Source organism: Streptomyces hamibioticus, assembly GCF_047946815.1.
GTDB lineage: Bacteria > Actinomycetota > Actinomycetes > Streptomycetales > Streptomycetaceae > Streptomyces.
The window spans coordinates 4083522-4139186 of the sequence record NZ_JBKKQY010000001.1; the positions used below are offsets into that span (position 1 = coordinate 4083522).

The following is a 55665-nucleotide window of genomic DNA, read 5'->3' on the forward strand; positions in this document are numbered from 1 at the left end:
CGGCACCTCCTTCGCGACGAGGTTCATCCCGTCCCGGATCGGGTTCACCAGCGCCACGTCGGCCAGCCGGTAGGCCGCCAGCGACCGCGCGAAGTCGTCCTTCACGTGCAGCACCACCGGCGTCCACCCGGCCGTCCCGAACTCCGCGTTGACCGACTCCGCGACCCGCCGCACCTCGGCCGTGTAGTCGCGGTACACCGCGAGGTCCTGCCGCGACGGGTACGCGAACGCGACGTGCACCACCCGCTCGCGCCACTCCGGCCGGTCCGCAAGCAGCTGCCGGTACGCCAGCAGCCCCCGCACGATGTTCTTGGACAGCTCCGTCCGGTCCACCCGGACGATCGTCTTCCGGGCGTTCCCGTCCGGGTCGGTGCCGATCTCCTCCCGCAGCGCCGCCATCCGCTCGTCCACATCGGCCTCGTGCGACCGCCGCCGCAGGAAGTCCCCGTCGGCGCCCAGCCCGTGCACGCCGATCCGGGTGTCGCCGAGCCCGCCGACGAGCGCCTCGCAGCACCCGGTGAAAGCCTGCGCCCACCGCTGCGTCAGGAACCCGAGCCGGTCCGCGCCCAGCATCCCGCGCAGCACCTGCTCGGCGATGTCGTCGGGCAGCATCCGGAAGTACTCCACCGGAGCCCAGGGCGTGTGCGAGAAGTGGCCGATGCGCAGGTCCGGCCGCAGCGCCCGCAGCATGCCCGGCACCAGCGTCAGGTGGTAGTCCTGCACGATCGCGACCGCGCCCTCGGCCGCCTCCTCGGCCAGCGCCTCGGCGAAGGCCCGGTTGTACGCCTCGTACGACGCCCACTGCCGCCGGAACTCCGCGTCGAACACCGGCTCCAGCGGCGTCTGGTAGAGCATGTGGTGCACGAACCACAGCACGGAGTTGGCGATGCCGTTGTACGCGTCGGCGTGCACGTCGGCCGGAATGTCCAGCATCCGCACGCCGTCCTCGCCGACCCCGCGCCGCACCGCCTCCCGGTCCCCGTCCCCGAGCGCCGAGCACACCCACAGCGCCCCGGCGTCCGGCCCGATCGCCGAGAGCCCGGAGACCAGCCCGCCGCCGCCGCGCCTGGCGTGCAGGGAACCGTCCTCCCGTACCTCGTACGAGACCGGCCCACGGTTGGAAGCCACCAGCACCTGAGCAGTACCGAACGTCGAAGCCATAAGCCACAACGTAGCCCGGCCCCGAAACGCTCAAACGTTCCCGGGGGTGAACCCGGCGGCAATTCGGTCAGGTGACCCACGCCCGCCGACGGCCTTGGCCGCCGGCGCCGGCCGGGGTCACGCCACCTTCCGCGCCGCGTACTCCGGAACCTCCGCCATCGGCGGACGCTCCTCCGTGTCCACGGAGTACGTGCGCGGCTCGAAGCCGTCCTCGGCGCGTTCGAACTGGGTGAGGGACGGGCGGACCAGGTGGCCGCGGGCCAGCCGGAGCTGGGCGGTGCGGTAGATGGCGGCGGCCATCCGGCCCAGGGCCTGGCCGTCCTGGTGGCGGTGCCTGCGCACCCCGACGTCCACCTGGGCGAGCGCGTCCAGGCCCACCAGGTGCAGGGCGTCGACCAGCATGCCCAGCTCCACGCCGTAGCCGACGGGGAAGGGCAGCTGCTCCAGCAGGGAGCGGCGGGCGGCGTACTCGCCGCCGAGCGGCTGGACGAAGCCGGCCAGCTGCGGCCAGTGCATGTTCAGCAGCGGGCGGGCCATCAGCTCGGTGACCCGGCCGCCCTGACCGGGCGCGGCGCCGAGCGGACGGTCGTACATGGCCTTCACCAGGGCCACGTCCGGGTCGGTGAGCAGCGGGCCGACGATCCCGGAGACGAAGCCGGAGGAGAAGTCGCGCAGGTCGGCGTCGACGAAGCAGACGATGTCCCCGCTGGTCACCAGCAGCGAGCGCCACAGCACCTCCCCCTTGCCGGGCACGGCCGGGATGCGGGGCAGGATCGCGTCGCGGTGCACGACCCGGGCGCCCGCCGCGGCGGCCACCTGAGGCGTACGGTCGGTGGAGCCGGAGTCGACGACCACGATCTCGTCGACCAGCGGCAGCTGCTCCATCAGGTCGTGCCGGATCACCGCGACGATGTCGCCGACGGTCTCCTCCTCGTTCAGAGCCGGGAGCACGACGCTGACCGACTGGCCGCCGGCCCGCTTCGCCGCCATGATCTGGTGCAGCGGCCGGTCGGCCGCGGACCAGGAGCGGGCGGTCAGCCAGCGCTCGACTTCCTCCAGCACGGTCGGCGGCTCCTCCCTGTGGGTCCGTCTCGCGGTTCGGACGACTATCTCAACGGTCATGGCCTTCGGTTACAGTCTTGAACAACGCGGATGACCGTCGCATGTCGGGGTCTCCGCGTCCGAAAACTTCATACAGCTCATCCAGAGGGGCAGAGGGACACGGCCCGATGAAGCCCCGGCAACCCTCCAGTCGGTCTCGTGAAGGTGCGAGGCTCCCGGCTAGGGAAGGTGCCAAATCCGTCTCACGGCGAAGTGCGTCGTGAGGAAGATGAGGAGAAAGGGCCTCGCCTCACATGGCTGTGCAGACTGTCGCAAGCACCACCGACTCCACCGCTCCCGCCACCTCCGTCGACCTCGGCCCCGCCGTGGCACTCTCCTGCCGGGAGTGCGGCCACCGCGTGCCACTCGGCCCGGTCTTCGCCTGCCAGGAGTGTTTCGGCCCGCTGGAGATCGCCTACGACTTCGGTGTCGGCTCGAAGGCCGACACCGAGGAACTCCGTAAGCGCATCGAGGCGGGCCCCGCGAACATCTGGCGCTACGCGCCGCTCCTGCCGGTCCCGGCCGACGTCGCCGGCAAGCCCAACCTGAACCCGGGCTGGACCGCGCTGGTCAAGGCCGACAACCTCGCCCGCGAGCTGGGCGTCACCGGCGGGCTCTACATCAAGGACGACTCCGGCAACCCGACCCACTCCTTCAAGGACCGGGTCGTCGCCCAGGCCCTGGAGGCCGCGCGCGCCTTCGGCTTCACCACCCTGTCCTGCTCCTCCACCGGCAACCTGGCCGGCGCCGTCGGCGCCGCCGCCGCCCGCGCCGGCTTCCGCTCCTGCGTGTTCATCCCGCACGACCTGGAGCAGGGCAAGGTCGTCATGGCCGCCGTCTACGGCGGCGAGCTGGTCGGCATCGAGGGCAACTACGACGACGTGAACCGCTTCTGCTCCGAGCTGATCGGCGACCCGGCCGGCGAGGGCTGGGGCTTCGTCAACGTCAACCTGCGGCCGTACTACGCGGAGGGCTCCAAGACCCTGGCGTACGAGATCTGCGAGCAGCTCGGCTGGCAGCTGCCCGACCAGATCGTGGTGCCGATCGCCTCCGGCTCCCAGCTCACGAAGATCGACAAGGGGCTGCAGGAACTGATCGCGCTCGGGCTGGTCGAGGACAAGCCGTACAAGATCTTCGGCGCGCAGGCCGAGGGCTGCTCGCCGGTGTCCGCGGCCTTCAAGGCCGGGCACGACGTCGTCCGTCCCCAGAAGCCGAACACCATCGCCAAGTCGCTGGCCATCGGCAACCCGGCGGACGGCCCGTACGTCCTGGACATCGCCCGCCGCACCGGCGGCGCGGTGGAGGACGTGACGGACGAGCAGGTGGTCGACGCGATCAGGCTGCTCGCCCGGACCGAGGGCATCTTCGCGGAGACGGCGGGCGGTGTGACGGTCGGCGTGACGAGGAAGCTCATCGACAGCGGCGCGCTCGACCCGGCGCTGACGACCGTCGTCCTCAACACCGGTGACGGCCTCAAGACCCTCGACGCGGTGGCCGGCACCGGCCTCACCGCCACCATCCGCCCGAACCTGGACTCCTTCCGAGAGGCTGGCCTCGCATGAGCGTGACCGTTCGTATCCCGACCATCCTGCGCACCTACACCGGCGGCCAGGCCGAAGTGAGCGCCGAGGGCGCCACCCTCTCCGAGGTCATCTCGGACCTGGAGAAGAACCACGCCGGCATCGCCGCCCGGGTGCTGGACGACCAGGGCAAGCTGCGCCGGTTCGTCAACGTGTACGTCAACGACGACGACGTCCGCTTCGAGCAGGGCCTGGAGACCGCGACCCCCGACGGGGCCGGCGTGTCCATCATCCCGGCGGTCGCCGGCGGCTGAACCGGCGTTTCCGTTACCGACGGTAATGTCGGTGACATAGGGTTTCCCCTATTGCCCCCTCCGTGAGAGATGCGGAGGGGGCAATTCCGTGTGATTGAGCGCGGTAGAGTTGGGGAACGCGCTCCCGACCGCAAGGTCGGAAACCCTGAATTCCTGCCGTACGCCCGACAAGATGTAGCCAAACTGTGGGTGTCTTTCGCGGCTTTTGCGCCGTTCGTCCGGCCCGACTTGCCCTGGAATCGCACGAATTCTCGCCATATTCCGGACCGGGTCCGTCCAGAATTCTCGTCCGATTGACCTGTTGCAGACGGCAGTTGGACAGATACATTCAGCCGCGGTCGACGCGTTCCGGCGCACGCCCCCATCCGTTGGGGGGTGAGGTCTGACCCGGATCCGCGAAGTGTGGATCTGTGCAAGGGCCAGTAATAGGGGAGTTAGGCATGGCTCAGGGCACCGTCAAGTGGTTCAACGCGGAGAAGGGGTACGGCTTCATCGCGGTCGACGGTGGTGCGGATGTTTTCGTCCACTACAGCGCGATCCAGATGGACGGCTACCGCACCCTTGAAGAGGGCCAGCGGGTCGAGTTCGAGATCTCGCAGGGTCAGAAGGGCCCGCAGGCCGACATGGTGCGCGTCACCGCCTGATACGCGCGTCCGACCGCAGCGAACGGTCTTCTCCGGAGGGTCCGCACCCGGCAGGGTGTGGGCCCTCCGGCATGTCCGGGGACGTGCCCGCTTCGCGGGCGCACCTTGCACTCGGACGGGTCGAGTGCTAATCATTGGCGTTAGCACTCTGAAGGTGAGAGTGACAGCGAAGGACCGGGTCGGTGAGGCCCGCGGGCCGGGTGGGGCAAGGAACCACAAGGCCTGCGAGCCGTCCGTCGCGGGCGCGGGCGCGGTCCGAAGGAATCACCCCCAGTCCTGGAGGGACCACTTCACATGGCCAAGATCATCGCGTTCGACGAGGAGGCGCGGCGCGGCCTCGAGCGCGGCATGAACCAGCTCGCGGACGCCGTGAAGGTGACGCTCGGCCCCAAGGGCCGCAACGTCGTCCTCGAGAAGAAGTGGGGCGCGCCCACGATCACCAACGACGGCGTGTCCATCGCCAAGGAGATCGAGCTCGAGGACCCGTACGAGAAGATCGGCGCCGAGCTGGTCAAGGAAGTCGCCAAGAAGACGGACGACGTCGCCGGTGACGGTACGACCACGGCGACCGTTCTCGCCCAGGCCCTGGTCAAGGAGGGCCTGCGCAACGTCGCCGCCGGCGCCAACCCGATGGCCCTGAAGCGCGGTATCGAGAAGGCCGTCGAGGCCGTCTCCGCCGCCCTGCTGGAGCAGGCGAAGGACGTCGAGACCAAGGAGCAGATCGCCTCCACGGCCTCCATCTCCGCCGCCGACACCCAGATCGGCGAGCTGATCGCCGAGGCCATGGACAAGGTCGGCAAGGAAGGCGTCATCACCGTCGAGGAGTCCCAGACCTTCGGTCTGGAGCTGGAGCTCACCGAGGGTATGCGCTTCGACAAGGGCTACATCTCGGCGTACTTCGCCACCGACATGGAGCGTATGGAGGCCGTCCTCGACGACCCGTACATCCTGATCGCGAACTCCAAGATCTCCAACGTCAAGGACCTGCTCCCGCTCCTGGAGAAGGTCATGCAGTCGGGCAAGCCGCTGCTGATCATCGCCGAGGACGTCGAGGGCGAGGCCCTGTCGACCCTGGTCGTCAACAAGATCCGCGGCACCTTCAAGTCCGTCGCCGTCAAGGCCCCGGGCTTCGGCGACCGCCGCAAGGCCATGCTCGGCGACATCGCCATCCTCACGGGCGGCGAGGTCATCTCCGAGGAGGTCGGCCTCAAGCTGGAGAACGCGACCCTGGACCTCCTGGGCCGCGCCCGCAAGGTCGTCATCACCAAGGACGAGACCACCATCGTCGACGGCGCCGGCTCCACCGACCAGGTCAACGGCCGCGTCAACCAGATCCGCGCCGAGATCGAGAACAGCGACTCGGACTACGACCGCGAGAAGCTCCAGGAGCGCCTGGCGAAGCTGGCCGGCGGCGTGGCCGTCATCAAGGCCGGTGCCGCCACCGAGGTCGAGCTCAAGGAGCGCAAGCACCGCATCGAGGACGCCGTCCGCAACGCCAAGGCGGCCGTCGAGGAGGGCATCGTCGCCGGTGGTGGCGTGGCCCTGCTCCAGGCCTCCCAGGTCTTCGAGAAGCTGGAGCTGGAGGGTGACGAGGCGACCGGCGCCAACGCCGTGAAGCTCGCCCTGGAGGCCCCGCTGAAGCAGATCGCCGTCAACGGTGGTCTCGAGGGCGGCGTCGTCGTGGAGAAGGTCCGCAACCTGACCGTCGGCCACGGCCTGAACGCCGCGACCGGCGAGTACGTCGACATGATCGCCGAGGGCATCATCGACCCGGCGAAGGTGACCCGTTCCGCGCTGCAGAACGCCGCCTCCATCGCCGCGCTGTTCCTCACCACCGAGGCCGTCATCGCCGACAAGCCGGAGAAGGCCGCGGCCCCGGCCGGCGGCGGCATGCCGGGCGGTGACATGGACTTCTGATCCTTCCGGGGATCGGTTCCGTCCTTCCGTACCGAGGGCGGCACTCCTGGCCACGGCCGGGGGTGCCGCCCTCGGGCGCGTCCGGGACCGGGGAGTGTGGGCCGGGTCACGAGCAGGGCCGGTGAGGAATGCCGGTGGCGGGGTGGCCGGTTGTGCCTGGACACAGCTAAATGCGTGTGCACATACTGACCGGTACCCCCATCGCGAGGAGCCCCCGAGTGACCGCCACCGCCGCCGAGGCCGCCACCCGTGCCGCCCGGATACTCTCCCGGCCCACCGTCATCAACGGCCTCACCGTCCCGAACCGCATCGCCATGGCACCGATGACCAGGATGTTCTCCCCGGGCGGCATCCCCGGCGAGGACGTGGTGTCGTACTACTCCCGCCGTGCCGCCGCCGGTGTCGGCCTGATCGTCACCGAGGGGACCTACGTCGGGCACGAGTCCGCCGGGCAGAGCGACCGGGTGCCGCGGTTCCACGGGGAGGAGCAGCTCGCCGGCTGGGCGAAGGTCGCCGAGGCGGTGCACGCGGCGGGCGGCACCATCGTGCCGCAGCTGTGGCACATCGGGATGGTGCGCAAGCAGGGCGACCCGCCGTTCCCCGGCGCGCCCGCCGTCGGGCCCTCCGGGCTGCGCATCGGCGAGGACGAGGCCACCGGCAGGGCGATGACCCGGCAGGACATCGACGACGTCGTCGGCGCCTTCGCGCAGGCCGCCGCCGACGCCGAGCGCATCGGCTTCGACGGCGTCGAGATCCACGGCGCGCACGGCTACCTCGTCGACCAGTTCCTGTGGGCGGGCACCAACCGCCGTACCGACGCCTACGGGGGCGACCCCGTGGCCCGTACCAGGTTCGCGGCCGACATCGTCGCCGCCGTGCGGGAGCGGGTCTCCGCGGACTTCCCCGTCATCCTCCGGTACTCCCAGTGGAAGCAGGACGCCTACGGCGCCCGCCTCGCCGACACCCCGGAGGAGCTGGACGCCGTCCTCGCCCCGCTCGCCGCGGCCGGTGTCGACGCCTTCCACGCCTCCACCCGCCGCTACTGGCTCCCGGAGTTCGACGGCTCCGACCTCAACCTCGCGGGCTGGACGAAGAAGCTCACCGGCAAGCCCGCCATCACGGTCGGCTCCGTCGGCCTGAACGGCGACTTCATCAAGGCCTTCCAGGGCCAGGGCGCCGAGCTGGGCAGCCTCGACAACCTGCTGGACCGGCTGGAGCGCGAGGAGTTCGATCTCGTCGCCGTCGGCCGTGCGCTGCTCCAGGACCCGCGGTGGGCCGAGAAGGTGCTCGCCGGGCGCACCGAGGAGCTGGCGCCGTACGACCCCGCGGCGCTGAAGACCCTGAGCTGAGCGAGCGCTCAGTGACGGGCTAGGGTCCGGTGCATGACGAACCCTGAACCCGTGGTAAGAACCGAACCCGTGGTGCGCACCGCCGCCGGTGCGGTGCGCGGACGGCGGGAGGACGGACTGACGGTCTTCCGCGGCATACCGTTCGCGCAGGCGCCGGTCGGCGGGGCCCGGTTCGCGGCCCCGCTCCCGCCCCGCCCGTGGGACGGCACGCGCGACGCGTACGCCTTCGGCCCGCCGGCCCCGCAGGAGGCGGGCATGCTGGGCCGCGCGGCCACGCAGGCCCTCCCGGCGGGCGACGAGTGGCTGACGGTCAACGTCTGGACGCCCGACCCCGACCCGGCCGCGCGCCGCCCGGTGATGGTGTGGATCCACGGCGGCTCCTACAAGTTCGGCCACTCCGGCAGCCCCGGCTACGACTCCCGCCTGATCGCCGCAGCCGGCGACGTCGTGGTCGTCACCCTCAACTACCGCCTCGGCATCGAGGGTTTCGCCCGCATCGAGGGCGCCCCCGCCAACCGCGGCCTGCTCGACCAGGTCGCCGCCCTGGAGTGGGTACGGGAGAACATCACGGCGTTCGGCGGCGACCCCGGCCGGGTGACCGTCTTCGGCGAGTCGGCGGGCGCCGGTTCGATCGCCGCGCTCCTCGCCATGCCGAGGGCGGCCGGGCTGTTCCGCCGGGCCATCGCCCAGAGCGTTCCCGGCACGTTCTTCTCCGACGACCTCGCCCGCGACATGGCGACGGCCCTGGCCGCCGAGGCCGGCCTGCGTCCGACGGCCGCCGACCTGTCGGCCACCGACCCGCGGGAACTGCCCGCGGCGGGCGAGGCGCTGGCCGCCCGGATGTCCCAGTACGCCGACCGCTGGGGCCAGGCCGCCCCCACCCGCACCCCCTTCGCGCCGGTCGTCGACGGCGACGTACTGCCCACCACCCCGTGGCGGGCGCTGGCCGCCGGAGCGGCGCGGGACGTCGAGCTGGTCGTCGGGCACAACCGCGACGAGTTCCGCCTGTTCACCGCCCTGGCCGGACGCCTCGGGCAGGCCACGGAGGAACAGGCGGCCAGGACGCTGCGCATGTACGCGCCGGGGGCGGACGGCGAGGCGGGGTACCGGGCGGCGTTCCCGGACGCCACCCCGGGCGAGCTGCACGAACGCGTGCAGACGGACTGGCTGTTCGCCGTCCCGTCCCTCCGTCTGGCCGAGGCCCGGGCGGCCGGCGGCGGCCGGGCCCACCTCTACGAGCTGACCCTCCCGGCCCCGGCCGACCCGGCCCTGGGCGCCTGCCACGCCCTGGACCTGCCCCTCCTCTTCGGCACCTTCGGCGCCGACCTCGGCCTGCTCTTCTTCGCGGGCGCCGAGCCCGCGCCCGAGGTCAGGTCGCTGTCCGACTTCATCCGCCGCTCCTGGACGGCGTTCGCCACGACGGGCGATCCCGGCTGGCCCGCCTACGACCTTCAGCGCCGGCCGGTCCAGATCCTGGACGTGGAGCCGAGGGTCGCCCCTTACCCGGAGGAGGCCTCCCGCCGGCTGTGGGAGGGCACGGACTTCGAGGCGCTGCCCCTGCTGGGCTGAGCGGGGAGGCCGGGTGCGGCGCCCCGGTGCCGCCTACGGCATCGGTTCGATGTCCGTGCGGACCGGGGTGCCCCATACGCGCAGCACCTCGTAGTCCGTGAACTCGTGCACCAGGCGGTAGGCCGACGCGGCGTGCGGGCCGCGGCACTGGGCGGCGATGTACAGCTCGGCCTCGCGGCGGTCCCGGCGGGGGGTGCCGCACAGCTGCCACGCCTGGCCGTTCCACAGCTCCGGCAGCCAGCGCTGCTGGGGCTGCGGGCGGTCGCCGCGCACCCCGTAGCGGGACTGGACCGGCTCGGTGGCCCGGGGGCGGGCCGCCGGACCGGTGAACTCGGCGCGGCGGGCGGCCCGGCGGCGGGTCTCGCACAGCAGGCACAGGTCGGGCGCGCTCTCGTCGACCGGGCCGGTCGGGTGCTCCGGGCAGCGGGTGCTGGGGGCGGTGGTGGTGACGCTGTCCTCCAGCAGGTCCAGCGCGCGGCGCAGGTCCGCCCCGACCTCGTGCAGCCGGGCGTCGCGGGTGTCGGCGGTCAGGGCCTCGCCGTGCTCACCGAGGAGACGCAGGGCGCGGCCCAGGGCGGTCAGCTGGGCGTGGTTCATGCTCCTCAGAATCGCACACGCCACTGACACCCCCGAGACCGAAGAAGTACGTCGCCGCGAAGCCGACCGCGTACCCCGTCAGCAGCCCGCCCCCGTACACCGCCGCCGTGAGCGCCCAGCCGCCGCTGCCCGCGAGCAGCGGGAACAGGGCCCAGCCCGACGGGCCGATCGCCGTCGCGCCCGTCGGGGTGCCGAGCATCGCGAACAGACCGACGAAGGCGCCGCCCGCCGCCCCGCCCACGCAGGCCGTGAGGAAGGGGCGGCCGAGGGGGAGCGAGACGCCGTAGATGAGCGGCTCGCCCACGCCCAGCAGACCCGCCGGGAGGGCCGATCTGATCGTCGTACGGATGGACGTGTCGTGGCGCAGGCGGACGTACACGGCCGCCGCCGCGCCGACCTGGCCCGCGCCCGCCATGGCGAGGAGGGGCAGCAGCACGGTGTGGCCCTGCTGGTCGATGAGGGTGGTGTGGATCGGGATCAGGGCCTGGTGCAGGCCGAGCATCACCAGGGGGAGGAAGAGGCCGCCGAGCAGCAGGCCGGCCAGTGCGCCCGTCGTCGCGAGCAGCCAGTTCGCCGCCGTGCCGACGGCCGAGGACACCGTGCCGGCCGTGGCCATGAGGACGTAGAGCGTGAGCAGGCCGGAGACCAGGACCGTGAGGGTGGGGGTGAGGAGGACGTCCAGGGTGCCGGGGAGGCGGGCGCGGCACCACTTCTCCACGCAGGTGCCGAGGAGGGCCGCCGCGAGCGCGCCGAGGACGCCGCCCTGGCCCGGGGCGAGCGGCGTCCCGAACGCCGTCACCTGCGCCACCCCCGGGTACACCACGACGGCCGCCACCGCGCCGCCCAGCACCGGGGTGCCGCCGAACTGCTTGGCCGTGTTGTGCCCGACGAAGACCGCGATCAGGGCCATGAAGGCGGAGGACAGGGCGGTCAGCGCGGGCGTGAGCCCCGTCAGCCAGCCCGCGTTGCGCAGCAGGCCGCCGACGCCGGCCAGGATGCCGCAGCCGATCAGGGCCGGGATGAGGGGGACGAAGATGTCCGCCACCCGGCGCAGCGCCGTCTTCAGCGGGGTGGCGTTGCGCTCCTTGCGGGCCGCCCGCAACTCGCCTCCCCGGTCGGCCAGTTGCCGCGCGGCCGTCGGCGCCCCCAGCAGCCGTTCGAACTCCTCCGCCACCCGGCCCACCACCCCGGGCCCCAGCACGATCTGGTACGACCGGCCGTCCTCGACGACGCCCAGCACCCCGGGCAGCGCCCGCAGTTCGGCGTCCCGCACCCGGGACCGGTCGGCGAGGCCCAGCCGGAGGCGGGTGACGCAGTGGGCGACGGAGCGGACGTTCGCGGGCCCGCCCACCAGGGGGAGGAGCGCGGTGGCCGTGGAGCGGGGGTCGTGGGGCACACCCCGAGGGTGCGGTCAGCCGCCCGCCGCTGCCAGCGCGGCGCGCAGATGGCCGCCGGAGTCCTCCAGAAGGCGGGCGGCCGTCGGGCCGTCCACGTCGGCCAGCAGGGTCAGGATGGCGTGCTTCACCTCGCCGTCGGTGGCGGCCAGGGCCCGTTCCACCTCCGCGTCGTCCGCGCCGGTGGCGAGCGCGACGATCCGCCGCGACCGGGCGCGCAGTTTCTCGTTGGAGGCGCGGACGTCGACCATCAGGTTCCCGTACGTCTTGCCGAGGCGGACCATCGTGATCGTCGACAGCATGTTGAGGACCAGCTTCTGCGCCGTGCCGGCCTTCAGCCGGGTCGAGCCGGTGATCAGCTCGGGCCCGACGACGACCTCGATGCCGTGCTCGGCGGCGGCGGCGAGGGCGCTGCCGCTGTTGCACGCCAGGCCGACGGTCAGGGCGCCGCGGGCGCGGGCGTGCTCGACGGCGGCGATCGCGTAGGGCGTGCGGCCGGAGGCGGAGACGCCGACCACCGTGTCGTCGGCGGTCAGCGCGAGCGTGTCGAGGTCGGCGCGGGCCAGCTCGGCGGAGTCCTCGGCGCCCTCCACGGAGCTGACCATGGCCTCGGGGCCGCCCGCGATCAGGCCGACGACCTGGCCGGGGGCGGTGTTGAAGGTCGGCGGGCACTCGGAGGCGTCCAGCACGCCGAGCCGGCCGGCGGTGCCCGCGCCCGCGTAGACCAGCCGCCCGCCGCGGGTCATCCGGGCGGCCACGGCGTCGACGGCGGCGGCGATCTCCGGCAGCCGCTCGGCGACCGCGGCGGGCACCCCGGTGTCCTCGCCGTTCATCAGCCGCGCGATGTCGAGCGTGGGCAACCGGTCGATCTCGGCCAGCTCGGGCCGGAAGGCCTCGGTGGTGAGGTGCTCCAGCTGGGAGCGGAGGTCGGGGTGACGGGGGGTGGCAGTCATGGAGGGGCGGCTCTCTTCAACTTCCGTGTGTGTCTTGTCCCGAGGGGCGCGGGGCGGTATCGGTGTGCGGCTCGGCCGGGTGGGCGGCGACCGGCCACGGACGGCCCGCGACCGCCCGTGACGACCCGGCCCTACGGTCTGCCGCGCGGCCCTCCGTGCCGGTGGGCCAGCGCCTCGTACGAGGCCGACAGCGCCGGCGCCGCCACGTCGTACGTCCGCTGCGCCACCCCCACGAACAGGCAGTCCACGACCAGCAGCTGACTGGTCCGGGACGACATCGCCGCCGGCCGCAGCTCGCTCTCCCGCGAGGTGGACGTGGTCAGCACGTGGTCGGCGTACTGCGTGACCGGGCTGTCGGGGCGGCCGGTGACGGCGATCGTCGTCGCCCCGTGCTCGAAGGCGACCCGCAGCGGCTCGATCACGTCCCCGGTCGAACCGGAGTGGGTGATGGCGATGGCGACGTCACCGGAGCGCAGCTGCACCGCGTTGGTGACGGCGAGGTGCGGGTCGCCGGGCGCGTGGGCTATGAGCCCTATGCGCAGCAGCTTCTGGGTGAGGTCCTGGGCGACCAGCCCGGAGGCGCCGATGCCGTACACGTCGGTGCGGCGGGCGGCGGCCAGCGCGGTGACGGCGGCGCCGAGCTGTGCGGTGTCCAGGCCGGCGGCCGTGTCGGCGAGGGTCTGCTGCTCCTCGTAGGCGAGCTTGGCCACCACGTCGGCGATCGGGTCGTCCACCGCGATGTCGGTGGTGATGGCGGGGGCGCGGCCGGACTGCTGCTGGGCGGCGAGTCCGGCGAGGGCGAGGCGCAGGTCGCGGTAGCCGGGGTAGCCGAGCAGGCGGGCGGTGCGCACGACGGTCGCCTCGCTGGTGCCGGTCAGCTCGGCGAGGCCGGTGACGGTGAGGGCCGCGCAGCCGGCCGGGTCGCTCGCGACGGCCTCGGCGACCCGCTGCATGGAACGGGTCATCGACGGCGCCAGCGTGCGCACCTTGGCCGCGAGGGCGGCGGGGGCGGGCGCCGGGGCGGTGCCGCCGCCCGGGGCGGAGGCCCGACCGAAAGTTTCCTTCACTTCCTCGGTCACCCATGAAAGATATTTTCGGATCGTGGGCCCGTCAAGAGCGCGTGGGGCGCGCGCACAATGGGTGCATGGATCCCGTCAGCCCCTTGGAGCAGACTCTGCACGCCGCGCGCGCCCTCGTCCTCGCCGACCTCGTGGCGGGCGACGTGGCCGAGGCGGACGTGGTGTCGCTCGTCGAGGAGTCCGTCGTACAGCGGCGGTGGTGGGTCGAGCAGTGGCCCGAGGGTGCGGAGTTCGTGGCCGGGCTGGTCGCGCAGGACGTGCAGGACGCGCTGCTGGAGCGGTACGGCCGCTGGCCGCTGTGCCCGGTGTGCGGCTCCGGCGACCCGCACGCGCTGGACGTCCAACCGGAACTGGGCCCCGACCCGCACTGGGTGTGCGGCAAGGCGGGCGTGAAGGTGGCGGCGGTGGGCTCGCTGGGCCGGACCGGCGGGGCGCCCTCCTCGTGACCGTCTACATCGACCCGCCGACCTGGCCCGGCCACGGCCGGATGTGGTCGCACCTGGTCAGTGACGTCTCCTACGACGAACTGCACGCGTTCGCCGCGCGGCTGGGTGTGCCCCGGCGCGCCTTCGAACGCGACCACTACGACATCCCATCCCACCGGTACGCGGACGCGGTGGGCGCCGGGGCGGTGCAGGTCAGCAGCCGCGAGGTGGTGCGGCTGCTGCACGGCGCGGGCCTCAGACGGCGCAAGCGCGGGGCCTATCCGCGCAGCTCGTAGGCGGACTGCTCGTCGTCCTCGGCGACCCGCGTGAAACCGGCCCGGACGAGGACGTTCTGGGAGGCCAGGTTGCCGGACTCGGTCCGGGCGAACACGGACGTCACCTCCTCGTGGTCCAGCGCCCACGCCGTGAGGGCGAGCAGCGCCTCCGTCGCGTAGCCGTGGCCGCGGGCGGCCTCGACGAGGTCGTAGCCGACCTCCACCCGGCCGTCCTCGTCCGGGGGCCCGTGGAAGCCCATGGCGCCGACCGCCAGCCCGTCCTCCCGGCGGACCAGTGCGAACATGCCCCACTCGGGACGGTGCACGCCCTCCCGGTAGGCCTCGGTCAGCAGTCCGGCGCCCTCCCGGGTGCCGTCGATCGGCCCGCCCTCGACCCATGCGAAGCCGCCGTCGCCGCCGATGCCCAGGTCGGCCGCGGACGCGGGCGTGACGCCCTCCAGGGTGAGCCGGCCGGCCGGGTGGACGAGGTTGTTCTTCCAGCGCCACTCCGTCACCCGGGCGCGGCCGGGCAGTTCGCCGCGGCCGGTGGCCCACAGGAGCGTGCGCCAGGGGTCGGCGGCCGGCCGGACGTGCGGGAAGATCCGGGTCAGCACGTATTCGCAGACGTCGGCGGGCGGCGCGAAGTCCACGCCCAGGCCCTCGGCGATGTCGTGGGTGTGCAGCAGCACCTCGGCGATGCCCATCGCGGCGAAGCCCTCGCGGTTGGCGCTGCGGAAGGGGTACGGATGGAAGGCGCGGACCTCGCGGGGCGTGGTGCGGACGGTGGCGGCGAGCAGGCCGCCCATCGCCTCGACGACCCGCAGGGTGCCTTCGTTGCCGGTGCCCTCGTCGAGGCCGATCTCGAACGGGAGGTAGGCGTCGCCCGCCCGCCCGGCGAGCTGTGCCGCATAGCCGACGAGGCACTCCGCGACGTGCGTCGCCGTCTGCCGCACGCTCCAGTCCAGGCCGCCCGCCCGCGGCTCGTCCCAGTCCCGGTCCGTCGCCGCCCGCAGCGCCGCCACGGCGCATCCGACGGCCTCTTCCACGCGTTCCCCGCCCATGTTCCGCATGCCGGGCAGGCTACGGTGCCGGGCTGTCGTCCAGCGAGAGCATTTCCAGCTCGGCGGTGAGGTTGTAGCGGGTGGTCGGCTCCCATTCCCGCTGACCGTAGGGGGTGTGGAACAGCCGGGGCAGGTCGAGGAGCCGGCGCAGGACCGCGGACCGGCCGGCGCGGAAGGCGTCGTTCGGCACGAAGTGGTACTCCTCGCGGACGGCCGCGGTGTAGGCGGCGTACGCCGACGGCGGCGCGGCGAGGATCGCGAGGTCGGCGTCGCACAGCACCTGGCCGTTGCGGTCGTCGCCGGCCGGGTCGTGGGAGACGGTGAGCCGGACCAGGCGGGCCACCTCCGCGGTCGTCTCCCGGGCCACCCCGGCCTCGGGCAGGGCGCGTTCGGCGAGGCGCGCGGACCGCTCCTCGTTCTCGGAGCGGTCGGGCAGGTAGACGGCGTCGTGGAACCAGGCGGCGAGGCGTACGGCGTCCGGGTCGGCGGCGTGCTCCTGGAGCAGGTCGACGTGGTCGAGGACCGCGGTGAGATGGGCGAGGGTGTGGTAGCGGCGCTGCGGCTCCTGCCAGCGGGCGAGCAGGTTGTCGGCGTAGGGCACCGGGTCGGGCCACGGGGTCCCGGCGCCGGGCTCCGCCCCGGAACGCCGGGCTCCGTCCAGGGCGCGGGTGAAACGGGTGCGCAGCGCGTCGAGATCGGCCATGCGCCCATTCTCCCGCCGTTCCCCTCTGGCCTCCCGTCGCCCTCCCGTCGCCCTCCCGCCGTCCTCCTGCCGCCCCCGTCGCTCTCCCGTCCTCGGCCCCGCTGCCCCTAGCGTGGACCCATGACGACACCTGCCGACATGCACGACGTACGCGACCCCGAGCTGCCCGGGCGGCTGCTGGTGATCGAGCGGGACGAGCTGGTACCGCTGCTGAGGTCCCGGAAGGACGAGGACTTCGCGCTGCCGGTGGCGGCCTGTCCCGGCTGGACCGTGCGGGACATGCTGGCCCACTGCTCGTCCGCGCTGATCCGGGTGGTGGAGAACCGCTTCGAGAAGGGCGTCTTCTCGCCCGAGTCCAACGACCGGGACATCGCCGAGCGCGCCGACTGGTCCAACGCCCGGGTCGTCGACGAGCTGGAGCGCGGCATGACCGAGGCCGGGCCGGTGATCGGCCGGGCGGGCGGTGTGCTGGACGCGATCGCGCTGGGCGAGTGGGTGCACGCCGGTGATGTGCGCGCGACGTTCGGTGAACCGGGGGCGTACGCCGGGCGCGGCCTGCCGGAGGCGCTCGCGCTGCTGGCCACGGTCACCCGCGAGCGCGGGCACGTGCCGCTGCACGCCGACCTCGACGACATGGACGAGCCGCTGAAGCTGGGCGAGGCGAGCGGTGACCGGCCGCCGGGGCGGTTCATCGGGGACGCGGCGACACTCGTACGGCTGTACGCGGGGCGGCCGGTCGACGGGGCCTCGTTCGAGCTGGCCGGGGTGGAGGCGGCGGAGCTGAACATCTTCGGCGACTGACCGGGGCGGTCGGCGGGGGCGTAGTCTTGGATTGGACTAGACCTGTAGCGCCATGTCTAGCTCCATCTCCAGCGCCATCTCCACCTGTAGCCGCCGACGAATGGGGTCCCATGAGCAAGCGTGCAGTCCTGGAGGTGATCGCCCTCGACGTCGAGGACGCGGTCGCCGCCCAGGCCGGAGGCGCGGACCGCCTCGAACTGGTCACCGACATGGCGGCCGACGGGCTCACCCCGTCGGCCACGACCGTGGCCGCGGTCCGCGCCGCCGTCGACATCGACGTACGCGTGATGCTGCGGCTGGCGGACGGGTTCGCCGCCGGGGACGCCGAGCGGCTGGTACGGGTCGCGGGGGAGCTGCGGGAGGCCGGGGCGGAGCAGTTCGTGCTCGGGTTCCTGGACGCCCACGGCGGGGTGGACCTGGCGGCGGTGGAGCGGGTCGCGGGGGCGCTGCACGGCTGCCGGTGGACGTTCCACCGCGCGATCGACCGGGCCGCCGACCGGGGTGCGCTGCGCAAGCAGCTCGGCGACCTGCCCGGGCTGGACACCTACCTGACGGCCGGGGCGGCCGGCGGGGTCGACGCGGGGCTGCCGACGCTGGTCGCCGAGGCACGGCGGCGCGGTGAGCCCGGGTACGAGCAGCAGCTTCTGGTCGGCGGCGGGCTGCGGCTGGACCATGTGCCGGTGCTGCTGGAGGCGGGGATCGACGCCTTCCACATCGGGGGCGCGGCGCGGCCCGAGGGCTGGGACGGGCCGGTTTCCGCGGAGGCCGTGGCGCAGTGGCGGCGGGTGCTCGGGTCGTAGCCCACGGACGCCCGCCGGCCCGGCCCCGCAGGTGCCCACCGGCGCAGCCCGCGGGCGGTCGTGCTTCCCCCCAGCGCCTGAAACGGCCTGGGAGGCGCCCCCAGGGCGGTGCGGGTGGGCGATGGGGCCCCGCTCGAGCGAAGCCGGGAGTGGGGGCCCGCCGCGCGGGGCCGCGCCGCCGACTCCCGGCCGCACCGACGCTGCGCCGGGCCGCATCACCCCCCGGCGGCGCGGCGCCGGGCCGCATCACCCCCCGGCGTAGCCCGCCGCGCCCCGCTACGCCGCCAGCTGAGCCGGCAGCTCGGTGCCGTGCGTCACGATCAGGCCCGACACCGCTCGGGTCAGACAGACGTACAGGCGCCGCAGGCCGGTGCGTTCGTCCGGTTCCCCGTCGACGATCGCGCCGGGCTCGTCGAGGACCACGTAGTCGTACTCCAGGCCCTTGGCCAGGGAGGCCGGGACCAGCGTGAGGCGGGTGGCCCGCGTCGTCTCCTCGCCCGGGCCCAGGTGGCCGATGCCCGCCGCCGCGAGCGCGTCGGCCAGCCCGGGGACGCGGGCGTCGGCGGCGATCAGGCCGACCGAGCCCTCGTTGCGCAGCAGTTCGCGGCAGGCCGCCACGACGTCCGCGCAGCCGTCGGCGGTCCTGCGCATCTCGAAGAAGCCCGGGTTCTCGCGGATGGACGCCACCGGGGTCAGGCCCGGCGCGATGTGCGGCAGCAGCCGGGAGGCGTAGGCGATGACGTCCGTCGGCACGCGGAAACCGGCGGTCAGTTCCTCGACCACCGCACCGTCCTTGCCCAGGTGGCCCAGGGCCTCCTGCCAGCTCCGGGTCGCCCAGGGCGTGGTGCCCTGCGCCAGGTCGCCGAGGACGGTGGCGCTGCCGGTGGTGCAGCGGCGGCCCACCGCGCGGTACTGCATCGGGGAGAGGTCCTGGGCCTCGTCCAGCACGACGTGGCCCAGGGAGTGGGTGCGCTCGATCAGGTCGGTGGCCTCGTCGACCAGCACCGCGTCCGCGGGCGACCACCTGGCGGACCTCACCGATCGCGCGGGCTTCACCCACAGGATCGCCTTCTGCTCGTCCTCGGTGAGGACGCCGTCGGCGTGCTCGGCGAGGAAGCCGGCGTCCGACAGCAGGCGGAGCACCAGCTTCGCCGGGTCGACGGCCGGCCAGACGGCCTTCACCGCCGCCTTGACGGCCGCACTGCGCGCCACCGCGTTCTGCACCCGGTCGTCCGGGGCCTCGCCGGCCCGCTCCATCTGCACCAGCACCGCGTGCGCGATGCGCTGCGGCAGGGCCTCGCGGGCGGCGCCGTAGCGGATGCCGCGGTCGAGCAACTCGCGGACGATCTCCTCCAGTTCGTACGCCGCCACCCGCCAGCGGCGCGAGCCGCGCACCACGACCACCGGCTGGGTGGGCATGGTGACGTGCGCGTACAGGGCCCGGCGCAGCACCTCGGCCATCCGCGCGTCGCCCTTGACCACGGCCGCCGCGGCGTCGTCCGCGCCGCGCACCTCGACGTGCGCCACCAGGTCGTCCACCGTGGCCTGGCGGACCGTCAGCTCGCCGAGGGCGGGCAGCACCTGCTCGATGTAGTGCAGGAAGGACTCGTTCGGCCCGATGACCAGGGTGCCGGTGCGGGCCAGCCGCTCCCGGTGGGCGTAGAGGAGGTAGGCGACCCGGTGCAGGCCCACGGCGGTCTTCCCGGTGCCGGGGCCGCCCTGCACGCAGACGGTGCCGCCGAGCCCGGCACGCACGATCTCGTCCTGCTCGGGCTGGATGGTCGCCACGATGTCGCGCATCGGGCCGACGCGGGGCCGCTCGATCTCCTGCTGGAGCAGCTTGCTGGTGGCCGCCGCCTCGGCCGGGTCGGACAGGTGCTCGTCCTCGTACGCCGTGAGGTCGCCGCCGGTGTAGCCGAAGCGGCGGCGCAGCGCGATGCCCATGGGGTCCTTCCGGGACGCCCGGTAGAACGGCTGCGAGACCGGCGCCCGCCAGTCGATGACCATCGGATCGCCGTCGGCGTCGTGCACATGCCGGCGCCCGATGTAGAACCGCCCGCCCGTCTCCCACCGCCGCCCTTGCGAGGACGGCGCTTCGCGCCCCTCTGGTTCCTCGGCTCCCTCGGCCGGCTCGGCGCCCGGGGCGCGCAGGTAGTCCAGCCGCCCGAAGAACAGCGGGGTGTCGCCGAGGTCGGCCAGCGCCTTGATGCGGTCCTCGATCTGGCGTTCCAGGACGGCGGCGTTGACCCAGTTCGCGGTGACGTCGGTGATGTCGAGGGACTCGACGTCCTCCCGCATGGCGCGCAGTGCGGAGCGGGACGCGGCGAGGTGGGAGCGCTCCCGGGCGAGCGGGTCGTCGAAAGGGGCGTCGAGAGGGTCGTCGTGGACGGGCGTGGACAAGGCGGTGCCTCCGGAAGACCTGCTGCGTGGCTGGACGCGACGTGCGCGTGATGCCGGCCGGTTTCCGTCCGGGCGGCGGCTCTCCGTGGGGAGGCGGGCAAGAGCGGTGATTTTAGGAGAGCGCCTCCGGGGGCGCCAGCGGATTTCCGGCGGAGCGACGGCATCCGGCCGCCGCGCCCGGGGGCATCGCTTCCGGCCCGGGCGCCCGCATCCGACTCGGGGACGTCCCCTGCGGCCGTCCCCTACCCCGTGAGGACCAGGCATCGGCCCGCAGGCGTACGGAACGGCTCGCGAGGTTCGGTCCGGAGACCGACGTCAGGCTTATGTCCCGAATCGCACTATGGAGACATGAGCGCAGCAACCATCTCCCCCGCCCCGGCGCCGGGCCGCCCGTCCGGCGCCACGCCCGTGGCCGGCAGCCACCGGCACCGGCTCGGCGACGCCCTGCGCGCCGTCAAGGTGTTCGCGGGTGCCGCCTTCGACGTGATCATCCTCGGCGAGTACGGCGAGGAGGCGGGCGTCCGCCACCGGTGAGGGCCGGCGCCCGTCGCCGGGCCGTCGGCTCAGCTCTCCGCCAGGATCTCGTCCGCGTCCACGATCCGGTACGCATAGCCCTGCTCCGCCAGGAACCGCTGGCGGTGCGCCGCGAAGTCCTGGTCGATGGTGTCGCGGGCGACGACCGAGTAGAAGTGCGCCTGGTGCCCGTCCGACTTGGGCCGCAGCACCCGGCCCAGGCGCTGCGCCTCCTCCTGCCGCGACCCGAAGGTGCCGGACACCTGGATGGCGACCGTCGCCTCCGGCAGGTCGATGGAGAAGTTCGCCACCTTGGACACCACCAGCACGCTGATCTCGCCCTGCCGGAAGGCCTCGAACAGTTTCTCCCGCTGGGCGTTGGACGTCTCGCCCTTGATCACCGGTGCGTCCAGGTGCTCGCCCAGTTCGTCGAGCTGGTCGATGTACTGGCCGATGACCAGGGTCTGCTGCCCGGCGAAGCGGCGGACGATCGCCTCCGTCACCTTCCGCTTGGTCGCGGTGGTCGCGCAGAAGCGGTACTTCTCCTCCGTCTCGGCGGTGGCGTAGGCCAGCCGCTCGGACTCGGTGAGGTTGACCCGGACCTCCACGCAGTCGGCGGGCGCGATGTAGCCCTGCGCCTCGATCTCCTTCCACGGCGCGTCGAACCGCTTGGGCCCGATCAGCGAGAAGACGTCGGACTCGCGGCCGTCCTCCCGGACCAGCGTCGCGGTCAGACCCAGCCGGCGCCGGGCCTGGAGGTCGGCGGTGAACTTGAAGACCGGCGCCGGCAGCAGATGCACCTCGTCGTAGACGATCAGCCCCCAGTCCCGGGAGTCGAACAGCTCCAGGTGCGGATAGACGCCCTTCCGCTTCGTCGTCAGCACCTGGTACGTGGCGATGGTGACCGGCCGGATCTCCTTCCTGGTGCCGCTGTACTCGCCGATCTCCTCCTCGGTCAGCGAGGTGCGCCTCACCAGCTCGTGCTTCCACTGCCGGGCGGAGACGGTGTTGGTGACCAGGATCAGCGTGGTCGACTTCGCCTGGGCCATGGACCCCGCCCCGACCAGCGTCTTCCCCGCCCCGCAGGGCAGGACGACCACGCCGGACCCGCCGTGCCAGAAGTTCTCCACCGCCTGCTTCTGGTACGGGCGCAGCGCCCAGCCGTCCTCCGCCAGCTCGATCGGGTGCGCCTCGCCGTCGACGTACCCGGCGAGGTCCTCGGCCGGCCAGCCCAGTTTCAGCAGCGTCTGCTTGATCTGCCCGCGCTCGGAGGGGTGCACGGCCACGGTGTCCGGGTCGATGCGGGTGCCGACCAGCGGTGCCACCCGCTTCGACTTCAGGACCTCCTCCAGCACCGGCCGGTCGGTGGTGGTCAGCACCAGGCCGTGCGCCGGGTGCTTGACCAGGCTGAGCCGGCCGTAGCGGTCCATCGTCTCGGCGATGTCGACGAGCAGCGCGTGCGGCACGGGGTAGCGGCTGTACTGCACCAGGGCGTCCACGACCTGTTCGGCGTCGTGGCCGGCCGCGCGCGCGTTCCACAGGCCCAGCGGCGTGAGCCGGTAGGTGTGGATGTGCTCCGGCGCCCGCTCCAGCTCGGCGAAGGGCGCGATGGCCCGACGGCACTCGTCGGCCAGCTCGTGGTCGACTTCCAGGAGCAGGGTCTTGTCGGACTGGACGATCAGCGGACCATTCACGGGCGGCACCCTTTCGCGTACGGCCGGACGGCTCGGCCAAACGTCCAGTTTGCCTGATCCTCGGGCGGGGCTAGGGCAGAGTGAGGTTGTTCACCAGCGGTCCCTCCACGGTGACGCCCTCGGTGACGACCCGCTCGACGCCGGTGGCCGGCAGCGGCAGGGGCAGGGCGGCGGCCTCGGGGGCGAGCGCGCCGAGCAGCGCCGCACCGGTGATCAGGGCGGAGACGGAGACCGCGATGGCGGAACGGGCGGGGGAGGAGGGCTCGGAGGTGGAGCACATGGGTTTCTGGCCTTTCGGTACCGGTCGTCGGGGCGGGCAGCTCGCAGCGGGCCGGCCCAGGGGACTCGGACCGGCCCGGACAGGGGGGCGGCAGGGATCAGAAGGTCGCGCCTCCGGTGAGGTCGATGCCGATCGCCGCGGCCTCGGCGGCGAACGCCCCGAGCAGCACGACGGTGGAGGTCAGGACGGCGGCGGCACGACGGATGGAACGCATCGGAAGCTTCCTTTCGCTTCGGAGTAGGACAAGCGGTGGCTGCCCGCCTCCCTGCAGACCGATGCGGAATATGAAGAAAGCTCCCTCTGGGGTGCGAAAAGCCCGGCGTGGCGTGCATAAATCGACGATTACGCCCGAAAGAGCGGAAGAAAGCGGAATTCCCAGCGGTGGACCGTAAAGGGAGGGGGGCCGCCGTCAGGTGGCGTCGTCGGCCAGCTCCGCGACCCCCGTGATCCGGTGCAGCGGAAAGGTGCGCACCTCGTCGGCCGTGTGGTCGTACGCCGTCACGTAGCCGCCCTCCACGCGGATCGGGGCGATGACCCGCTGGCTGGCGGCACCCTCGGCGTTCACATAGCCGATCCACAGCGCCTCGCCGGTCAGTACGGCGGCCTGCGTGGTGGCGAGGGTCTCCGCGGCGGACGTGCGCGGCAGCTCGCCGGCCCCCACCGCCTCCGGGGACGGCTTGCGCGGTGCCGTGGAGGCCAGGTCACCGGCCCGGACCGCCCGGATCGCCGCCGCCAGCAGCGTGTCGTCCGGCACCGGCGGCCCGTCCGGCACCGGCTCCGGCGGGGTGCGCGGCGGGGTGCGGTGGGCGTCGGCGCGGGTGATCAGCACATCGCCCTCGGCGGACTCGGCGGCCGGCGCGAATCCCATGCCCCGCAGCCCTTCCAGCAGCGCCGCGGGGCCCGCCTGCGCGGCCAGCACGGTCGGTGCCAGCCGGCGCAGCCCGAGGCCCGCGGCCCGCTTGTCGGCGAGGATCTCGTTGAGCATCGCGTCGTCGTCGCAGCGCACGTACGCCGAGGCGGCGCCGACCCGCAGATGTCCGTGCCGGCGGGCCACGTCGTCGATCAGGTACGCCAGCGGCTGGGGCACCGGCGTCCGGGAGTGCGCGGCGAGGAAGGCGTGCAGGTCGGCGGCGGTCCGCCCGGCGTCCAGGGCGCGGCGCACCGAACCGGGCGTGAACCGGTAGACCGTCGCCCCGCCCTTGGACTCCACGTCCGCCAGCACGCCCAGCATGTCCGCCAGCGGACGCTCCAGCGGCCCCGGCGCCACCGCCGTCAGGTCCGCCTGGAGCAGCACGTGGTCCAGCGGCTCGGGCAGCAGCGGGGCGAGCAGCCGGGCGGCGGAGGCGCACGCGGCGGCCTGCTCGGCGGGGGACAGGGGCGCGGGGCGGGGGACGGAGTACCGCTCGGCCCCGGGGTCCGGCGCCGGGTACGGCGGGACCGCCGGGCCCGGCGCCGCGTGCTGCGGGGTGGTCCGGTGGTGGTGGACGGGCAGCTTGTCGCCGGGGCCCCCGGCCGCCCACTCCCGCGCCTTCCCGGCCCCGGGCTCCGCCTGCGCCTCGGCCGCCGGCTCCCGCCCCTTCCCGGCCTCGGGCTCCGCCTGCGCCTCGGCCGCCGGCTCCCGCCCCTTCCCGGCCTCGGGCTCTGCCTGCGCCCCGGCCGCCGGCTTCCGCTCCGCCGCAGGCCCCGTCTGCGCGGGTGCGTGGGGCTCTCCGTGCTCCTGGGGCTGCCCGGGGGCTTGGGGCTGTCCCTGCTCCTGGGGCTGCGGCCCGGGCACCTGGGACCGCCCGAGCGCCTGGGACGGCTGCCCCACTCCCCGGGACGACGACTGCCCCGCGCCCTGAGCCGACGACTGCCCCGCCCCCTGCGAAGCCGCCCGCCCCGGCTCCCCCGTCGGCTCCGGCTCCCGGGTCGGCCCGGGCGCCCCGATCAGCGCGCGCCCCGGCGCCGACAGCGCGCCGCGCCCGGTCACGCCGAGCAGCTCCGCCTCGGACAGCGTCCACCGGGCGAGCCGGGCGCGCAGGTCGTCCTCCCGGCGCTGCGGGCGCTCCCAGTGCAGCCGGGCCAGCACCGACTCCGCGTCCGGCGCGGCGCCCCGCGGCAGCTCCGCCAGCAGGGCCAGCACCCGGTGCCGTACCTCCGGCGCCGCCGAACGGTCCAGGCCCGGGCCCAGCGCCGACAACGTCCGGTCCTTGGCGTCCCGCCCGCCGACCAGCCCCGGCGCCCGGGTCGCCGTCAGCCATGCCCCGGCCAGCCGCGCCCAGCGCTCGGCGGCGGGCAGCTCCCGCCACTCGTCGTAGGCCGGCGTCGCCGCGTACCGCTCGTCGGCCTCCCCGTCGGAGGCCAGCAGTCCGGCGGCGTAGGCCAGTTCCACCCAGAAGGCGGCGACCGGCTCCGGCACGTCCAGGGCGACGGCGGTCCGCTTCAGGTCGCGCACGCTCAGCCCGCCGGCCCGCAGCACCGCCGGGCCGCCCTCGTCCCAGTCCTTCAGCAGTTCCTCGACCGTGTCCAGCGCCGCCAGGGCCTGGCCGGCCGCGGTGGCGTCCACCATCGGCGGCCGGTGCGCGGCGGCGACCGCCACCGGCGGCGGCACCGGCTCGGGCGTGCGGTGCGCGCGGCCGGCGCGCAGGTGCAGGGCGACCTCGCGGGGCAGGACCACCGTGCCGGGCGCGGTCGGCAGCAGCAGCCCGCGGTCCAGCAGCAGCCGCAGCCGGGGCGCGGGGTCGGCGGTGACCTGGCCGTAGGGCGGCCCCCAGACGAGGCGGTCCAGCACCTCCCGGGAGTCGGCCGGGACCTCGGCGAGCAGCGCCGCCATCCGGCCCCGGTCGGTGAACAAGCCGGTGAGCGCGGCCACGGCGGACACGGAGTCGTGGGTGGAGGCCAGCCCGGCCGCGGCGAGGATCTCCTGGATGCGGCCGGGGGACATCCCGGCGGTGGCCTCCTGGACGGTGGGCCCGAGGCCGGTCGGGGACGGGTGCTGCGGGGTGGGGGCGAGCAGCTCGCGGGCCGTGCGCACCAGCCGCAACCGCTCGTCGCCGCCCCACACCAGCGCCTGTTCGCGCAGGGTGCCGACGGCCCGGGGCAGCGCGGCGGCGACGGCCGGGTCGTGCTCGTCGCCGGCCATGAGCCCGAGCAGTTCGTCGTACGACGCCGGGTCCGCGGCGACGGCCAGCGCTTCCGCCGTCTGGAGCGCGAACCGGTCCAGCCGCTCCAGGGCGCGCACGACCGAGGCGCGGGTGCCGGCCCGGGTGGCGAGCTGGGTGAGGTCCGTGGGCACGGGGGTGACGAGGTCGGGACGGCTGCGCAGGAGGGCGGCCAGGGAGGCGTCGTCCCTGGCACGGAGCGCTTCCGCGAGGGACCGGGGGGCCGCGGGCTTCTCCTCGGTGCTCATCCGCCCCACGGTAGCGGGTGGGTACGACGAGGGGGCGCGCGTCGGCGTGCGCGCTGCGCCCCCGGACAGGGGGTACCGTCGTCCATCGGGGCATCAACACCGCAGCGCCCCGGAGGGGTTCGTGGGGATCGAGAGCGATCAGGTCGTCTACGAGTATCTGAGCCGGGTCGGCGACGTGGCCCAGCAGCGGCAGCTGCCGTCGGCCGCGCGCATGCGACTGGTGGCGGAGTTGCGCGAGGAGATCGACAAGCGCCGGTCGAAGGCGGTCGTCGACTCGCCCGCGGCCGTGCGCCGCATCCTGGACCGGCTCGGCAGCCCGGACGACGTCGTCGAGGCGGCCGGCGACACCCGCACCGGCACCGACAACCGCACCGGCACCGGTGCGCCGCCCCGGGCGCCCGCCGCCGTGCCCGTACAGCGCGACGCGCAGTCCCCGCGGAAAGAGCGCCGCAAGGGCCTGCGCCGCGTCGCCCCCCGCCCGCGACCGGCCGAGCCGCCGCCCGCCGCCGCACCGGGAGCCGCACAGTCCGACGTGGCGTCCCCACCCCACCTGGCCGCCGCGCACGAACTGGGCGGCAGCGTCCGGCAGCCCGACTGGTGGCGCGTGGAGAACAGCCCCTTCGACGTCGGTGACAGCGTGCCGGGGTTCGTCGGCGGCGTGGAGATCCCGGAGCTGCTGAAGCCCCCGCCGCGGCGGGCCGAGGAGCGGGTGGCCGCCGCCGGTCCCGCCGCGGTCCCCGACGGTCCGGGCGGTCCCGGTGCGGCCGGCCGGCCCGGCGAGGTCGTCGAGGCCGCCGTCCCCGCCCGCCGCCGCCTGCCCCGGCCGTGGCCCGAGGGCGGCTGGAACAACCCGCTGCTGCTGTTCGCCGCGGCGCTCCTGGTGGCCGGCGCGGCGCTCGGCAACCTCCTGCCGCTGGCCCTGGGCTGGCTGATCACCCTCCTGTCCCGCCGCCTGACCCCGGCCCAGGTCAAATGGGCGGTGCTGGGGCTGCCGGGGCTGGTCGCCGCGTCCGGGATCGTGTGGCTGTGGGGCCGCACCGACGGGCGCTGGGGCGACCCGATCGCCGACGGCCACATGAACGCCGCCGTCGCCGACACCTGGCCGTGGGTCCTGCGGGGCGCGGCGCTCGCCTCCGCGCTGTACCTGGTGTGGCGGGCCCGCCGCCCCGCGGGCTGAGCCCCCGGGGCCCGCGCGCCGGCGCCCGGACCCGCGAGCCCGGCCACCCTGGAGCCCGCCCCCCGCGTCCCGCGCCCCCAGGACCTGCGCCTTCCGGGGCCCGCGCGCCGGCGCCCGGACCCGCGAGCCCGGCCACCCTGGAGCCCGCCCCCCGCGTCCCGCGCCCCCAGGGCCTGCGCCCCCCGGGGCCCGCGCGCCGGCGCCCGGACCCGCGAGCCCGGCCACCCTGGAGCCCGCCCCCCGCGTCCCGCGCCCCCAGGACCTGCGCCTCCCGGGGCCCGCGCGCCGGCGCCCGGACCCGCGGGTGCCCGGGCGCCCCGGAGGACGGGGGCCGCTCCCCCCGAGGACCGCGTCCCTCGCGCACCTCGGCCTGGTGGGCGCCGTAGCCGGGCACGTCGCGGCCGCTGCGTCCCCGGCACGGCCGCACCCCCCGGCCGCACCCCCTCCGGCCGCACCCGCTCCGGTCACGGCCGGGCAGGGGCGCCCGTGCCCGGGTGCCGTGGGGCGCTGCCCGGCTCCCCGGCACAATGGCTCCCATGGCCCTTGCGACCCGCCCCGCCCCGACCGTCGGCTTCGACCTCGACATGACGCTGATCGACTCCCGGCCCGGCATCCACGCCTGCTACCGGGCGCTGTCCGAGCGGACGGGGACGTACGTCGACGCCGACCTGGCGGTCACGCGGCTCGGGCCCCCGCTGGAGCAGGAGCTGGCGAACTGGTTCCCGGCGGAGCTGGTGCCGGCCACCGCCGACCTGTACCGGTCGCTGTACCCGACGCACGCCATCGCGGCCACGCCCGCGCTGCCCGGTGCCGCCGAGGCGATCGCGGCCGTCCGGGAGTCCGGCGGGCGGGCGATCGTGGTCACCGCCAAGTACGAGCCCAACGCCAAGCTGCACCTGGAGCACCTCGGCATCGAGCCGGACGCGGTGATCGGCGACCTGTGGGCGGAGCAGAAGGCGGTGGCCCTGCGCGAGCACGGCGCGGACGTGTACGTCGGGGACCACCTGGGCGACATACGCGGCGCGCGCACCGCCGAGGCGCACGCGGTCGCCGTCGCCACCGGCCCGTACGGCGCCGGGGAGCTGCGCGCGGCCGGAGCGGACACCGTCCTGGCGGACCTGACCGAGTTCCCGGCCTGGCTCGCGGCCTACCGGGAGGAGCCCCCGGCCCCGGCCGCGCGCGCCTGACGACGCCCCGCCGCGACGGACTGGAGCACCCCGGCCCCGGCCATCGCGAATCCGACTCCCATCAGCATGCTCAGGACGAACATGTAGGTGGGAAAGGGCGTCGTGCCCAGAAACAGCGGGGCGACCGTGACCACGGTGGCCACGGTGCCGAGGAAGAAGACGATGGCACCGGCGCGGATCAGTCGGTCACCGGGCGCGGCGGAATTCGTTCGGGTTTTGTCACGCACCCGACCAGGGTAGTTCCCAGCGCAAAGGAACAAACCGGGGGACGTCTTGTCACCGGGTGGAAGACCATTAGCCTTGGTACCGGCGGGTCCTGGACGGCCCGCCTAGGTTGTTATTGAGCAGTTTTCCGACGAGTACGAGGACGAGGACAGACGTGCCTACCGGCAAGGTCAAGTGGTTCAACAGTGAGAAGGGCTTCGGCTTTCTCTCCCGCGACGACGGCGGTGACGTCTTCGTTCATTCCTCGGTCCTCCCCGCCGGAGTCGAGGCGCTGAAGCCCGGACAGCGCGTGGAGTTCGGCGTGGTCGCCGGGCAACGCGGTGACCAGGCCCTGTCCCTGACGCTGCTGGACCCGGCCCCGTCGGTCGCCGCCGCCCAGCGCAAGAAGCCGGACGAGCTGGCCTCCATCGTGCAGGACCTGACGACCCTGCTGGAGAACATCACGCCGATGCTGGAGCGCGGCCGCTACCCCGACAAGGCCGCCGGCAAGAAGATCGCCGGCCTGCTGCGGGCGGTCGCCGACCAGTTGGACGTCTGACCGCTCACGGAAACCGCAGCGCGTCCGGGCCGAGGGGCGGCACCAGCCCCTCGGCCGCCGCGCGGGTGAGCAGCCCGCGCACCGCCGCGTAGCCGTCCTCGCCGAGGTCGGCGGTGAACTCGTTGACGTACAGCCCGATGTGCTGGTCGGCGACGGCCGGGTCCATCTCCTGGGCGTGCTCCATGACGTAGGGGCGGGAGGCCTCGGGGTCGTCCCAGGCCGCGCGGACGGACGTACGGACGGCGCCGGCGAGCAGCGTCAGGGTGTCCGCGCCCAGTGACCGCCTGGCGATGATCGCGCCGAGCGGGATCGGCAGCCCGGTGCTGTGCTCCCAGTGCTCGCCCATGTCGGCGAGCTTGTGCAGCCCGTAGTTCCGGTACGTGAACCGCGCCTCGTGGATCACCAGGCCCGCGTCCACCTTTCCGTCCCGCACGGCCGGCATGATCTCGTGGAACGGCATCACCACGATCTCCCCCACCCCGCCGGGCAGGGTGTCCGCCGCCCAGAGCCGGAACAGCAGGTACGCCGTCGACTTCTCGCTGGGCACCGCGACCGTGCGGCCCCGCAGGTCGGCGCCGGGCTCCCGGGTGAGCACCAGCGGGCCGCAGCCCCGGCCCAGCGCGCCGCCGCAGGGCAGCAGGGCGTACCGGTCCAGGACGTACGGCAGCACCGCGTACGACACCTTCAGCACGTCGGACTCGCCGCGCTCGGCCATGCCGTTGGTGATGTCGATGTCCGCGAACGTCACGTCGAGGGCGGGGGCGCCGGGGACGCGGCCGTGGGCCAGGGCGTCGAAGACGAAGGTGTCGTTGGGGCAGGGGGAGTACGCGATCTGCAACGGCTCACTGCTCATGTGGGTTCCAACTCTCCAGGACGGGCGCGAGCTTCCCGAAGGCGTCCGTGAGGGCGGCGAGCGCGTCGGGGATGCGCCAGGCGTCACGGTCGCGGGGGCCGACCGGGTTGGACACCGCGCGCAGCTCCAGTACGTCCGTGCCGTGCGCGGCGGCGGCCTCGGCGACGCCGAAGCCCTCCATGGCCTCGGCCAGCGCCCCGGGATGGCGGGCGCGCAGCTCGTCGGCGCGGGCGGCGGTGCCGGTCACCGTGGACCCGGTCAGGACGGTGCCGGTGCGGGCGCCGGTCGCGGCGGCGACCGCGCGGACCAGCGCGGCGGGCGGGCGGTGGGTGACGGTGCCGAAGCCGAGGGCGGTGACCGGCAGGAAGCCGTCGGCCGTCTCGGCGCCCAGGTCGGCCGCGGTGATCTCGTCGGCGACGACGAGCGAGCCGACCGGCGCGTGCGGCGCGAACCCGCCGGCGATGCCGGCCGAGACGACCAGGCCGTAGGGGGCGCCGTCCAGGGCGGCGGCGGTCAGCGCGGCGGCGGTGGAGGCGGCGGCCAGGGCGGGGCCGACGCCGGCGGCCAGCAGGTCGTACCGGCCGTCCGGCACCCGCAGCAGGGTCACCCCGGGCCGGTCGACCGCGCCGGGCGGCCCCGGGAACGCCTGGGCCACCGCGTCCCGTTCGACGGGGACCGCGGTGGCCACGAGCACGCGTGTCCGGGAACCCGGGAACGCCGGGGACGCCGAGGGCGCGGTCAGCTGTCCTTCTTCAGCTCGAAGACCCACAGTCCGGTGACGGCCTGGCTGTTCTCCTTGCCGTCGCGGGCCGCGATGGCCACGCTCGTGGAGTCGCCCTGGGCGCCGTACTGGACGTTGAAGAACACGCTGCCCGGGACCGTGCGGTAGGTCTTGCCGCTGTCCTCGACCAGCTGCTGACCGTTCATCAGGATGGTCCAGCGGTCGTCGGCGACCTCGGGGTCGACGCCGAAGCGGACGGTCTCGTCCGCGTCGACGGTGATCGTCTCGGCGTCCTTGGTGCGGAGGCACTTGTTGATCTCGGCCTCCTTCAGGACTTCGCCCTCGCCGCCGCAGGTGGCCTCGGCGCTGACCGAGGAGCTGCCGACGGTGATGGTCGCCATGGGGGTCGGCCGGTCACAGGCCGACAGGACGAGCAGTCCGGCGGATACGGCGCCGGCGGCGGCGACGGCGCGGCGGCGTCGCACAACGCGGTGTTGATCGGCGGCTGCGCCGCGGGGCAACGTGGTCATGGCCGAAGGCTATCGGGCACGCCCCGCCCGCCTCCCACCTGGGTACGGCGTGCCGTACGTCACGCCACCCTCGGCCGGGCCCCGCCCTGCCGCGCCGAGCCGATCAGCCCCCGTACGGTGGACAGCCAGCCGGACCCGACGATCACGGCGCCCACCGCCAGGCCCAGGGTGCCGTTCAGCGGCAGCGCGATGCCGATCGCGCCGCCGAGCACCCAGGACATCTGCAGCAGCGTCTCCGACCGGGCGAACGCCGAGGTGCGCACCAGCTCCGGCACGTCCCGCTGGATCAGCGCGTCCAGGGAGAGCTTGGCCAGTGCCTGCGCGAACCCGGCGACCGCGGCCAGGCACGCCACCACGACCGGGCTGAACAGGACGGCCGCGGTGATCGCCGCGCCCAGCACACAGGCCACGACCGTCACGATGATGATCTCCGGCGCCCGGGAGCGGAGCCACGCCCCCACCGCCGTGCCGAGCGCGTTGCCCGTACCGGCCGCCACGCCCACGATGCCCAGGGACACGGCCGCGCTCTGGCCGCTCATGGGGTGCTCGCGCAGCAGGAACGCCAGGAAGAAGATCAGGAAGCCGGACAGCGCCCGGATGGCGGCGTTCGCGCCGAGCGCGTGCGTCACCGCCCTGCCGACCGTGCGCAGCCCGGGGCGCTTGACGGGCTTCAGATGCGGTCCGTGCAGATGGTGCTCGTCGGCGGCGAGCAGCGCCCCCTCCTCGCCCCGGGCCGAGTCGACCTTCGGCGGCAGGGTGAAGGACAGGAACGTTCCGGCGATGAAGATCACGAAGGCGCCGTACAGCGGCCAGCGCGGCCCGACCTGCTGGAGCCCCACGCCGACCGGTGCCGCGACGCCGGTGGCCAGCAGCCCGCAGAGGGTGACCCGCGAGTTTGCCTTGACCAGGGAGAAGCCGGGCGGCAGCAGCCGGGGCACGACGGCGCTCCGGACCACGCCGTACGCCTTCGACGCCACCAGTACGCCCAGCGCGGCCGGGTACAGCTCGATGCTGCCGTTGATCACCGCCCCGGACAGCACCAGCGCGAGCAGCGCCCGGGCCAGCATCGCGCCCGCCATCGCCGCGCGCCGCCCGTGCGGGACGCGGTCCAGCAGCGGGCCGATGACCGGGGCGAGCAGCGTGAAGGGCGCCATGGTGACGGCGAGGTAGAGCGCCACCCGGCCCCTCGCCTCGTCCGTCGGCACCGAGAAGAACACGGTCGAGGCCAGCGCGACCGTGATCATGACGTCGCCGGCGCCGTTCACCCCGTGCAGTTCGATCAGTTTGCCCAGGCCCGACTCGCCGGCGCCGTGCGCGTGCGTCGCCCTGCGGATGCCGCGCGCGGTCCCGGTCACCGGCAGGCGCAGCGCGCGGCCGACCCCGCGGAAACGTCCGGCGCCCTTGGCCCGGCCCCCGCCCTTCTTGAATTCCGTCCGTGCGGCTGCCACCCCGTCATAGTGCCCCGACAGGCGGCGGTATAGCGCCGTTGCGCCTCGGATGAGCTGATCGAGTCGGGTGAGGAGGACCTCGGACCGCGTGGGGAAACTCCCGTCGGTGTAGGCCCAGCGCAGTCGAGCAGGTAGCGTGCGTAGCGCGCCGTGGCGAACGTTCTCGGCCGCGCGCCTTACGGCCATCCCGCAGAATGGATGACGTAGGTGCGCCCGAGCGCGATCGGGCGCGGACGTCGACGCGGTCCCCGGGTCCGCTCCGTCCGCCCTCCGCCGGCAGGCGCACTCGTGAGACGGCGTATGGAGAGAAGCGATACCTGTGAGCGCAGCGACAACGCGAAGCCGCACCCCTGACCGCCTGTGCGCCGAGGCGGTCGACCTCGCCCGGGCCGCGGCCGAGGAGGCCGCCGCACCCGGAGTCGTCGGCGAGCACACGGGGCTGGTCTCGGAGGGCGACCGCGTCGTCACGCACTTCTTCGCCTGCAAGGAACTCGGGTACCGCGGCTGGCGCTGGGCCGTGACCGTGGCCCGCGCCTCCCGCGCCAAGATCGTCACGGTGGACGAGGCGGCCCTGCTGCCCGGCCCCGACGCCGTCCTCGCCCCCGAGTGGGTGCCGTGGAGCGAGCGGCTGCGCCCCGGCGACATGGGTCCCGGCGACCTCCTGCCCACCGACGCCGACGACCTGCGCCTGGAGCCCGGCTGGAGCGGCGAGGACGAGCCGCCGCCGAACTCCGCCGTCTCCCGGGAGATGGCCGACCTGGTCGAGGCCGAGGACGCCGAGGTCACCTCCGGCCCGCCCGCCGAACTGCCCACGGCCCCGTCCCGCGGCTCGATCACGGCGGTCGCCGACGAGCTGGGCATGCGCCGTGCCCGGGTGCTGTCCCGCTACGGCCTGCACACCGCCGCCGACCGCTGGGAGGAGGCGTACGGCTCCAAGACGGCGATGGCCCAGGCGGCACCCGCGTCCTGCGCCTCCTGCGGCTTCCTGGTCCCCATCGGCGGCTCGCTGGGCCAGGCCTTCGGCGTGTGCGCCAACGAGTTCTCCCCGGCCGACGGCCGCGTGGTCTCCCTGGGCTACGGCTGCGGCGGCCACTCCGAGGCGGCGGTCATGCCCAGGCCCCCGCAGCCGGCTCCGCCGGTGATCGACGAGACCCGGGTGGACCCGTTCCCGCTGCGGCCGGCCTCGGATTCCGGGTCGGTCCCGGTGGTGGAGGACGAGTCGTCGGCGGAGCTGGGGCACTCGTAGCCCCCGGCGGGGCTGAGGTCGTCAACGCCGGGCGGGCTCTGCCGGCCCGTCCGGGGGGGCGCGGCCCCCGGGGACGCGGGCCACGGCGAACCGGCACCCGGCAACGGCGCGGCAGCGCGCGGTACCTTCGACCTCACGCCGATCGGGGCCGATGAGGAGAGTGTGAACGTGAGCAAGTTCGTGCGGCCCGCAGCCGAGGGTGCGGACCCCTTCGGGACCGCCCGTCTCAGGCGGGGAGTGCTCGACGCCTGGGCCACCAGTCCCGCCCGGTTCCGCGAGGACGCCAACGCCGAGGAGGACCTCGTCCTCGGCGGCTACCGGGACCGGCTGGTCGTGGAGCTGGCCCAGAACGCCGCCGACGCCGCCGCCCGCGCCGGCGTGCCCGGCCGGCTCCGGCTCACCCTGCGCGACGGCGTCCTGGTCGCCGCCAACACCGGCGCCCCGCTCGACGCGGCCGGCGTCGAGTCGCTGTCCACGCTGCGCGCCTCCGCCAAGCGGGAGTCGGACACCCCGTCGGTCGGCCGGTTCGGCGTCGGCTTCGCCGCCGTCCTCGCCGTCACCGACGAGCCCGCCGTCGTCGGCCGGCACGGCGGCGTGCGCTGGTCGCTGGCCGAGGCCCGCGACCTGGCCGCCGACACCGCCCGGCACAGCCCCGGCCTGGGCGACGAGATCCGCCGCCGCGACGGCCACGTCCCGCTGCTGCGGCTGCCGTACGCCGCCGAGGGCACCGCCCCCGACCCGTACGACACCGCCGTCATCCTCCCGCTGCGCGACACGCCCGCCGCCGACCTCGCCGAACGCCTCCTGAACGCCGTCGACGACGCCCTGCTCCTCGCCCTGCCGGGGCTGGAGGAGGTGGTGATCGAGACGGACCGCACGGCGGACGTCCGTACCCTGCGCCGCCGCACCGAGGGCGGGCTGACCGTCGTCGAGGACTCGCGGGACGGCACCAGCCGGTGGCGCAGCTCCGCCGCACACGGGCCGCTCACCCCGGACCTGCTCGCCGACCGCCCGGTCGAGGAGCGGCTGCGCCCCCACTGGTCGGTCACCTGGGCCGTCCCCGTCGACACCGACGGTGCCCCGCTGCGCCCGCGGACCAGCCCCGTCGTGCACGCGCCCACCCCCAGCGACGAGCCCCTCGGCGTCCCCGCCCTGCTCATCGCCTCCTTCCCGCTGGACTCCACCCGCCGGCACGCCGCCCCCGGGCCGCTCACCGACTTCCTGGTGCAGCGCGCGGCGGACGCCTACGCCGGGCTGCTCGCCGAGTGGCATCCGGTGACCGCCCGGATCATCGACCTCGTGCCCGGCCCGCTCGGGAAGGGCGAACTGGACGGCGCGCTGCGCCGGGCGATCCTCGACCGTCTCCCGCGCACCTCCTTCCTGCCGCCGGCCGCCGAGCCGGCCGGTGACGACGACGACCCCGGGCTGCCCGAGTCGCTCCGGCCCCGCGACGCCGAGGTGGTCGAGGGCGCCGGGGCCGACACGGTGCGGGTCCTCGCCGAGGTGCTGCCCACCCTGCTGCCGGCCGGCCTGGAGCGGCGCGTGGAGCTGCGCACGCTGGGTGTCGCGCGGGTGCCGCTCACCGACGCGATCGACCGGCTGGCGGGGCTGGACAAGGCACCCGAGTGGTGGCGACGGCTGTACGACAGCCTGGCCGGTGTCGACCCCGACCGGCTGTCCGGGCTGCCGGTTCCGCTGGCCGGGGACACCTCCCGGGCGTTCGGCGCCGGGGGAGGGCGGACGACCATCGGGCCCCGGCAGGTCCTGCTGCCCACCCCGGACGCCGCCGCCATCGACCCGGAGCTGCTCTCCCGCCTGGGCCTGAAGGTCGCCCACCCGGACGCCGCCCACCCGCTGCTGGAGAAGCTCGGCGCCCTCCCGGCGACCCCGCGCGCCGTGCTCACCACCCCGCAGATCCGGGCCGCCGTGGCCGCCTCCCTCGACGACGGGGGCGGCATGGGCTGGGAGGAGGACTCCCTCGACGCCGAGGAACTGGCCGACACGGTCCTCGGACTGGTCCGGGACGCCGCGCTCGACCCGGGCGAGGAGCCCTGGCTGGGCGCGCTCGCGCTGCCCGACGAGGACGGCGAGCTGTCCCCGGCGGGCGAACTGGTCTTCCCCGGCGGCCCCTTCGCCCAGGTCATGCGCGAGGGCGAACTCGCCGCCGTGGACGCGGAGCTGGCCGAGCGGTGGGGACCGGAGCCGCTCGCCGCCTGCGGGGTGCTGGTCGACTTCACCCTCGTACGGGCCACGGACGTCGTCCTGGACCCGGACGAACTGGAGCCCCGCGAGGGCGACTTCGCCGAACCGGACGACGCCGGCCTGCTGGACGCCGTCGACGTGTGGTGCGAGGACATCCTCGACCGCTTCCCCGACACGCCCGTCCCGCCGGTCGCCACCGAGATCGTCGCCGTACGCGACCTGGACCTGGTGGACGACGGCAAGTGGGCCAAGGCCCTCGCCCTGCTGTCGCGGCCCCCGTTGCGCGACGCCCTCGTCCAGCCCGTGCGCATGCTGCTGCCCGACGGCACCCATGAAGTCGTACGGCCGTACACCGCCTGGTGGCTGCGCGGGCACCCGGTGCTCGACGGCCGCCGCCCCGCCGGGCTGCGGGTGGCCGGCGGCGACCCGCTGCTGCGCGGCCTGTACGACGAGGCCGACGCCACCGGCTTCGACGACGAGCAGGTGCTGCGCGCACTCGGCGTGCGCACCTCCGTCGCCGCGCTCCTCGACGAGCCGGGCGGCGCGGCCGAGCTGCTGGACCGTCTCGCCGACCCCGGCCGGCCGGTCACCGCCGCCCAGCTGCACGCCCTCTACGGCGCGCTGGCCGACCTCGACCCGGAGCAGGTGACGCTGCCGGACGAGCTCCGGGCCGTCGTCGACGGCCGGGTCGAGGTGGTGGACGCCGCCGACGCGGTGGTCGTCGACTCGCCCGACCTGCTGCCCTTCACCGGCGGGGTCCCGCTGCTGCCGGTGCGGCCGGGCCGGGCCGCCGAACTGGCCGAGCTGTTCCAGGTGCGGCGGCTGAGCGAGTCCGTCACCGGCGAGGTCTCCTCCGAGGGCACCGAGCACGACGTGCCGGAGGCGGTACGGGTGCTGCTCGGCGCGCGGACCCCGGCGTCGTACGTCGAGCACGGGGAACTGGTCGTCGACGGCGTGGAGATCGACTGGCGGCTCACCGACGACGGCGTGCTGCACGCCGCGACCCTGGAGGGCGTCGCCGCGGGCCTCGCCTGGGCGGCCGGCCAGTGGCCCCGCCGCTTCGAGGTGGCGGCCCTCCTGGAGGATCCGTCCCGGACGGAGGAACTGGCCCGCGACCGCTGGTTCGACTGAGCCGCCCCGAGGGCCTCAGACGCCCTCGCGGCGGGCCCGCATCCAGCGCCCGACGGTGGTGGGCAGCAGGTAGAAGGTGCCGAGCGAGCCCAGCGCCAGGAACAGTTCCAGGGAGCTGAGCGCCGTACCGGTCAGCTCCTGGAACAGGGACGGCTTCTGCCGGACGCGTACCTCCAGGAGGTCGTCGTCGTACGCGCCTGCCGCGAACCAGGTCTGCAGGGTCAGCAGCGCCACGACGGTCCAGTAGGCCTGGGCGGCGCGGAACCAGCGCCCGGCGTCCGCGCGGCTGCCGGGCGTCGCCAGCAGGCATGCCAGGCCCGTCAGACCCACCGCCACCAGCAGCCGGACCCAGCCGAAGAAGGTGGGCAGGGCGAGGGCGATCAGCAGCGAGGCGAGGGTGACGGGCGCCAGCCACGCCAGCCCGATGAGCGGGCGTCCGAGGACGCCGTCGTGCATCCAGTCCGTGGACCGCGGATACGGATCCGGCCCCGGGCGGGTGCCCGGCGGCGTCCGGGGCGCCCCGGGCGGCGGGGGAGTGCCCCCAGGCGGCGGGGGTGTGGCCCCGGCCGGGGGAGGTGTGCTCCTCGGCGGTGGGGGCGTGGCCCCGGGGCGCGGGGGTGCCGTCCGGGGCGGCGGGGGTGCCGCGGGACCGGGGCCCCGGTCGCCCGGGCCCTGGGTGGGTGCGTCGTGGAACGAGGGGCCGGGACCGTGCGCGGCGGCCGGGTCGGGTTCGGTGGGCGGCGGCGCCTGCCCCCGGTGGGCGTCCGCGTCGCCGTCCCGCTCCGCCTCCAGGTTCAGCAGTTCCTCCGAGCGGCGTGCGATGAGGGACACCACGGGGGCGGGAAGCCAGGCGTCGGTGGTGGTGTCGCGCGCGGCGGCCTGCACCACCAGCTGTGCCGCGTCCGGCCTGCGGGCGGGGTCGGCGTCCAGGCAGTGCTGGACCAGCATGGTCAGCGCCGGTTCGGCGGGGAGCTGACCGGACAGCGTGCCGCGGTGCGGCACTTCGCCGCCGGCTGCGAAGGCCAGGGTCAGCCCGAAGCTGTAGACGTCGCTGGCGGGCGTGACGGGCTCCCCGTAGGCCTGCTCGGGCGACATGTAGACCGGCGTGCCGATGCGGGCGCCGCTGACCGTGAGCGCGGTGTCCAGGGCCGCGTGCACGACGCCGAAGTCGATGAGCCGGGGGCCCGCCGCCGACAGCAGCACGTTGGAGGGCTTGAGGTCCCGGTGGACCAGGCCGTGCCGGTGCACGTGCTCCAGCGTCCGGGCCAGGTCGGCCGCGAACCGCCAGAGCGCCTCGGGCGGCAGCGGGCCGAAGGTGTCGACGGCCTCCTGCAACGAGGGGCCCGGCACGTACTCCGCCGCGTACCAGGGATGCCGTTCGTCGACGCCCGCGTCCACCACCGGCACCGTACCGGCGCCGCCGATCCGCCGGACGACCTCCACCTCGCGCCGGAACCGCTCCCGGAAGCCGGGCACGGCCGCCATGTCGGGGTGGATGAACTTCAGCGCCACCGAGCGTCCGCCGGCGTTCCGCGCGAAGTAGACGCGGCCCATCCCGCCCTCGCCGAGCCGTCCGAGAACGCGGTACCGGCCCACCCGGCGTGGGTCCCGTGCGTCCAGTGCCTCCATCGACCCGTCCCCCGCTCCGTGCCGGTCATGAACAACTCGGCATTGTCGCAAGCAGGTTGCCCGGCGGGCGAACCCGCCCCCCGTCTCCGGCGGAGCGTCACGCGGGGAACCGGCGGTCCACCCACCGCCACAGCAGCTCCAGCGTGCCCGCCGCCAGTACCGCGATGCCGACCGCGATCCACGGCATCGTCACGCCGACCAGCTTCAGCGCGAAGAAGTCCTGCAGCCACGGCACCGCCAGCACCACCAGGAACGCCGCCCCCATCGCCGCGACCAGGACGACCCGCCACCAGGTGTAGGGGCGGGCGATGATCGCCAGCACCCACATGGAGATCAGGAACAGCGTCAGGGTGGCCACGCTGGTCTCCGCGTCCAGCGCCCCGGGCCCGCTGTAGTGGCCGCGCGCCACCAGATACGTCGCGAAGGTCGCCGTCGCGGCCACCACCCCGCCGGGGATCGCGTACCGCATCACGCGCCGGACGAAGTGCGGTCTGGCCCGCTCCTTGTTGGGGGCGAGGGCCAGGAAGAAGGCCGGGACGCCGATGGTGAGAGTGGACAGCAGGGTCAGGTGGCGGGGCAGGAACGGGTACTCCACCTGCGAGCAGACCACCAGGATCGCCAGCAGCACCGAGTACACGGTCTTGACCAGGAACAGCGTCGCGACCCGGGTGATGTTCCCGATGACCCGGCGGCCCTCGGCGACCACCGACGGCAGCGTCGCGAAGCTGTTGTTCAGCAGCACGATCTGGGCGACCGCCCGGGTGGCCTCCGAGCCGGAGCCCATCGCCACCCCGATGTCGGCGTCCTTCAGCGCGAGGACGTCGTTCACCCCGTCGCCGGTCATCGCGACCGTGTGCCCGCGCGACTGGAGGGCGCCCACCATGTCCCGCTTCTGCTGCGGGGTGACCCGCCCGAACACCGTGGCCTCGTCCAGCGCGGCGGCCATCCGGTCCGGCTCGGCGGGCAGCCGGCGCGCGTCCACCGTGCCGCCGCGCAGCCCCAGTTTGGCGGCCACCGCGCCGACCGAGACGGCGTTGTCGCCGGAGATGACCTTGGCCCGGACGTTCTGGTCGGCGAAGTAGCGCAGGGTGTCGGCGGCGTCGGGCCGCAGCCGCTGCTCCAGCACCACCAGCGCGGTGGGCTCGGCCCCCTCGGCGGCCTCCGGGTCGTCCAGCTCGCGCCGGACCCGGGCGAGCAGCAGGACACGCAGGCCCCGCTCGTTGAGGCGGCCGGTCTCGGCGAGGGCGGGGTCGTCGTCGGCCAGCAGCACGTCCGGCGCGCCCAGCAGCCACGTGCTGGACTCGCCGTCGCCCTCGCTGAAGGCGGCCCCGCTGTACTTGCGGGCGGAGGAGAAGGGCAGGGACTCGGTGCAGCGCCAGTCGTCGGTGTCCGGACAGGCCTCGATGATCGCCTGGAGGGAGGCGTTCGGCCGCGGGTCGGACTCGCCGAGCGCGCCGAGCACCTGCCGTACGTACCTCTCGTCGCCGCCGTTGAGCAGGCGCAGCTCGGTGAGGTCCATGCCGCCCTCGGTCAGCGTGCCGGTCTTGTCCAGGCACACCGTGTCGACGCGGGCGAGGCCCTCGATGGCGGGCAGCTCCTGCACCAGGCACTGCTTCCGGCCGAGCCGGATCACGCCGATCGCGAAGGCGACGGAGGTGAGCAGCACCAGGCCCTCCGGGACCATGGGCACGATGCCGCCGGCGGTGCGGGCGACGGAGTCCTTCAGCTCGTTGTCCTTGGCCACCAGCTGGCTGATGATCAGGCCGATCGCGGTCGGGACCATCATCCAGGTGACGTACTTCAGGATCGTGGAGATGCCGGAGCGCAGCTCGGAGTGGACGAGCGTGAACCGGGACGCCTCCTCGGCGAGCTGCGCGGCGTACGCCTCCCGCCCGACCTTGGTCGCCCGGAACGCTCCGCCGCCGGCCACCACGAAGCTGCCCGACATCACCTGGTCCCCGGGCCGCTTGACCACGGGGTCGGCCTCACCGGTCAGCAGCGACTCGTCGATCTCCAGCCCGTCCGACTCGACGCACACCCCGTCGACCACGACCTTGTCGCCGGGCCCGGCCTCGATCACGTCGTCCAGCACGATCTCCGAGGTGCCGACCTCGGTGGCCGTACCGTCCCGCCGCACCGTCGGCCGCACCTCGCCGATCAGCGCGAGTGAGTCGAGGGTCTTCTTCGCCCGCCACTCCTGGATGATGCCGATGCCCGTGTTGGCGAGGATCACGAACCCGAACAGGCTGTCCTGGATCGGAGCGACGATCAGCATGATCACCCAGAGCACGCCGATGATCGCGTTGAACCGGGTGAAGACGTTGGCGCGGACGATGTCGGCCATCGACCGGCTGCTGCGCACCGGTACGTCGTTGACCTGTCCGCGCGCGATCCGTTCGGCGACCTGGGCGGCGGTCAGCCCGGTGGCCGGGGAGGGGCCGGACGAGGGGTGGACAGGGTCGAGTGAGGCGCCCGTGTCGAGGTGCGTCATGCGTTCGACGGTACGTGCGGTCCGGGGGCTTCACCCGCCGGCCGGGGGAAAGATCCGACCTCGGGAGGACGGGCGCCGGTGAGGCGTGCCGCCCGGGTACGACGGCTGTGGCACCACGGTCCTACGGCTGTGACACCACGGTCCTACGGCCGTGGCACCACAGTCCCGCGGCCGTGGCCACAGTGCTGCGGCGACTCGCCCGGCGGTGCTACGACGTCTGCCGGGACCGCTTGATCGCCGCGTCCCGCCTGCGGACGTACCAGATGCCGATCAGGCCGAGCCCCCCGCCCGCCAGACAGGTCCACAGCCACCAGGTGAGTCCGCGGTCGTCGAACCAGCCGTAGAAGGGCAGCTGCGCCAGGAAGAGGACGAACCACACGAGGGTGCCGCCGGTGATGGTGGCGACCACGGGGCCCTCCAGGGGCTCCGGCGCCTCGTGCGTTGGGGTCCACTTCGCCATGGCCACAGCTTACAAACGCCGGCTGGCTCCCGGACGCGGCCGCTCTACGCGCGGAGATGGCAATCCGTCGCTCATACGTTCATACTGAATCCGTTTGTCTCTGACCACTTCTGTTCGTAGAAAACACCAAGAGGCCGTGGGGGAGCCTGTTGGTGATGAGGACTCGCATGCCCACCTCGGCCACCGCCAAGGTCCCCACTCCCGAGCAGCCCGAGGACCGTCCCCCGCACGGCGCCCTCGACCGCTATTTCAAGATCTCCGAACGCGGCAGCACCGTCGCCCGTGAGATCCGCGGCGGCTTCGCCACCTTCTTCGCGATGGCCTACATCATCGTGCTGAACCCGATCATCCTCGGCAGCGCGAAGGACATGTACGGCAACCAGCTCGACAACGGGCAGCTGGTCACCGCGACGGCCCTGACGGCGGCGTTCACCACGTTGCTGATGGGCGTCATCGGCAATGTGCCGATCGCGCTCGCCGCCGGTCTCGGCGTCAACTCCGTCGTCGCCCTCCAGCTCGCGCCCCGGATGTCCTGGCCGGACGCCATGGGCATGGTCGTGCTGGCCGGTTTCGTGGTGATGCTGCTGGTCGCCACGGGCCTGCGCGAGCGGGTGATGAACGCCGTGCCCTACAGCCTGCGCAAGGCCATCGCCATCGGCATCGGCCTGTTCATCATGCTGATCGGTCTGGTCGACTCCGGCTTCGTCTCCCGCATCCCGGACGCCGCCCAGACCACCGTGCCGCTCCAGCTCGGCGCCGACGGCCACCTGGGCGGCTGGCCGGTGCTGATCTTCGTGCTCGGCGTGCTGCTGACGCTGGCGCTGCTGGTGCGCAGGACGCCCGGCGCGATCCTGATCTCGATCGTCGTGATGACGGTCGTCGCCGTGATCATCCACGCCGTCGCCGATGTGCCCTCCTGGGGCCTGACGACTCCGCAGTGGCCCGGCAATCCGGTCGCCAGTCCGGACTTCTCCCTGGTGGGCCAGGTCAGCCTGTTCGGCGGCTTCGAGAAGGTCGGCATGCTGACCGGCACCCTGTTCGTCTTCACCGTCCTGCTGTCGACCTTCTTCGACGCCATGGGCACGATCATGGGCGTCAGCGACGAGGCGAAGCTGACCGACGCCCAGGGGCAGATGCCCGGCATCAACAAGGTCCTCTTCGTCGACGGCATCGCGGTCGCGGCGGGCGGTGCCAGCTCGGCGTCGGCCACCACCTGCTTCGTGGAGTCCACGGCCGGCGTCGGCGAGGGCGCCCGCACGGGCCTGGCCAACATCGTCACCGGCGGACTGTTCGGAGTGGCCCTGCTCCTCACGCCGATCGCCACCATGGTGCCGTCCCAGGCGGCCACCCCGGCGCTGGTCGCGGTGGGCTTCCTGATCCTGTCCCACGCGGTCAAGGAGATCGACTGGGCGGACTACACGCTCGCCATCCCGGCCTTCGTGACGATGCTGATGATGCCGTTCACCTACTCGATCACCAACGGCATCGGCATGGGCTTCATCACCTTCTCGCTGCTCCGGCTGGCGGCCGGGCGGGGCCGGGAGGTGCCGGCGGCGATGTACGCGGTGTCGGCGGTGTTCGCCTTCTACTACCTGATGCCGGCCCTGGGCCTGACCTGAGCCTTCCCCGGGGGCGGAGGTCCCCGCGGCCCGGGGGTCAGGTGACCCCGTAGAACCGTTCCGTCTCCTCGACGGCGGACTGGAACCGCTCGTCGAAGTCATCCCGAATGAGCGTCCGGACGACATAGTCCTGGACGCTCATTCCCCTTTTCGCCGCGTGGTGCCGGAGCCGTTCGAGCAGCTCCCCGTCTATCCGCAGGCTGAGCACACTGGTCCGCATGGAGACGAGGGTCGCCTCGGCCGGCCGGGTGACGCTCCGGTTTCCGGAATCGACTCACTCGTACGGGTGACGCCAGGATTCAGTGGCCGCTCTCACGGGCATGAAGCCGCATTTGCGGTGGTCCTTCGCCAGACTAATGAGTTACGCTAAGGAGATGCCGGACTTCAGCCATGGCGACGACGCTGCCGCCGTGAACGCCCTCCGATCCGCCGTGATGCGGCTGTCCCGTCGGCTCAAGCACCAGCGGGTCGACGAGTCGCTCAGCCCCACCGAGATGTCGGTGCTCGGCACCCTCTCCAACTTCGGCAGCGCGACCCCGGGCGAACTCGCCCGCAAGGAACACGTCCAGCCGCCGTCGATGACCCGCATCGTGGCGCTGCTGGAGGCCAAGGGCCTGGTCCGGCTGGAGCCGCATCCCGAGGACCGGCGCCAGAAGGTCGTGACGCAGACCGAGCAGGCCGTGGTCATGCTCGAGGAGAGCCGCCGCAAGCGGAACGCGTTCCTGGCCACGCTGGTCGAGGGACTCGACGAGGACGAGTGGGCGAAACTGCGCGCCGCCGCCCCCGTGCTGGAGAAGCTCGCGCACCTGTAAGCAGCAACGACGAGGAGGCGAACCCTGTTGAGTTCGGGATCCGGAGCAGCTTCCGCCCCCGCACCGCACGACCCCGACGACCGGCCCGCCCCCGGCATTCCTCGCAAGACCTCGATGTTCGCCTCCCTGAAGGTCAGGAACTACCGCCTGTTCTTCCTCGGCCAGGTCGTCTCCAACATCGGCACCTGGATGCAGCGCATCGCCCAGGACTGGCTGGTGCTCAGCCTCACCGGCTCCTCGGCGGCCGTCGGCATCACCACCGCCCTGCAGTTCCTGCCGATGCTCCTCTTCGGCCTCTACGGCGGTGTCCTCGTCGACCGTCTGCGCAAGCGCCCCGCGCTGCTGGTCACCCAGTCGTCGATGGCCGTGACCGCGCTGTTCCTGGCCGTCCTCACCCTCACCGGGCACGTCCAGGTCTGGCACGTCTACGTCGCCGCCTTCGCGATGGGCCTGGCCACCGTCGTCGACAACCCCGCCCGCCAGTCCTTCGTCTCCGAGCTGGTCGGCCGCGACCAGCTGCAGAACGCGGTCAGCCTGAACTCGGCCAACTTCCAGTCCGCCCGCCTGGTCGGCCCGGCCGTCGCGGGACTGATGATCACCGGCGTCGGCACCGGCTGGGCGTTCCTCGTCAACGGCCTGTCCTTCGTCGCGCCGCTCACCGGCCTGCTGCTGATGCGCGCCCGTGAGCTGCACGCCGTCGAGCGCGCCCCGCGCGGCAAGGGCCAGCTCCGCGAGGGCCTGCGCTACGTCGCCGGCCGCCCCGAGCTGATCTGCACCATCGCCCTGGTCGGCTTCATCGGCACCTTCGGGTTCAACTTCCCGGTCTTCCTGTCCGCCTTCGCCGACGACGTCTTCCACGCGGGCGCCGGCGAGTACAGCCTCTTCAACACCCTGATGGCCGTCGGCTCGCTGGCCGGCGCCCTGCTGGCGGCCCGGCGCGGCACGGCCCGGATGCGGGTGCTGATCGCGTCCGGGGTGGGCTTCGGCCTCCTGGAGATCGTGGCGGCGGCCGCTCCCGGCCTGTGGCTGTTCGCCCTGCTGATGGTCCCGATCGGCGTGTTCAGCATGACGGTCAACGTCACCGCCAACACCCGCATCCAGATGTCCACCGACCCGGCCATGCGGGGCCGTGTGATGGCCCTCTACATGATGGTCTTCCTCGGCGGCTCCCCGGTCGGCGCCCCGATCGTCGGCTGGATCACCGACACCTACGGCGCCCGGACCGGCTTCGCCGTGGGCGGCGCCATCGCGGCCACGGCCGCCGTGGTCATCGCCCTGCTGCTGGCCCGCCTGGGCGGCGTCCGACTGGCGGTGGGCTGGCACCACGGCCACCCACGGGTGCGGTTCGTGCCCCGGGAGGGGCGGGAGGAGCTGGCGCGGGCGGCGTAGCGCCGGGTCCCGGGCCGGGGAGACCGTGCCCCCGGCCGGGCAGACTGTGCCCCCATGAGACTCTTCGCCGCCGTACTGCCCCCCGCGGACGTGGTCCGGGAACTCGCCGCCGAGGTGGACCGGCTGCGCGCACTGCCCGGCGCGGAGCGGCTGCGCTGGACCGGCCGCCCCGGCTGGCACTTCACGCTCGCCTTCTACGGCGAGGTCGACGACGGTCTCCTGCCCGGCCTGTCGGCCCGGCTGGAGCGGGCGGCCCGGCGCACGGCGCCCTTCCCGCTGGCGCTGCGCGGCGGCGGCCAGTTCGGCCACGGGCGGGCCCTGTGGGCTGGCGCCTCCGGCGACCTCGGCACACTGCGCCTGCTGGCGGAACGCGCCGAGTCGGCGGCCCGCAAAGCGGGCCTGGACCTGGGCGGGCACCGCCGCTACCAGCCCCACCTGACGGTGGCCCGCAGCCGGGACGCCCTCGACGTACGGGAGTACGTGCGCACGCTCGACGCCTTCACCGGCCGCACCTGGACGGTGTCCGAGCTGTCCCTGGTCCGCAGCAACCTGCCGAGGTCCGGCGTGCCGGGGGAGCAGCCCCGGTACGAGACGGTCGCCCGCTGGCCGCTCGGCGGCGCCGGTTAGGCTCGGTGGCGTGGACCCGAAAACCCGGAACCGGATCATGGCCGGTGTGCTTGTGCTGATGTTCGTCGTCGTCGCCCTGGCGGCGGCGGTCGGCGGGTAGCCCCTGAGCAGTCCCTGCGCGGCGGGCGGGCGACCGGTCGCGGCCGGCCGGGAGCGGGCCGAGGGGCCGGCCGCGCCCGCGCGCCGGAGCCGCAGACCGACCCGGCCCCCCGCTCCCGAGAAGGCCGTCACGGCCCTACCAGGCGAACGCCTCCGGCGACGGGCCCGGACCCGGGAAGACCTCGTCCAGCCCGGCCAGCAGTTCCGGCGACAGCTCCAGCTCGACGGCCCGCAGCGCCGACGCCAGCTGGTCGGCGGTCCGCGGCCCGACGATCGGACCCGTCACGCCCGGCCGGGTGAGCAGCCAGGCCAGCGCGGCCTCGCCGGGCTCGACCCCGTGCTTGTCGAGCAGGTCCTCGTACGCCTGGACCTGCGCGCGCACGGCGGTGTTCGCGAGCGCGTCGGCGGACCGCCCGGAGGCACGCCGCCGCCCTTCCGACTCCTTCTTCAGGACCCCGCCCAGCAGCCCGCCGTGCAGCGGCGACCAGGGAATGACCCCGAGCCCGTAGTCCTGCGCGGCCGGGATGACCTCCATCTCGGCCCGGCGCTCGGCGAGGTTGTACAGGCACTGCTCGCTGACCAGCCCGATGGTCCCGCCGCGCCGGGCGGCGATCTCGTTCGCCTGGGCGATCTTGTACCCGGGGAAGTTCGACGACCCGGCGTACAGCACCTTCCCCTGCTGGATCAGTACGTCGACGGCCTGCCAGATCTCCTCGAAGGGGGTGGCGCGGTCGATGTGGTGGAACTGGTACAGGTCGATGTGGTCGGTCCGCAGCCGCTTCAGGCTGGCGTCGACGGCCCGCCGGATGTTGACGGCGGACAGCTTGTCGTGGTTCGGCCAGACGGGTCCGCCGTCCAGCCCCATGTTCCCGTACACCTTCGTGGCCAGCACGACCTTGTCCCGCCGGCCGCCGCCCTTGGCGAACCAGTTCCCGATGATGCTCTCGGTACGGCCCTTGTTCTCACCCCAGCCGTACACGTTGGCGGTGTCGAAGAAGTTGATGCCCGCGTCCAGCGCCGCGTCCATGATCGCGTGACTGTCCGCCTCGTCGGTCTGCGGACCGAAGTTCATGGTCCCCAGAACGATCCGGCTGACCTTGAGTCCCGTGCGTCCGAGCTGCGTGTACTCCATGGTCCCCAAGCCAACGGCTTGGAGTGCGCTCTAGGCAAGGGGCGTCAGTCGCGGGGAAACGGGCCGGTGTCGAGGGTGAGACCGGGAAGCGTGTGGGTCAGGTCGATCCGCTCGCCGAAGTCGAACCTGGAGACGGAGCGGTAGTCGCCGTTCTTGGGGTCGGTGAAGACGTGGCAGCGGCCCTGGTACGGATCCGCGATGAGGTAGACGGGAACTCCGGCCTCCGCGTACGCGGCCTTCTTCGGGCCGTAGTCGTTCATGCCGGTCCCGCGGGAGATGACCTCGGCGACGAACTCGACGTCCTCGTGGCACCAGCCGCGCTCCGGATCGCGCTTCGCCCCGTCGCGCAGCTTCATCACATCGGGGCAGAAGCCGTTCTGGAAGCCGGGGAAGTCGATGCGCACGTCCGACCTCACCAGGACGTCCATCCCGAAGCTGTCCTCCAGCGCCCGGATGATCCTGCGAGTGATCTCGAAGTGCGTGTCCCGCTGCGGCACCATGTGCACGGCCCCCTCGACGACCTCGGCCTTGCAGCCTTCGGGGACCATCCGCTCAATCAGCTCGAACCACTGGTCGAGGCGCTGGGCGTTGTCGTCGGCCATCTCGATCCTGTCGGTGTCTACGACGGTCATCGTGGCGCTCCTCCCCGGCTGCCCGATGAACGAGTGCAGCCGCGCAGTCCAACGATACGCACGGTGACACGACACGGAAGTGAGCGCATATGCCGGACCACCCCGCCGATGCCGTCGTCCGGCTCGTCCGGCTCGTCCGGTGCCACCTCGGTGCCTGGGTCCGGGGCGGCGGCCCGTCGAGCTGATCGTCGTCGTGCAGGACGAGGTGCGGTCCTGGCGGCACCCGGCGCGGCACGTGTACCTCTACGGCGAGTGGCTGCGGGCGGAGTACGAGCGTGGGGTCGTCCCCGGGCCCGAGACCGACCCCGATCTCACCCCGCTGCTCACCATGGTGCTCCGCGCCGACGCGCCCCTCCTCGGTCCGCCGCCCGCCCGGCTCCTCGACCCCGTTCCGCCCGCCGGCCTGCGGCGGGCGATCGTCGAGGGGGTGCCGCGGCTCATGGCGGAGCCGGAGCCGGACACCCGGAACGTCCTGCTCACCCTCGCCCGGGTGTGGAGCACGCTCGTCACCGGCGACATCCGGCCCAAGGACGCCGCCGCGGACCGGGTGCTGCCGCGGCTTCCCGCCGAGCACCGGGCCGTGCTGCGGCGGGCCCGGGCCGTCTACCTGGGCGAGCGGGACGAGGGGTGGGCGCGGACCTGCGGGGCCGGGTACGGCCCTGTGCCGAGTTCCTGGTCCGGGAGATCGGCGCCGCCCACGCCCGCGCCTCGTAGGGCCCTGCCAAGCGACGCCTACGGTCGCGCCTCGTAGGGGCCGCCCACGCCCCAGCCCTCGTGCATCGCCGCCGCGAAGGCGGCCGCGATCCCGTGCTCGCCGCGCGCGTTGGGGTGCGTGCCGTCGTAGGTGTCGGTGTGGATGTCGTACGCGGCGGGGGGCGTGGCCAGCAGGATCGGGGAGCGGGGCTCGTCCAGGTCGGCGGCCGTCTTCGCCAGGAGTTCGTTGAAGCGGGCGACCTGCTCCCCGAAGGGCGGGTCGGTCTGCGCCCGGATGTTGGGGATCACCGGCAGGACGACCAGGCGGATGCGCGGGTTGGCCTCCCGGGCGGCGGCGGCGAAGGCCCGGACGTTCTCCGCCGTCTGCTCCGCGTCGGTGTAGAACCCCAGGTCGATCAGGCCCAGGGAGACCAGGAGCACGTCCGCGCGGCACGTCCGCACCGCCTCGCCGATCAACGGGGCCATGTGCAGCCAGCCCTCGCCCCAGCCGGCCAGGTGGCCCCGGGGGAAGCCGGGGTCGGCGTAGGCGAGGGACGTCGGCGCGTCGGCCGCCTTGTCGTAGAGCGTCTCGCGCGGGCCGACGAACGTGAAGGGGCCGCCGTACTCCGCGCACAGGTGCTGCCACAGCCGGTAGCGCCAGGTGTGCTCGCCCGCGCTCCCGATCGTCATGGAGTCGCCGACGGGCATGAACCTGAGCATCCGGTCATCATGGCCGATCGGCCCGGCGACCGCGATGTGAGCCCGGCCACCTCCCGCGAACGGGCCCCGGCAGTGGCAGGCTTGGGGCATGCGCCGACCCTTCGCCCTCCTCGCCGCGGCCCTCCTCGTGGGCGCCGTCGCCGTGCCCGCCTCCGCCGCCGACGGGGAGAAGGGGTTCTCGATCCGGGACCCGCGGATCACCGAGTCCAGCGGGCTGGCCGCCTCCCGCCTCCACCCGGGCGTCTACTGGACGCACAACGACAGCGACGACGGGCCCTATCTCTACGCGGTGGACGGGGCGAGCGGCGAGACCGTCGCCCGGATCACCCTCAGCGGCGTCGGTACGCCGCGCGACGTGGAGGCGATCTCCATCGGGCCCGGCAACCGGATCTTCGTCGGTGACATCGGGGACAACTTCGGCGGCCGGTGGCCGTACGTGTGGATCTACGAGCTGCCCGAGCCGGAGGAGCTGCGCGACCGGACCGTGCGCGCCACGCAGTACGTGGTGAAGTACGCGGACGGGGCGCGCGACGCGGAGTCGCTCGTCGTGCACCCGAAGACCGGGCGGGTGTACATCATCGACAAGCAGGAGGACGGCGGGCATCTGTACGAGGGGCCCGCCGAGTTGTCCGCCTCCGGCGACAACGTCTTCCGGCGCACCGCCGCCGTCGACCTGTGGGCCACCGACGCCGCGCTCTCGCCGGACGGCGAACAGCTCGCCGTACGCGGCTACCTGGGCGGCATCTGGTACGCCTGGAACGGCGGGCGGATCGAGCGCAAGGGGCGGCTCGACGTGCCGCTCCAGGGTCAGGGCGAGTCCGTGACGTACACCGCCGACGGCACGAGGCTGCTGTTCGGCAGCGAGGGGACCGGCTCTCCGGTGCAGGCCGAGGACGCGCCCGGGGGCGGCGCCGGGTCGCCCGCGAAGGGCGGCGGTCCGGAGACCTCCGGCGACGGTGACGGCGGGAGCGCGGCGGACGGCAACCTCAAGGTCGGGACCCTGGCCGCCGCTGTCGCGCTGGCCGCCGTGTTCGGTCTACGACGGCTGTTCCGGCGCGGCTGAGCCGCCCGAGCCGCCCTCTTCCGCGCGCCGGGCGGCCACGAACACCTCCAGCCCGTCCAGGATCCGCTGGAGCCCGAACTCGAAGTGGTCGAACTCCGGGCTCCAGGTGTCCTCGGAGAGGGACATCAGCACCGGGTACCGGCCGGACGTCATGACCCGCTCCAGCACCGGGCCCTGCGCCTCGAAGAACTCCGCCGTCGTCAGACCGGACTTGCGCTCCGCCTCCTCCTGGTAGACCTGCGTGCGCGCGGCGCCGACGACGTACCCGTCGACCAGGAGGAGCGCGGAGACCAGTTCGGGGTCGCTCAGGCCCATCGGCTTGATGTGGGCCATCACCTTCTCCATGCCGTCGAGCGTGCCGGGGCCGAGGATCGGGCGGGCCTGGTTGACCTGGAGCAGCCAGGGGTGGCGCCGGTAGAGGCCGAGGGTCTCCCGGGCCAGGGTCTCCAGGGCGGAGCGCCAGGTGCCGTCGCCGAGGGGCGCGTCCGGGGTGCCGTCGGGACGCTGGACCCGGTCCAGCATCAGGTCGAGCAGCTCGGCCTTGCCGGGGACGTAGCGGTACAGGGACATCGCGCCGGTGCCCAGTTCGGTGGCGACGCGGCGCATCGAGACCGCCTCCAGGCCCTCGGCGTCCGCCACCTGGACGGCGGCTTCCACGATCCGGTCCAGGGTCAGGCCCGGTTTGGGACCACGGCTGGGACGGGGGCCGGCGTCCCACAGCAGCTCCAGCGTGCGGGCGATGTCCCCGCTGCCGCTGGTCTCCGTAGCGGTCCTGCCGCCGCCGGTACCGGTCTTTCCGCTGTCCTCGCCCCTTGTCATACGGCTCAGCTTAGATCCCTCCGAAAAAACTGAGTACGGCGTACGCGCAATCGGGTACGCTGTACCCAGTTCTTGGAAGGGGGACCCATGAGTGACGGCTACGCGGTCCGGGCCGAGGGCCTGGAGAAGCGCTACGGCGAGAAGCGCGCCCTCGACGGTTTCGACCTCACCGTCCGCGAAGGCACCGTGCACGGCCTGCTCGGGCCGAACGGCGCGGGCAAGACGACCGCGGTGCGCATCCTGTCCACGCTGGTCCGGCTGGACGGCGGACGGGCACAGGTGGCGGGACTGGACGTCGTACGGCAGGCACGCGAGGTGCGCGCCCGGATCGGGCTCACCGGGCAGTACGCGGCCGTGGACGAGGTGCTGACCGGCCGGCAGAACCTGGAGATGTTCGGGCGGCTGTTCCACCTCGGCGGCAGGCGGGCCCGGCTGCGGGCCACCGAGCTGCTGGAGCAGTTCGACCTGACCGACGCCGCCGGCAAGGGCGTCGGCAAGTACAGCGGCGGCATGCGGCGCCGCCTCGACCTGGCCGCGTCGATGATCCTCGCCCCGGCCGTGCTGTTCCTGGACGAGCCCACGACCGGGCTGGACCCCCGCAGCCGCGGCGAGGTCTGGGAGTCGGTGCGGGCGCTGGTGGAGAGCGGCACCACCGTGCTGCTGACCACCCAGTACCTGGAGGAGGCCGACAAGCTGGCCTCCCGCATCACCGTCATCGACCAGGGCCGGGCGATCGCCGACGACACCCCGGACGGGCTGAAGAACCTCGTCGGCGGCGACCGGGTCGAGGTCGTGCTCGCCGAGCGGACCGACATCCCGCGGGCGGTGAAGGTGGTCGCCCGGGTCGCCGACGGCGAACCGGAGACGGACGAGACCGAGCTGCGCGTCCACGCCCCGGTCACCGACCGGGTCTCCGCCCTGACCGAGGTCGCCCGCACCCTCCAGGACGAGGGCGTCCGGGTCGAGGACATCGGGCTGCGCAGGCCGAGCCTCGACGACGTGTTCCTGCGCCTGACCGGACACCGCACCGAGAAGGAGGCGGCGGCGTGAGCGCCCTCGACCTGACCGTGCCGAGCGGCCGGGGCCGGCTGTTCTGGCTGCTGGCCGACTGCGGCAACATCGTCCGCCGCGGCCTGCTGCACTACAGGCGTCAGCCCGTCAACATCGCCTGGCAGCTGGGCTTCCCGATCCTGTCCGTGCTGCTGTACGGCTATGTCTTCGGCAGCGCGATGAAGGTGCCCGGCGGCGGGGACTACAAGGACTTCCTGATGCCGGGCATGTTCGTGATGACCATGGCCTTCGGCTTCATCAACACCGCCACACTCGTCGTCTACGACTCCACCAAGGGCGTCATCGACCGGTTCCGGTCCATGCCGATGGCGTCGTCGGCCGTGGTCGCCGGGCGCGGGGTGACCGATCTCGTCGTCGCCTGCGCCGAGTTGGGGATCATGATGCTGACGGCGATGGCCATGGGCTGGCGGCCGGACGGCGGCTGGGGCTTCGTCGGCGCCTTCGGACTGCTGCTGTGGCTGAGGTTCGCGCTGATCTGGATCGGCGTGTGGCTCGGGCTGCTGGTGCCCAACCCGGAGGCGGCCGGCGGGCTGTTCGCGGTGGCGTTCCCGCTGACGATGATCTCCAGCATCTTCGTCGCCCCGCAGCTCATGCCCGACTGGCTGGGCTGGGTGGCCGCCTGGAACCCCATCTCCTCCACGGCGGCGGCGACCCGCGAACTGTTCGGTACGCCGGTCGGCGGCGGCGACTCCTGGATCGAGCAGCACGCGATGCTGATGGCGGGCGTGTGGCCGGTGATCCTGACGGCGGTCTTCCTGCCGCTGGCGGTGCGCAGGTTCCAGAAGCTCAGCCGCTGACTCTGCCGGGGTGCGGAAGCAGAGAGGGGCGCCCGGTGATCGCCGGGCGCCCCTCATCCTCGTACAGCTGCCGCTACAGCTTCTCGATGACGTAGTCCACGCACTTCGTCAGCGCCTCGACGTCCGCCGGGTCGATCGCCGGGAACATCGCGACGCGCAGCTGGTTGCGGCCCAGCTTGCGGTACGGCTCGGTGTCCACGACGCCGTTGGCGCGCAGCACCTTGGCGACGGCGGCGGCGTCGATGTCGTCGGAGAAGTCGATGGTGCCGATGACCTGCGAGCGCTTGGCCGGGTCGGCGACGAACGGGGCGGCGTACTTGGCCTCCTCCGCCCAGCCGTACAGGCGGGACGAGGAGTCCTTGGTACGGGCCGTGGCCCAGTCCAGGCCGCCCTGGCCGTTGAGCCACTCCAGCTGCTCGCCCAGCAGGAACAGCGTGGCGAGCGCCGGGGTGTTGTACGTCTGGTTCTTGCGGGAGTTGTCGATCGCCGTCGGCAGCGAGAAGAACTCCGGGACGTGCCGGCCGGAGGCGTGCACGCGCTCGGCGCGCTCCAGCGCGGCCGGGGAGAACACACCGATCCACAGGCCGCCGTCGGAGGCGAAGGACTTCTGCGGCGCGAAGTAGTACACGTCGGTCTCGGCCACGTCGACCGGCAGACCGCCGGCGCCGGAGGTCGCGTCGACCAGCACCAGTGCGCCCTCGTCGGCACCGGCCACGCGCTTGATCGGCATGGCGACGCCGGTGGAGGTCTCGTTGTGGGTGAACGCGTACACGTCCACGCCGGCCTCGGCCCGCGGCTCGGGGTGGGTGCCCGGGTCGGCGGAGACGACGGTGGGTTCGGCCAGCCACGGGGCGAGCTTGGCCGCCTTGGCGAACTTGGAGGAGAACTCGCCGAAGGACAGGTGCTGCGACTTGTTCTCGATCAGGCCGTGGGTCGCGATGTCCCAGAACGCGGTGGAGCCGCCGTTGCCGAGGATCACCTCGTAGCCGTCGGGGAGCCGGAACAGCTCGCGGATGCCCTCGCGCACCTTCCCGACCAGGTTCTTCACCGGGGCCTGGCGGTGGGACGTGCCCATCAGGGACGTACCGGTGGCGGCCAGCGCCTGCAGCGCCTCCGTCCGCACCTTGGAGGGACCCGCGCCGAAACGGCCGTCGGCGGGCTTGATGTCAGCAGGAATCCGGATCTCAGCCACGGGCCGAGCGTAGCCGTTTCCGCAAACCGGCGTGCAACGCCGTCCGTCGGGTGAGACGGGGCTTGCCGTGGGCTGGTTTCCTGGAGACATGGCGGATCTGGAGGCGGAACTGCGCAGGAACGTCCGGGGCGAGGTCGGATTCGACGTCACCGCCCGGGCGTTGACGACGATGGACGCGTCCAACTACCGGCGGGTGCCGCTCGGGGTGGTGGCCCCGCGGGACGCCGACGACGTGGCGGCGGCCCTGTCGGTGTGCCGGGAGCACGGCGTGCCGGTCGTGGCGCGCGGCGCCGGCACCTCGATCGCCGGGCAGGCGACGGGCACGGGCGTCGTCCTGGACTTCACCCGGCACATGAACCGGCTGCTCTCCCTGGACCCCGGGACGCGCACGGCGGTGGTCCAGCCGGGCCTGGTCCTGGACCGGCTCCAGGAGGCCGCGGCCCCGCACGGTCTGCGCTTCGGCCCCGACCCCTCCACCCACAGCCGGTGCACCCTCGGCGGCATGATCGGCAACAACTCGTGCGGCTCCCACTCGGTGGCCTGGGGCACCACGGCGGACAGCGTGCGGGAGCTGGAGGTGCTCACCGCGCGCGGGCGGCGGCTGCGCCCCGGGCGGGACTGGGCCGGGGCGCCGGACGGCCTGCGGGAACTGGTGGACGGCGAACTCGCGCGGCTGCGCACCGGCTTCCCCGAGCTGCCCCGCCGTATCTCCGGCTACGCCCTGGACGCGCTGCTGCCCGAGAGCGGCGCGGACGTGGCCCGCTCCTTCTGCGGTTCGGAGGGCACGCTGGGCGTGCTGACGGAGGCGGTCGTCGACCTGGTCGAGGCGCCGCGCGCGCGTGCGCTCGCCGTGCTGGGATACGCCGACGAGAGCGCGGCGGCCGAGGCGGCGGCGGGATTGCTCACGCACGGCCCGCTGACCGTGGAGGGCATGGCGGCCGACCTGGTGCGGTCGCCGGCCGGGCTGCCCCGGGGCGGGGCGTGGCTGTTCGTGGAGACCGGCGGCGAGACGCCGGACGAGGCACGCGCGCGTGCGGAGGCGATCGTGCGGGCGGCGGACGTCGTCGACGCGCGGGTGGTGACGGACCCGGCCGGGCAGCGGGCGCTGTGGCGGGTCCGGGAGGACGCCTCCGGTACGGCGACCCGGATGCCGGACGGCTCCGAGGCGTGGCCCGGCTGGGAGGACTGCGCGGTGCCGCCGGCCCGGCTGGGCGCGTACCTGCG

51 protein-coding genes and 1 riboswitch (2 of these 52 running past the window's edge) are annotated in these 55665 nt (G+C 73.8%); of the genes, 25 read left to right on the plus strand and 26 right to left on the minus strand.

Annotated features, from left to right (window positions below; all coding sequences use genetic code 11):
• Positions 1-1161, minus strand: partial view of an alpha,alpha-trehalose-phosphate synthase (UDP-forming) gene (locus tag ACLGIH_RS18440; protein ID WP_416526334.1) — the 5' portion only. 243 nt of this gene lie to the left of the window's left edge; only the first 1161 of its 1404 coding nucleotides appear in the window; it begins with the start codon at positions 1159-1161; its stop codon lies off the left edge, out of view.
• A 117-nt stretch (positions 1162-1278) separates the two neighbouring features.
• Complete coding sequence (locus tag ACLGIH_RS18445) at positions 1279-2223, minus strand: glucosyl-3-phosphoglycerate synthase (RefSeq protein WP_416526335.1); 945 nt, start codon at positions 2221-2223, stop codon at positions 1279-1281.
• A gap of 134 nt (positions 2224-2357) precedes the next feature.
• Positions 2358-2498, plus strand: a riboswitch (SAM riboswitch).
• An 18-nt stretch (positions 2499-2516) separates the two neighbouring features.
• Here ACLGIH_RS18445 and thrC point away from each other — a divergent pair.
• The 6 genes from thrC (at position 2517) to ACLGIH_RS18475 (ending at position 9575) form a co-directional block, all read left to right on the plus strand.
• On the plus strand, positions 2517-3824 hold the full coding sequence (gene thrC / locus ACLGIH_RS18450) for a threonine synthase (RefSeq protein WP_416526336.1): 1308 nt from the start codon (positions 2517-2519) through the stop codon (positions 3822-3824).
• Complete coding sequence (locus ACLGIH_RS18455) at positions 3821-4096, plus strand: MoaD/ThiS family protein (protein ID WP_416526337.1); 276 nt, start codon at positions 3821-3823, stop codon at positions 4094-4096. The genes thrC and ACLGIH_RS18455 overlap by 4 nt, the downstream gene beginning before the upstream one ends.
• 440 nt (positions 4097-4536) lie before the next feature.
• Positions 4537-4740 (plus strand): cold-shock protein, encoded by a 204-nt coding sequence (locus ACLGIH_RS18460; protein ID WP_004986573.1) that lies wholly within the window; start codon positions 4537-4539, stop codon positions 4738-4740.
• A 294-nt stretch (positions 4741-5034) separates the two neighbouring features.
• A complete protein-coding gene (gene groL, locus ACLGIH_RS18465) occupies positions 5035-6657 on the plus strand; it encodes a chaperonin GroEL (RefSeq protein WP_416526338.1) in 1623 nt (540 codons plus the stop codon).
• Between the two features lie 218 nt (positions 6658-6875).
• Positions 6876-8006, plus strand: a complete 1131-nt coding sequence (locus tag ACLGIH_RS18470) for an NADH:flavin oxidoreductase (RefSeq protein WP_416526339.1) — start codon at positions 6876-6878, stop codon at positions 8004-8006.
• A gap of 33 nt (positions 8007-8039) precedes the next feature.
• On the plus strand, positions 8040-9575 hold the full coding sequence (locus ACLGIH_RS18475) for a carboxylesterase/lipase family protein (RefSeq protein WP_416526340.1): 1536 nt from the start codon (positions 8040-8042) through the stop codon (positions 9573-9575).
• A gap of 33 nt (positions 9576-9608) precedes the next feature.
• Here the strand turns inward: ACLGIH_RS18475 and ACLGIH_RS18480 are convergent, their stop codons facing one another.
• The 4 genes from ACLGIH_RS18480 to ACLGIH_RS18495 all read right to left on the minus strand — a co-directional run bounded on the left by ACLGIH_RS18480 (position 9609) and on the right by ACLGIH_RS18495 (position 13598).
• On the minus strand, positions 9609-10172 hold the full coding sequence (locus ACLGIH_RS18480) for a hypothetical protein (protein ID WP_416526341.1): 564 nt from the start codon (positions 10170-10172) through the stop codon (positions 9609-9611).
• Positions 10120-11568 (minus strand): PTS transporter subunit EIIC, encoded by a 1449-nt coding sequence (locus ACLGIH_RS18485; RefSeq protein ID WP_416526342.1) that lies wholly within the window; start codon positions 11566-11568, stop codon positions 10120-10122. Before ACLGIH_RS18485 ends, ACLGIH_RS18480 begins: the two co-directional genes overlap by 53 nt.
• A 15-nt stretch (positions 11569-11583) precedes the next feature.
• Positions 11584-12519: an N-acetylmuramic acid 6-phosphate etherase gene (gene murQ / locus ACLGIH_RS18490; protein WP_416526343.1), complete on the minus strand. Its 936-nt coding sequence runs from the start codon at positions 12517-12519 to the stop codon at positions 11584-11586.
• Positions 12520-12650: 131 nt separating this feature from the next.
• Positions 12651-13598, minus strand: coding sequence for a MurR/RpiR family transcriptional regulator (locus ACLGIH_RS18495; RefSeq protein WP_416526344.1), 948 nt, complete (start codon positions 13596-13598; stop codon positions 12651-12653).
• 65 nt (positions 13599-13663) lie between these two features.
• On the opposite strand from ACLGIH_RS18495, the gene ACLGIH_RS18500 reads away from it, so the two are divergent.
• Both ACLGIH_RS18500 and ACLGIH_RS18505 read left to right on the plus strand, forming a co-directional pair.
• Positions 13664-14044, plus strand: a complete 381-nt coding sequence (locus ACLGIH_RS18500; protein ID WP_416526345.1) for a hypothetical protein — start codon at positions 13664-13666, stop codon at positions 14042-14044.
• Positions 14041-14319, plus strand: coding sequence for a DUF4031 domain-containing protein (locus ACLGIH_RS18505; RefSeq protein ID WP_416526346.1), 279 nt, complete (start codon positions 14041-14043; stop codon positions 14317-14319). Before ACLGIH_RS18500 ends, ACLGIH_RS18505 begins: the two co-directional genes overlap by 4 nt.
• Here ACLGIH_RS18505 and ACLGIH_RS18510 read toward each other — a convergent pair.
• A complete protein-coding gene (locus tag ACLGIH_RS18510; protein ID WP_416526347.1) occupies positions 14301-15368 on the minus strand; it encodes a GNAT family N-acetyltransferase in 1068 nt (355 codons plus the stop codon). The two genes, ACLGIH_RS18505 and ACLGIH_RS18510, sit on opposite strands and share 19 nt — an antisense overlap.
• A gap of 10 nt (positions 15369-15378) precedes the next feature.
• Complete coding sequence (locus ACLGIH_RS18515; protein WP_416526348.1) at positions 15379-16062, minus strand: HD domain-containing protein; 684 nt, start codon at positions 16060-16062, stop codon at positions 15379-15381.
• A 120-nt stretch (positions 16063-16182) separates the two neighbouring features.
• Between ACLGIH_RS18515 and ACLGIH_RS18520 the strand changes: the two genes are divergently transcribed.
• Both ACLGIH_RS18520 and ACLGIH_RS18525 read left to right on the plus strand, forming a co-directional pair.
• Positions 16183-16863: a maleylpyruvate isomerase family mycothiol-dependent enzyme gene (locus ACLGIH_RS18520; RefSeq protein WP_416526349.1), complete on the plus strand. Its 681-nt coding sequence runs from the start codon at positions 16183-16185 to the stop codon at positions 16861-16863.
• Between the two features lie 110 nt (positions 16864-16973).
• Positions 16974-17663 carry a copper homeostasis protein CutC gene (locus ACLGIH_RS18525; protein ID WP_416526350.1) on the plus strand — a complete coding sequence of 230 codons (690 nt, stop codon included), beginning with the start codon at positions 16974-16976 and terminating at the stop codon, positions 17661-17663.
• A gap of 276 nt (positions 17664-17939) precedes the next feature.
• Here ACLGIH_RS18525 and ACLGIH_RS18530 read toward each other — a convergent pair whose 3' ends face one another.
• On the minus strand, positions 17940-20063 hold the full coding sequence (locus ACLGIH_RS18530) for a HelD family protein (protein WP_416526351.1): 2124 nt from the start codon (positions 20061-20063) through the stop codon (positions 17940-17942).
• A 348-nt stretch (positions 20064-20411) separates the two neighbouring features.
• Here ACLGIH_RS18530 and ACLGIH_RS18535 point away from each other — a divergent pair, with 348 nt between their 5' ends.
• On the plus strand, positions 20412-20597 hold the full coding sequence (locus ACLGIH_RS18535) for a hypothetical protein (RefSeq protein ID WP_416526352.1): 186 nt from the start codon (positions 20412-20414) through the stop codon (positions 20595-20597).
• A gap of 29 nt (positions 20598-20626) precedes the next feature.
• Here ACLGIH_RS18535 and ACLGIH_RS18540 read toward each other — a convergent pair whose 3' ends face one another.
• The 3 genes from ACLGIH_RS18540 to ACLGIH_RS18550 all read right to left on the minus strand — a co-directional run bounded on the left by ACLGIH_RS18540 (position 20627) and on the right by ACLGIH_RS18550 (position 25938).
• Positions 20627-22270 (minus strand): DNA repair helicase XPB, encoded by a 1644-nt coding sequence (locus tag ACLGIH_RS18540; RefSeq protein ID WP_416526353.1) that lies wholly within the window; start codon positions 22268-22270, stop codon positions 20627-20629.
• Positions 22271-22340: 70 nt separating this feature from the next.
• A complete protein-coding gene (locus ACLGIH_RS18545; protein WP_416526354.1) occupies positions 22341-22550 on the minus strand; it encodes a hypothetical protein in 210 nt (69 codons plus the stop codon).
• 409 nt (positions 22551-22959) lie between these two features.
• On the minus strand, positions 22960-25938 hold the full coding sequence (locus ACLGIH_RS18550; RefSeq protein WP_416526355.1) for a helicase-associated domain-containing protein: 2979 nt from the start codon (positions 25936-25938) through the stop codon (positions 22960-22962).
• Positions 25939-26059: 121 nt separating this feature from the next.
• On the opposite strand from ACLGIH_RS18550, the gene ACLGIH_RS18555 reads away from it, so the two are divergent.
• The gene (locus ACLGIH_RS18555; RefSeq protein ID WP_416526356.1) at positions 26060-27115 is read left to right on the plus strand and encodes a hypothetical protein; all 1056 of its coding nucleotides are present in this window, start codon (positions 26060-26062) and stop codon (positions 27113-27115) included.
• A gap of 536 nt (positions 27116-27651) precedes the next feature.
• Entirely contained in the window at positions 27652-28302 is a 651-nt protein-coding gene (locus ACLGIH_RS18560; RefSeq protein ID WP_416526357.1) for an HAD family hydrolase, read from the plus strand.
• Here the strand turns inward: ACLGIH_RS18560 and ACLGIH_RS18565 are convergent.
• Positions 28263-28529, minus strand: coding sequence for a hypothetical protein (locus ACLGIH_RS18565; RefSeq protein ID WP_416526358.1), 267 nt, complete (start codon positions 28527-28529; stop codon positions 28263-28265). The genes ACLGIH_RS18560 and ACLGIH_RS18565 overlap by 40 nt on opposite strands.
• Positions 28530-28681: 152 nt before the next feature.
• Between ACLGIH_RS18565 and ACLGIH_RS18570 the strand changes: the two genes are divergently transcribed.
• On the plus strand, positions 28682-29065 hold the full coding sequence (locus ACLGIH_RS18570) for a cold-shock protein (RefSeq protein ID WP_019326623.1): 384 nt from the start codon (positions 28682-28684) through the stop codon (positions 29063-29065).
• Between the two features lie 4 nt (positions 29066-29069).
• Here ACLGIH_RS18570 and ACLGIH_RS18575 read toward each other — a convergent pair whose 3' ends face one another.
• From ACLGIH_RS18575 to ACLGIH_RS18590, 4 genes are read right to left on the minus strand one after another with little or no spacing between them, the layout of a single operon-like run.
• Entirely contained in the window at positions 29070-29918 is an 849-nt protein-coding gene (locus ACLGIH_RS18575) for a 1,4-dihydroxy-6-naphtoate synthase (RefSeq protein WP_416526359.1), read from the minus strand.
• On the minus strand, positions 29908-30606 hold the full coding sequence (locus ACLGIH_RS18580) for a futalosine hydrolase (protein ID WP_416526360.1): 699 nt from the start codon (positions 30604-30606) through the stop codon (positions 29908-29910). Before ACLGIH_RS18580 ends, ACLGIH_RS18575 begins: the two co-directional genes overlap by 11 nt.
• Positions 30607-30656: 50 nt before the next feature.
• Positions 30657-31169, minus strand: coding sequence for a DUF2771 domain-containing protein (locus tag ACLGIH_RS18585; RefSeq protein ID WP_416526361.1), 513 nt, complete (start codon positions 31167-31169; stop codon positions 30657-30659).
• A gap of 59 nt (positions 31170-31228) precedes the next feature.
• Positions 31229-32617, minus strand: coding sequence for an MFS transporter (locus tag ACLGIH_RS18590; protein ID WP_416526362.1), 1389 nt, complete (start codon positions 32615-32617; stop codon positions 31229-31231).
• A 319-nt stretch (positions 32618-32936) separates the two neighbouring features.
• Here ACLGIH_RS18590 and ACLGIH_RS18595 point away from each other — a divergent pair, with 319 nt between their 5' ends.
• Positions 32937-33863 carry a DUF3027 domain-containing protein gene (locus ACLGIH_RS18595; protein ID WP_416526363.1) on the plus strand — a complete coding sequence of 309 codons (927 nt, stop codon included), beginning with the start codon at positions 32937-32939 and terminating at the stop codon, positions 33861-33863.
• Positions 33864-34031: 168 nt separating this feature from the next.
• On the plus strand, positions 34032-37196 hold the full coding sequence (locus ACLGIH_RS18600; protein WP_416526364.1) for a sacsin N-terminal ATP-binding-like domain-containing protein: 3165 nt from the start codon (positions 34032-34034) through the stop codon (positions 37194-37196).
• Positions 37197-37211: 15 nt separating this feature from the next.
• Here ACLGIH_RS18600 and ACLGIH_RS18605 read toward each other — a convergent pair whose 3' ends face one another.
• From ACLGIH_RS18605 to ACLGIH_RS18615, 3 genes are all read right to left on the minus strand, one after another.
• A complete protein-coding gene (locus ACLGIH_RS18605; RefSeq protein WP_416526365.1) occupies positions 37212-38825 on the minus strand; it encodes a serine/threonine-protein kinase in 1614 nt (537 codons plus the stop codon).
• Between the two features lie 97 nt (positions 38826-38922).
• On the minus strand, positions 38923-41316 hold the full coding sequence (locus ACLGIH_RS18610; protein ID WP_416526366.1) for an HAD-IC family P-type ATPase: 2394 nt from the start codon (positions 41314-41316) through the stop codon (positions 38923-38925).
• 208 nt (positions 41317-41524) lie between these two features.
• Positions 41525-41776, minus strand: coding sequence for a DUF2530 domain-containing protein (locus ACLGIH_RS18615; protein WP_416526367.1), 252 nt, complete (start codon positions 41774-41776; stop codon positions 41525-41527).
• Between the two features lie 167 nt (positions 41777-41943).
• Here ACLGIH_RS18615 and ACLGIH_RS18620 point away from each other — a divergent pair, with 167 nt between their 5' ends.
• Complete coding sequence (locus ACLGIH_RS18620; protein ID WP_416526368.1) at positions 41944-43395, plus strand: NCS2 family permease; 1452 nt, start codon at positions 41944-41946, stop codon at positions 43393-43395.
• Positions 43396-43432: 37 nt separating this feature from the next.
• Here ACLGIH_RS18620 and ACLGIH_RS18625 read toward each other — a convergent pair whose 3' ends face one another.
• Entirely contained in the window at positions 43433-43615 is a 183-nt protein-coding gene (locus tag ACLGIH_RS18625) for a ribbon-helix-helix protein, CopG family (RefSeq protein WP_416526369.1), read from the minus strand.
• Positions 43616-43769: 154 nt separating this feature from the next.
• Here ACLGIH_RS18625 and ACLGIH_RS18630 point away from each other — a divergent pair, with 154 nt between their 5' ends.
• From ACLGIH_RS18630 to thpR, 3 genes are read left to right on the plus strand one after another with little or no spacing between them, the layout of a single operon-like run.
• The gene (locus ACLGIH_RS18630; protein WP_416526370.1) at positions 43770-44207 is read left to right on the plus strand and encodes a MarR family winged helix-turn-helix transcriptional regulator; all 438 of its coding nucleotides are present in this window, start codon (positions 43770-43772) and stop codon (positions 44205-44207) included.
• 27 nt (positions 44208-44234) lie between these two features.
• Positions 44235-45596, plus strand: a complete 1362-nt coding sequence (locus ACLGIH_RS18635; protein WP_416526371.1) for an MFS transporter — start codon at positions 44235-44237, stop codon at positions 45594-45596.
• Positions 45597-45650: 54 nt separating this feature from the next.
• Positions 45651-46223 (plus strand): RNA 2',3'-cyclic phosphodiesterase, encoded by a 573-nt coding sequence (gene thpR, locus ACLGIH_RS18640; protein ID WP_416526372.1) that lies wholly within the window; start codon positions 45651-45653, stop codon positions 46221-46223.
• A gap of 235 nt (positions 46224-46458) precedes the next feature.
• Here thpR and ACLGIH_RS18645 read toward each other — a convergent pair whose 3' ends face one another.
• Both ACLGIH_RS18645 and ACLGIH_RS18650 read right to left on the minus strand, forming a co-directional pair.
• The gene (locus ACLGIH_RS18645) at positions 46459-47454 is read right to left on the minus strand and encodes an aldo/keto reductase (RefSeq protein WP_416526373.1); all 996 of its coding nucleotides are present in this window, start codon (positions 47452-47454) and stop codon (positions 46459-46461) included.
• A 44-nt stretch (positions 47455-47498) separates the two neighbouring features.
• Entirely contained in the window at positions 47499-48086 is a 588-nt protein-coding gene (locus ACLGIH_RS18650) for a Uma2 family endonuclease (RefSeq protein ID WP_416526374.1), read from the minus strand.
• Positions 48087-48225: 139 nt separating this feature from the next.
• Between ACLGIH_RS18650 and ACLGIH_RS18655 the strand changes: the two genes are divergently transcribed.
• Positions 48226-48837, plus strand: coding sequence for an aminoglycoside adenylyltransferase domain-containing protein (locus ACLGIH_RS18655; protein ID WP_416526375.1), 612 nt, complete (start codon positions 48226-48228; stop codon positions 48835-48837).
• Here the strand turns inward: ACLGIH_RS18655 and ACLGIH_RS18660 are convergent.
• Positions 48819-49499: a GDSL-type esterase/lipase family protein gene (locus ACLGIH_RS18660; RefSeq protein ID WP_416526376.1), complete on the minus strand. Its 681-nt coding sequence runs from the start codon at positions 49497-49499 to the stop codon at positions 48819-48821. The genes ACLGIH_RS18655 and ACLGIH_RS18660 overlap by 19 nt on opposite strands.
• 88 nt (positions 49500-49587) lie before the next feature.
• Here ACLGIH_RS18660 and ACLGIH_RS18665 point away from each other — a divergent pair, with 88 nt between their 5' ends.
• On the plus strand, positions 49588-50562 hold the full coding sequence (locus tag ACLGIH_RS18665; protein WP_416526377.1) for a WD40 repeat domain-containing protein: 975 nt from the start codon (positions 49588-49590) through the stop codon (positions 50560-50562).
• Here ACLGIH_RS18665 and ACLGIH_RS18670 read toward each other — a convergent pair.
• The gene (locus ACLGIH_RS18670; protein ID WP_416526378.1) at positions 50536-51381 is read right to left on the minus strand and encodes a TetR/AcrR family transcriptional regulator; all 846 of its coding nucleotides are present in this window, start codon (positions 51379-51381) and stop codon (positions 50536-50538) included. The two genes, ACLGIH_RS18665 and ACLGIH_RS18670, sit on opposite strands and share 27 nt — an antisense overlap.
• An 87-nt stretch (positions 51382-51468) precedes the next feature.
• On the opposite strand from ACLGIH_RS18670, the gene ACLGIH_RS18675 reads away from it, so the two are divergent.
• On the plus strand, positions 51469-52431 hold the full coding sequence (locus tag ACLGIH_RS18675) for an ATP-binding cassette domain-containing protein (protein ID WP_416526379.1): 963 nt from the start codon (positions 51469-51471) through the stop codon (positions 52429-52431).
• Positions 52428-53249 carry an ABC transporter permease gene (locus ACLGIH_RS18680; protein ID WP_416526380.1) on the plus strand — a complete coding sequence of 274 codons (822 nt, stop codon included), beginning with the start codon at positions 52428-52430 and terminating at the stop codon, positions 53247-53249. Before ACLGIH_RS18675 ends, ACLGIH_RS18680 begins: the two co-directional genes overlap by 4 nt.
• A 73-nt stretch (positions 53250-53322) precedes the next feature.
• On the opposite strand, the gene serC is transcribed toward ACLGIH_RS18680, so the two are convergent.
• Positions 53323-54441, minus strand: a complete 1119-nt coding sequence (serC, locus tag ACLGIH_RS18685; RefSeq protein WP_416526381.1) for a phosphoserine transaminase — start codon at positions 54439-54441, stop codon at positions 53323-53325.
• An 88-nt stretch (positions 54442-54529) separates the two neighbouring features.
• Between serC and ACLGIH_RS18690 the strand changes: the two genes are divergently transcribed.
• Positions 54530-55665, plus strand: the start of a protein-coding gene (locus ACLGIH_RS18690; protein WP_416526382.1) for an FAD-binding and (Fe-S)-binding domain-containing protein. Its footprint extends 1744 nt past the window's final position; 1136 of the gene's 2880 nt are visible here — the first part of the coding sequence; its start codon is at positions 54530-54532; its stop codon lies off the right edge, out of view.

Excerpts from the sequence above, each read along its gene's own strand:
- ACLGIH_RS18605 (WP_416526365.1), bottom strand. The coding sequence starts at position 38,825 with ATGGAGGCACTGGACGCACGGGACCCACGCCGGGTGGGCCGGTACCGC.
- ACLGIH_RS18615 (WP_416526367.1), bottom strand. The coding sequence starts at position 41,776 with ATGGCGAAGTGGACCCCAACGCACGAGGCGCCGGAGCCCCTGGAGGGC.
- ACLGIH_RS18645 (WP_416526373.1), bottom strand. The coding sequence starts at position 47,454 with ATGGAGTACACGCAGCTCGGACGCACGGGACTCAAGGTCAGCCGGATC.
- thrC (WP_416526336.1), top strand. The coding sequence starts at position 2,517 with ATGGCTGTGCAGACTGTCGCAAGCACCACCGACTCCACCGCTCCCGCC.
- ACLGIH_RS18500 (WP_416526345.1), top strand. The coding sequence starts at position 13,664 with ATGGATCCCGTCAGCCCCTTGGAGCAGACTCTGCACGCCGCGCGCGCC.
- ACLGIH_RS18575 (WP_416526359.1), bottom strand. The coding sequence starts at position 29,918 with ATGAGCAGTGAGCCGTTGCAGATCGCGTACTCCCCCTGCCCCAACGAC.
- groL (WP_416526338.1), top strand. The coding sequence starts at position 5,035 with ATGGCCAAGATCATCGCGTTCGACGAGGAGGCGCGGCGCGGCCTCGAG.
- ACLGIH_RS18620 (WP_416526368.1), top strand. The coding sequence starts at position 41,944 with ATGCCCACCTCGGCCACCGCCAAGGTCCCCACTCCCGAGCAGCCCGAG.
- ACLGIH_RS18535 (WP_416526352.1), top strand. The coding sequence starts at position 20,412 with ATGAGCGCAGCAACCATCTCCCCCGCCCCGGCGCCGGGCCGCCCGTCC.
- ACLGIH_RS18585 (WP_416526361.1), bottom strand. The coding sequence starts at position 31,169 with ATGACCACGTTGCCCCGCGGCGCAGCCGCCGATCAACACCGCGTTGTG.
- ACLGIH_RS18560 (WP_416526357.1), top strand. The coding sequence starts at position 27,652 with ATGGCCCTTGCGACCCGCCCCGCCCCGACCGTCGGCTTCGACCTCGAC.
- thpR (WP_416526372.1), top strand. The coding sequence starts at position 45,651 with ATGAGACTCTTCGCCGCCGTACTGCCCCCCGCGGACGTGGTCCGGGAA.
- ACLGIH_RS18520 (WP_416526349.1), top strand. The coding sequence starts at position 16,183 with ATGACGACACCTGCCGACATGCACGACGTACGCGACCCCGAGCTGCCC.
- ACLGIH_RS18455 (WP_416526337.1), top strand. The coding sequence starts at position 3,821 with ATGAGCGTGACCGTTCGTATCCCGACCATCCTGCGCACCTACACCGGC.
- ACLGIH_RS18525 (WP_416526350.1), top strand. The coding sequence starts at position 16,974 with ATGAGCAAGCGTGCAGTCCTGGAGGTGATCGCCCTCGACGTCGAGGAC.
- ACLGIH_RS18670 (WP_416526378.1), bottom strand. The coding sequence starts at position 51,381 with ATGACAAGGGGCGAGGACAGCGGAAAGACCGGTACCGGCGGCGGCAGG.
- ACLGIH_RS18630 (WP_416526370.1), top strand. The coding sequence starts at position 43,770 with ATGCCGGACTTCAGCCATGGCGACGACGCTGCCGCCGTGAACGCCCTC.
- ACLGIH_RS18460 (WP_004986573.1), top strand. The coding sequence starts at position 4,537 with ATGGCTCAGGGCACCGTCAAGTGGTTCAACGCGGAGAAGGGGTACGGC.
- ACLGIH_RS18545 (WP_416526354.1), bottom strand. The coding sequence starts at position 22,550 with ATGTGCTCCACCTCCGAGCCCTCCTCCCCCGCCCGTTCCGCCATCGCG.
- ACLGIH_RS18610 (WP_416526366.1), bottom strand. The coding sequence starts at position 41,316 with ATGACGCACCTCGACACGGGCGCCTCACTCGACCCTGTCCACCCCTCG.
- ACLGIH_RS18475 (WP_416526340.1), top strand. The coding sequence starts at position 8,040 with ATGACGAACCCTGAACCCGTGGTAAGAACCGAACCCGTGGTGCGCACC.
- murQ (WP_416526343.1), bottom strand. The coding sequence starts at position 12,519 with ATGACTGCCACCCCCCGTCACCCCGACCTCCGCTCCCAGCTGGAGCAC.
- ACLGIH_RS18665 (WP_416526377.1), top strand. The coding sequence starts at position 49,588 with ATGCGCCGACCCTTCGCCCTCCTCGCCGCGGCCCTCCTCGTGGGCGCC.
- ACLGIH_RS18480 (WP_416526341.1), bottom strand. The coding sequence starts at position 10,172 with ATGAACCACGCCCAGCTGACCGCCCTGGGCCGCGCCCTGCGTCTCCTC.
- ACLGIH_RS18625 (WP_416526369.1), bottom strand. The coding sequence starts at position 43,615 with ATGCGGACCAGTGTGCTCAGCCTGCGGATAGACGGGGAGCTGCTCGAA.
- ACLGIH_RS18650 (WP_416526374.1), bottom strand. The coding sequence starts at position 48,086 with ATGACCGTCGTAGACACCGACAGGATCGAGATGGCCGACGACAACGCC.
- ACLGIH_RS18550 (WP_416526355.1), bottom strand. The coding sequence starts at position 25,938 with ATGAGCACCGAGGAGAAGCCCGCGGCCCCCCGGTCCCTCGCGGAAGCG.
- ACLGIH_RS18660 (WP_416526376.1), bottom strand. The coding sequence starts at position 49,499 with ATGCTCAGGTTCATGCCCGTCGGCGACTCCATGACGATCGGGAGCGCG.
- ACLGIH_RS18510 (WP_416526347.1), bottom strand. The coding sequence starts at position 15,368 with ATGCGGAACATGGGCGGGGAACGCGTGGAAGAGGCCGTCGGATGCGCC.
- ACLGIH_RS18515 (WP_416526348.1), bottom strand. The coding sequence starts at position 16,062 with ATGGCCGATCTCGACGCGCTGCGCACCCGTTTCACCCGCGCCCTGGAC.
- ACLGIH_RS18675 (WP_416526379.1), top strand. The coding sequence starts at position 51,469 with ATGAGTGACGGCTACGCGGTCCGGGCCGAGGGCCTGGAGAAGCGCTAC.